General features: G+C 42.0%; 42 protein-coding genes, 3 tRNA genes and 1 pseudogene (1 of these 46 running past the window's edge). 31 read left to right on the forward strand and 15 right to left on the reverse strand.

All coding sequences use genetic code 11. The features are described 5' to 3' along the window. The first annotated feature begins 6 nt into the window (after positions 1–6). The 8 genes from ACRRU2_RS19625 to ACRRU2_RS19660 all read left to right on the forward strand — a co-directional run bounded on the left by ACRRU2_RS19625 (position 7) and on the right by ACRRU2_RS19660 (position 10,268). Positions 7–81 (forward strand) — tRNA-Cys (locus ACRRU2_RS19625). 14 nt (positions 82–95) lie between these two features. Further along, positions 96–172, forward strand: a tRNA-Arg gene (locus ACRRU2_RS19630). A gap of 42 nt (positions 173–214) precedes the next feature. Continuing rightward, positions 215–296 (forward strand) — tRNA-Leu (locus ACRRU2_RS19635). 231 nt (positions 297–527) lie between these two features. Next, positions 528–1,796 carry a HipA domain-containing protein gene (locus ACRRU2_RS19640; protein WP_432504300.1) on the forward strand — a complete coding sequence of 423 codons (1,269 nt, stop codon included), beginning with the start codon at positions 528–530 and terminating at the stop codon, positions 1,794–1,796. 541 nt (positions 1,797–2,337) lie between these two features. Continuing rightward, entirely contained in the window at positions 2,338–6,336 is a 3,999-nt protein-coding gene (locus ACRRU2_RS19645) for a leucine-rich repeat protein (RefSeq protein WP_432504302.1), read from the forward strand. A 187-nt stretch (positions 6,337–6,523) separates the two neighbouring features. Continuing rightward, positions 6,524–7,411, forward strand: a complete 888-nt coding sequence (locus ACRRU2_RS19650) for an alpha/beta hydrolase (RefSeq protein ID WP_432504304.1) — start codon at positions 6,524–6,526, stop codon at positions 7,409–7,411. A 26-nt stretch (positions 7,412–7,437) separates the two neighbouring features. Next, positions 7,438–9,171: a histidine kinase N-terminal 7TM domain-containing protein gene (locus tag ACRRU2_RS19655; protein ID WP_432504306.1), complete on the forward strand. Its 1,734-nt coding sequence runs from the start codon at positions 7,438–7,440 to the stop codon at positions 9,169–9,171. Between the two features lie 2 nt (positions 9,172–9,173). Next, positions 9,174–10,268, forward strand: a complete 1,095-nt coding sequence (locus ACRRU2_RS19660; RefSeq protein WP_432504408.1) for a response regulator — start codon at positions 9,174–9,176, stop codon at positions 10,266–10,268. Positions 10,269–10,647: 379 nt separating this feature from the next. Here ACRRU2_RS19660 and ACRRU2_RS19665 read toward each other — a convergent pair whose 3' ends face one another. Further along, on the reverse strand, positions 10,648–11,013 hold the full coding sequence (locus ACRRU2_RS19665; protein WP_432504308.1) for a helix-turn-helix domain-containing protein: 366 nt from the start codon (positions 11,011–11,013) through the stop codon (positions 10,648–10,650). A gap of 362 nt (positions 11,014–11,375) precedes the next feature. Here ACRRU2_RS19665 and ACRRU2_RS19670 point away from each other — a divergent pair, with 362 nt between their 5' ends. The 10 genes from ACRRU2_RS19670 to ACRRU2_RS19715 all read left to right on the forward strand — a co-directional run bounded on the left by ACRRU2_RS19670 (position 11,376) and on the right by ACRRU2_RS19715 (position 25,663). Further along, positions 11,376–11,615 (forward strand): helix-turn-helix transcriptional regulator, encoded by a 240-nt coding sequence (locus ACRRU2_RS19670; protein WP_432504310.1) that lies wholly within the window; start codon positions 11,376–11,378, stop codon positions 11,613–11,615. 87 nt (positions 11,616–11,702) lie between these two features. Then, on the forward strand, positions 11,703–14,951 hold the full coding sequence (locus ACRRU2_RS19675) for an adhesive domain-containing protein (RefSeq protein WP_432504313.1): 3,249 nt from the start codon (positions 11,703–11,705) through the stop codon (positions 14,949–14,951). Positions 14,952–15,042: 91 nt separating this feature from the next. After that, entirely contained in the window at positions 15,043–16,782 is a 1,740-nt protein-coding gene (locus tag ACRRU2_RS19680; protein ID WP_432504315.1) for a hypothetical protein, read from the forward strand. A gap of 32 nt (positions 16,783–16,814) precedes the next feature. Then, the gene (locus ACRRU2_RS19685) at positions 16,815–17,399 is read left to right on the forward strand and encodes a class D sortase (protein ID WP_432504317.1); all 585 of its coding nucleotides are present in this window, start codon (positions 16,815–16,817) and stop codon (positions 17,397–17,399) included. A gap of 343 nt (positions 17,400–17,742) precedes the next feature. Next, positions 17,743–19,980: a helix-turn-helix domain-containing protein gene (locus ACRRU2_RS19690; RefSeq protein WP_432504319.1), complete on the forward strand. Its 2,238-nt coding sequence runs from the start codon at positions 17,743–17,745 to the stop codon at positions 19,978–19,980. A 204-nt stretch (positions 19,981–20,184) separates the two neighbouring features. Continuing rightward, positions 20,185–21,141 carry an ABC transporter permease gene (locus tag ACRRU2_RS19695; protein ID WP_432504321.1) on the forward strand — a complete coding sequence of 319 codons (957 nt, stop codon included), beginning with the start codon at positions 20,185–20,187 and terminating at the stop codon, positions 21,139–21,141. After that, positions 21,141–22,007, forward strand: coding sequence for a carbohydrate ABC transporter permease (locus ACRRU2_RS19700; RefSeq protein ID WP_432504323.1), 867 nt, complete (start codon positions 21,141–21,143; stop codon positions 22,005–22,007). Before ACRRU2_RS19695 ends, ACRRU2_RS19700 begins: the two co-directional genes overlap by 1 nt. 61 nt (positions 22,008–22,068) lie before the next feature. Next, complete coding sequence (locus tag ACRRU2_RS19705; RefSeq protein WP_432504325.1) at positions 22,069–23,685, forward strand: extracellular solute-binding protein; 1,617 nt, start codon at positions 22,069–22,071, stop codon at positions 23,683–23,685. Positions 23,686–23,717: 32 nt separating this feature from the next. Next, complete coding sequence (locus tag ACRRU2_RS19710; RefSeq protein WP_432504327.1) at positions 23,718–24,512, forward strand: M55 family metallopeptidase; 795 nt, start codon at positions 23,718–23,720, stop codon at positions 24,510–24,512. Between the two features lie 206 nt (positions 24,513–24,718). Beyond that, entirely contained in the window at positions 24,719–25,663 is a 945-nt protein-coding gene (locus ACRRU2_RS19715; RefSeq protein ID WP_432504329.1) for a DUF4434 domain-containing protein, read from the forward strand. A 305-nt stretch (positions 25,664–25,968) separates the two neighbouring features. On the opposite strand, the pseudogene ACRRU2_RS19720 reads toward ACRRU2_RS19715, so the two are convergent. The 7 genes and pseudogenes from ACRRU2_RS19720 to ACRRU2_RS19750 all read right to left on the reverse strand — a co-directional run. Then, positions 25,969–26,115, reverse strand: a pseudogene (locus ACRRU2_RS19720) (RICIN domain-containing protein); the annotation flags it as partial. 52 nt (positions 26,116–26,167) lie between these two features. Further along, positions 26,168–26,971 (reverse strand): metallophosphoesterase, encoded by an 804-nt coding sequence (locus tag ACRRU2_RS19725; protein WP_432504331.1) that lies wholly within the window; start codon positions 26,969–26,971, stop codon positions 26,168–26,170. 84 nt (positions 26,972–27,055) lie between these two features. Continuing rightward, positions 27,056–27,769 (reverse strand): histidine phosphatase family protein, encoded by a 714-nt coding sequence (locus tag ACRRU2_RS19730; RefSeq protein WP_432504333.1) that lies wholly within the window; start codon positions 27,767–27,769, stop codon positions 27,056–27,058. Then, positions 27,766–29,109 carry an ABC transporter substrate-binding protein gene (locus tag ACRRU2_RS19735; RefSeq protein WP_432504335.1) on the reverse strand — a complete coding sequence of 448 codons (1,344 nt, stop codon included), beginning with the start codon at positions 29,107–29,109 and terminating at the stop codon, positions 27,766–27,768. The genes ACRRU2_RS19730 and ACRRU2_RS19735 overlap by 4 nt, the downstream gene beginning before the upstream one ends. A 96-nt stretch (positions 29,110–29,205) precedes the next feature. Then, on the reverse strand, positions 29,206–30,087 hold the full coding sequence (locus ACRRU2_RS19740; RefSeq protein ID WP_432504337.1) for a carbohydrate ABC transporter permease: 882 nt from the start codon (positions 30,085–30,087) through the stop codon (positions 29,206–29,208). Next, positions 30,077–30,955 (reverse strand): carbohydrate ABC transporter permease, encoded by an 879-nt coding sequence (locus tag ACRRU2_RS19745; protein ID WP_432504339.1) that lies wholly within the window; start codon positions 30,953–30,955, stop codon positions 30,077–30,079. Before ACRRU2_RS19745 ends, ACRRU2_RS19740 begins: the two co-directional genes overlap by 11 nt. Before the next feature lie 132 nt (positions 30,956–31,087). Next, on the reverse strand, positions 31,088–32,098 hold the full coding sequence (locus ACRRU2_RS19750) for a LacI family DNA-binding transcriptional regulator (protein WP_331701687.1): 1,011 nt from the start codon (positions 32,096–32,098) through the stop codon (positions 31,088–31,090). An 853-nt stretch (positions 32,099–32,951) separates the two neighbouring features. On the opposite strand from ACRRU2_RS19750, the gene ACRRU2_RS19755 reads away from it, so the two are divergent. After that, a complete protein-coding gene (locus ACRRU2_RS19755; protein ID WP_432504341.1) occupies positions 32,952–39,785 on the forward strand; it encodes a beta-N-acetylglucosaminidase domain-containing protein in 6,834 nt (2,277 codons plus the stop codon). Between the two features lie 49 nt (positions 39,786–39,834). Here ACRRU2_RS19755 and ACRRU2_RS19760 read toward each other — a convergent pair whose 3' ends face one another. Continuing rightward, complete coding sequence (locus tag ACRRU2_RS19760; RefSeq protein WP_432504343.1) at positions 39,835–40,380, reverse strand: hypothetical protein; 546 nt, start codon at positions 40,378–40,380, stop codon at positions 39,835–39,837. A gap of 121 nt (positions 40,381–40,501) precedes the next feature. Here ACRRU2_RS19760 and ACRRU2_RS19765 point away from each other — a divergent pair, with 121 nt between their 5' ends. Next, the gene (locus ACRRU2_RS19765; RefSeq protein WP_331701690.1) at positions 40,502–41,101 is read left to right on the forward strand and encodes a TetR/AcrR family transcriptional regulator; all 600 of its coding nucleotides are present in this window, start codon (positions 40,502–40,504) and stop codon (positions 41,099–41,101) included. A 403-nt stretch (positions 41,102–41,504) separates the two neighbouring features. Here the strand turns inward: ACRRU2_RS19765 and ACRRU2_RS19770 are convergent, their stop codons facing one another. The 3 genes from ACRRU2_RS19770 to ACRRU2_RS19780 form a co-directional block, all read right to left on the reverse strand. Then, a complete protein-coding gene (locus ACRRU2_RS19770; RefSeq protein WP_432504410.1) occupies positions 41,505–42,626 on the reverse strand; it encodes a DUF2515 family protein in 1,122 nt (373 codons plus the stop codon). A gap of 199 nt (positions 42,627–42,825) precedes the next feature. After that, entirely contained in the window at positions 42,826–43,860 is a 1,035-nt protein-coding gene (locus ACRRU2_RS19775; protein ID WP_432504345.1) for a Cfr family 23S rRNA (adenine(2503)-C(8))-methyltransferase, read from the reverse strand. Between the two features lie 608 nt (positions 43,861–44,468). After that, positions 44,469–45,515, reverse strand: coding sequence for a glycoside hydrolase family 88/105 protein (locus tag ACRRU2_RS19780; RefSeq protein ID WP_432504347.1), 1,047 nt, complete (start codon positions 45,513–45,515; stop codon positions 44,469–44,471). 118 nt (positions 45,516–45,633) lie between these two features. Between ACRRU2_RS19780 and ACRRU2_RS19785 the strand changes: the two genes are divergently transcribed. After that, positions 45,634–46,551 carry a helix-turn-helix domain-containing protein gene (locus ACRRU2_RS19785; protein WP_432504349.1) on the forward strand — a complete coding sequence of 306 codons (918 nt, stop codon included), beginning with the start codon at positions 45,634–45,636 and terminating at the stop codon, positions 46,549–46,551. A gap of 133 nt (positions 46,552–46,684) precedes the next feature. On the opposite strand, the gene ACRRU2_RS19790 is transcribed toward ACRRU2_RS19785, so the two are convergent. Both ACRRU2_RS19790 and ACRRU2_RS19795 read right to left on the reverse strand, forming a co-directional pair. Further along, positions 46,685–47,404, reverse strand: coding sequence for a hypothetical protein (locus tag ACRRU2_RS19790; RefSeq protein ID WP_432504351.1), 720 nt, complete (start codon positions 47,402–47,404; stop codon positions 46,685–46,687). A 138-nt stretch (positions 47,405–47,542) separates the two neighbouring features. Continuing rightward, a complete protein-coding gene (locus tag ACRRU2_RS19795) occupies positions 47,543–49,063 on the reverse strand; it encodes a serine hydrolase domain-containing protein (protein ID WP_432504353.1) in 1,521 nt (506 codons plus the stop codon). Between the two features lie 241 nt (positions 49,064–49,304). Between ACRRU2_RS19795 and ACRRU2_RS19800 the strand changes: the two genes are divergently transcribed. The 10 genes from ACRRU2_RS19800 to ACRRU2_RS19845 all read left to right on the forward strand — a co-directional run bounded on the left by ACRRU2_RS19800 (position 49,305) and on the right by ACRRU2_RS19845 (position 56,612). Next, positions 49,305–49,685, forward strand: a complete 381-nt coding sequence (locus tag ACRRU2_RS19800) for a GntR family transcriptional regulator (RefSeq protein ID WP_331701696.1) — start codon at positions 49,305–49,307, stop codon at positions 49,683–49,685. Then, the gene (locus ACRRU2_RS19805; protein WP_432504355.1) at positions 49,682–50,530 is read left to right on the forward strand and encodes an ABC transporter ATP-binding protein; all 849 of its coding nucleotides are present in this window, start codon (positions 49,682–49,684) and stop codon (positions 50,528–50,530) included. Before ACRRU2_RS19800 ends, ACRRU2_RS19805 begins: the two co-directional genes overlap by 4 nt. A gap of 19 nt (positions 50,531–50,549) precedes the next feature. Then, positions 50,550–51,176 (forward strand): ABC-2 transporter permease, encoded by a 627-nt coding sequence (locus ACRRU2_RS19810; protein WP_432504357.1) that lies wholly within the window; start codon positions 50,550–50,552, stop codon positions 51,174–51,176. A 29-nt stretch (positions 51,177–51,205) separates the two neighbouring features. Then, positions 51,206–51,346 carry a hypothetical protein gene (locus ACRRU2_RS19815; RefSeq protein ID WP_432504359.1) on the forward strand — a complete coding sequence of 47 codons (141 nt, stop codon included), beginning with the start codon at positions 51,206–51,208 and terminating at the stop codon, positions 51,344–51,346. A 136-nt stretch (positions 51,347–51,482) separates the two neighbouring features. Next, on the forward strand, positions 51,483–52,178 hold the full coding sequence (locus ACRRU2_RS19820; RefSeq protein WP_432504412.1) for a response regulator transcription factor: 696 nt from the start codon (positions 51,483–51,485) through the stop codon (positions 52,176–52,178). Between the two features lie 84 nt (positions 52,179–52,262). Further along, a complete protein-coding gene (locus ACRRU2_RS19825; RefSeq protein ID WP_432504414.1) occupies positions 52,263–53,117 on the forward strand; it encodes a sensor histidine kinase in 855 nt (284 codons plus the stop codon). A 151-nt stretch (positions 53,118–53,268) separates the two neighbouring features. Further along, positions 53,269–54,192: an ABC transporter ATP-binding protein gene (locus ACRRU2_RS19830; RefSeq protein ID WP_432504361.1), complete on the forward strand. Its 924-nt coding sequence runs from the start codon at positions 53,269–53,271 to the stop codon at positions 54,190–54,192. Further along, positions 54,185–54,862, forward strand: a complete 678-nt coding sequence (locus ACRRU2_RS19835; protein ID WP_432504363.1) for an ABC transporter permease — start codon at positions 54,185–54,187, stop codon at positions 54,860–54,862. The genes ACRRU2_RS19830 and ACRRU2_RS19835 overlap by 8 nt, the downstream gene beginning before the upstream one ends. Positions 54,863–54,869: 7 nt before the next feature. After that, a complete protein-coding gene (locus tag ACRRU2_RS19840; RefSeq protein ID WP_432504365.1) occupies positions 54,870–55,817 on the forward strand; it encodes a phosphotransferase enzyme family protein in 948 nt (315 codons plus the stop codon). A gap of 489 nt (positions 55,818–56,306) precedes the next feature. Further along, positions 56,307–56,612 carry a MazG nucleotide pyrophosphohydrolase domain-containing protein gene (locus ACRRU2_RS19845; protein WP_432504367.1) on the forward strand — a complete coding sequence of 102 codons (306 nt, stop codon included), beginning with the start codon at positions 56,307–56,309 and terminating at the stop codon, positions 56,610–56,612. A gap of 270 nt (positions 56,613–56,882) precedes the next feature. Here the strand turns inward: ACRRU2_RS19845 and ACRRU2_RS19850 are convergent, their stop codons facing one another. Continuing rightward, positions 56,883–57,671, reverse strand: partial view of a PLP-dependent aminotransferase family protein gene (locus ACRRU2_RS19850; protein WP_432504369.1) — the 3' portion only. 636 nt of this gene lie beyond the right edge of the window; the window shows 789 of its 1,425 coding nt (coding positions 637–1,425); its start codon lies off the right edge, out of view; its stop codon occupies positions 56,883–56,885.

A 57,671-nucleotide genomic window follows, 5' to 3' on the forward strand; every position in this document is an offset into this window, starting at 1 on the left:
AGTTTTGGCGCCATAGCCAAGTGGTAAGGCAAAGCTCTGCAAAAGCTTTATTCCCCAGTTCAAATCTGGGTGGCGCCTCCACAATCTTTAAATGTGCGCCCTTAGCTCAGCTGGATAGAGCGTTTGACTACGAATCAAAAGGTCAGGAGTTCGAATCTCTTAGGGCGTGCCACTCTTTTCAACAAAGTAACAAAGCAAGATCAATAATTAATATGCCGGTGTGGCGGAATGGCAGACGCGCTCGACTCAAAATCGAGTGGGAAACCGTGGAGGTTCGAGTCCTCTCACCGGTACCACATTAACTACAAGCAGTTCATTAGAGATAAATCTAATGAGCTTTTTTTATTTTGAAAACTTCACACATCGTGTTTGATAAGGTCGAATAATCGCTGTGTCCTAACCACTCTTGAACTTCCTTTTCACTTCTTAAAAGTGTATTGAAGATTTCGGCAGGGAAATGATCTGAAAAAGAAGAATTAACAAGAAAGTTAGGCTATGATAGTAGTATAGGAGTCTAGGGAGTTGATATGATGGCAAATGCTTGGAGTAAGAAGTACGTGCTGAAGCATAAAGATGTTGCGGTTGCGGAAATTGAGCTTGACGAAGCGACAGGTGCAATTTCGGATATTGGTAACGTCTATGATGAGCGCCATGTACCCGTTGGCATATCCGTCAAAAAAGGACGAATAGATCGTGCTGCACTCAATGAATGGTGGCGGGGCAGAGCAATTCCAGCAAGTCGAGATGGGATTAAAGAAGCATTGCTTGAGTTAAGGCTAGCGACTACGCAAAAATTACTAGATAAAAGCTTGGGACTTAGCTTGTCTGATCAATATTGGATTTGTCCACAAGGTTCGGATGCGAGATGGGGAAACTTGAATTTCTTTGACAATGATTTCTCTGAAGACGTGGGTAATATATTGCTTGGCAAAGGTGTCGCTAGCGAGGTGATTAGTTTAATGTCACCCGATAATACATCGGACGGTTGGTTGAAAAAGAAATGGGCAATCATCGAAGGCAAACGTTGCCTTGTTAAAGGTGGAAGCGGGGCGACTCAGCAGGAACCGTATAATGAAGTGCTTGCAAGCCGAATCATGGAGCGACTAGGTATTACCCATGTTCCGTATACATTAATGATACAAGAGGATTATCCATATAGCGTGTGTGAGAATTTCATTACACCGCAGACAGAGTTGGTTACAGCCTGGTATGTGATGCAGACCAAACAAAAGCAAAATCATATTTCAGTATATCAGCATTATGTCGATTGCTGTGAAGCGCTCGGTATATCAGGGATTGTCGATGCACTTGACCGTATGATTGTAGTCGATTACTTGATCGCTAATGAGGATAGACATCAAAACAACTTCGGTGTTGTGCGCAATGCTGAAACAATGGAATGGATTGAACCAGCTCCGATTTACGATAGTGGATCTTCACTATGGTTTTCCAAACCAACAACGCTTATTTCTGCAACAGGAAAACTAACATGCAAACCGTTCAAGCAGGACCATAATGAACAAATTAAGCTGGTTACATCCTTCGACTGGCTAGATTTATCCAAGCTGAATGATATTGAGAATGAGTTTCGGGACATTTTGAAAGGCTCTTTGTTTATTGATGAAACGAGACAAGATGTGCTCTGCAGTGCTTTACGTCAGCGAATTGAGATACTTTCCGAAATCGTCCATTCTCGGTCATCTCATGTTTGGGTAGATGATCGCAGCCATGATGTAACGGAGAATATTGCCTACAGTGGCGAGCAAGCTGGTGACGATTGGAAGCAAGAACCTTGAGCATTAGATTTGCATATTGATGTTCACTATTGATAGTAAACCAGCATGTGTTCCTTCAACTGTCTGCGTAAGCGAGAACGTTCAAAAAATAAAAATTTTTGAGAGATTTTTGCAAAGTTTTGCTGGGTTGGAATTTTACAAAAAAACCGCTCGAAACCTTGATTGTACAAGGTTTTGAGCGGTTTTTAAATTTCCTATGACTTTGCGTGCCGTTGTTCGAGTCGGCTATGCTGATATTTGCTGCGTCGGTGTTATTGGCGATGAAATAATATCTGTCTGTAACCTAGCCCTTCCTGAACTTCCTTTAAAGTAATTCCAAAGCATCAATTCTTTCATTTTTCTTTCATTGCGGCTTAATAGAATAGTTCCAGTACATTCATGAATGGAAAGGTGGAGGAAGATGTTACAGGAAGAATACAACAAATGGAGAAGGTATATTCGAAAAACCGGGATGATTGCACTCATGATGTTGCTCGTTTTTCCTCATATGCTAATGAACTCCGTATCAGAAGTTTTTGCGGATGAGGCGGATTACGATATTTTGGTTGTTGGTGAAACAATAACGATCGTAGGGTATTCGGGAACTGATATGGACGTGGAGATTCCGGAACAGATTCAGGGAAAAGATGTTACAGTGATTGCAAATCAGGCATTCTTCGGAATAAAGTTGAATTCAGTAACGATTCCCGGGACTGTCACAACCATAGGATCAGGGGCATTTATGGGATGTGAATTGGACTCTGTTATTTTAAAAGAAGGCTTAATAGAAATAGGCTTAATGGCCTTTGCGGGAAACAGCTTTGATAGTGTGGATATACCTAGCACGGTGAAGACGATCGGAGCAGGGGCATTTAGTCAAGGCAACCTGAGCACACTAACATTGCAAGAAGGGTTAGAAACGATAGGAGATCAAGCATTTTGGGATAATGAAATACGATCAGTACATATTCCGGAAGGCGTGGAGGAGATTGGCGAGAATGCATTTATTGATAACAAGCTAGAGGAAGTGACGCTGCCTGGCACAATTACTTCTATGGGCAAGTATGCATTTTTAGGAGAAGACGGTAAAAATAACATTCATACGTTAACCTTGCAAGAAGGATTAAGCTCAATAGGGGAAGGTGCTTTTAAAGATAACTTACTGGAGTCGGTTCACATTCCTGGCAGCGTATCGGTCATTGAAAAAGAAGCATTCATGGGAAATGCGCTGGAATCGGTTATCTTAAATGAAGGTGTGGAGGAAGTTGGCGAGCAAGCTTTTGAACAAAATAAATTGAAAGCAGTAGTAATTCCCGATACAGTGAAGCTTGTCGCAACAAAGGCATTTTTTCAGAACGAGATTAATACGTTAACATTGCCAAATAGTGTGGAAGCGATTGGCGATGCTGCATTTGCCTTTAATCCCTTAACAGAAGTAAAAGTATACAATGATGAGCTGATATTTGGGATGTGGCCTTTTATTCCAGCTCCGCCTGCGACACCAGGGGATATAACGCTATTTGGTCGTAGTGGATCGACAACAGAGCAATTTGCAACGGCAAACGGTCACACCTTCCAAGTGCTGGAGGAGAGTGGTTCAGCGGTTTGTGGAGAAGATACCGATTTCGAATGTGTCGTTAATGAAGATGATACAACAATAACGATCACAGGATATACTGGCTCTGACACGGATGTGCTCATTCCGGATACGATAGATGGTAAAGAAGTGACTATGATCGGTGAAGATGCCTTTTACGGGAAGCAATTAATAACGGTTGAACTCCCATATAGTGTAAATAGCATTGGAAAACAAGCATTTTCTGCAAATGATTTAAATGCTGTAACCATCATAAATTATTTTGCCAGCATTGAAGGAAGCGCGTTTGAAGGGAATCAAACAAATCCAGCGGATCTAACGATCTATGGCTGTTTCGGATCTACTGCACAAGCACATGCCGACGATCAAGGTTATTCGTTCCAGGAATCATCCAAGGCAGAGTGTTTAGAGCTGAGCTTGACGCCAAGTGAAACAAATCCTACAAACCAGGATGTAACGATTTCTGTAAGTGTGAATAAGTTGCCGGAAAGCATCAGGGAATTGAAATGGGCAAAAGGGAATCAAAACCTTGCTTATTTTCAAAATAGCGGAGGAGAGCATGTTGTTTCCAATGCATTTACCGTTTCGGAAAATGATACGTATACCGTATTTGTGGAAGATGTTGTTGGGAGAGAACGAATTGCAACGATTGAAATCGATAATATCGACAAAACTCCTCCAGTAGTTACTGGTGTGACAGATGGTGAAGTGTATGGTGAACCCGTAACGATCACCTTCAATGAGGGAAACGCAACATTAAATGGACTCGCTTTCACAAGTGGTACGACGGTAGAGGTAAATGGCGAATATGAACTGATCGTTACTGATGCAGCAGGTAACGAAACAACTGTAATTTTTGAGATAAAACAATCAGATTATATCTATGTAAATAACGGAAGCGGTACTGTAAGAATCACAGGGTACAGGGGAACGGATACAAATATAGAAATCCCGGATACACTGGATGGGCAAACTGTTGCGGCTATCGGGAATTATGCCTTCAGTGAAAAGAATTTAGAGCGTGTCATTATACCAGATAGTGTTACGAGTATTGGAGAGTATTCATTTTATAAAAATACATTACAAGAAATTGAAATTCCAGGCAGTGTAACAACGATTGGCCGGAATGCTTTTGCTGACAATGATTTAGCTTCGGTCACCTTTTCAGAAGGGTTAGAAAGGATAGGGGCTAATGCGTTTTTGAAAAATAATATAACGGAATTGATCATACCAGATACAGTGACACATATTGATTACGGTGCGTTTGTACAAAATAACATAGCTGAACTAACTTTGGGTGAAAATGTTCAGACCATAGCTGAAAATGCATTTTGGATAGGTAATTTACAATCGGTAACTATACCGGCATCTGTCAAGTTTATTGGTCGGGGTGCTTTTGGCAAAAATCAGATACGCGAATTTATCGTGTTGAGCAATGAGGTGAATATTGATCAGGGGGTATTTGATGGTGGGAATTCATCGTATCCTGAACCATTAACGATTCGCGGCTATTGTGGATCGACAGCAAATGAACTGGCAACCCAATGGGGGTATACTTTCGAGCAGCTCGAAGCGGATGAATGTGTCATGATCACACTAACCCCGAGCGAAACCGAATCGACGAATAAGGATGTAACAGTCTTAATTGATGTACTAAGCGATATAGCCAATGTAGTGGAGATGAAATGGGCAACAGGAAGTAAGGATATTGTTGATTTCCGTGATGGAGACGGTGACGATGTGACAGACTATCAGTTTACGGTTTCGGAAAATGGAACATACACCGTATATATAAAAGATAAGACGGGGAATGAAAAAATCGAGAGGATAGTGATCAGCAATATTGATAAATCCCTGTTAATCATTCATGTGCAAATAGTAGATGGGGAGACGATTACCCTTCATGCGTATGGCAGCGACTCAGTTCAGCAACTGAAACAAAAAATTCAAGATGCTGAGGAGATTCCTACTGAAAAGCAAAAAATAACTTTTGCAGGCACTGTATTAGAAGATGGCCGCACATTAGCAGACTATAATATTCCTGATCAAACAACACTGCAATTGACCGTTTTATCATCTGATGCAAGTCCAAACCCAGGATGGGGAGTTTATATACCTTCCAGTGACACAAGCTTGGACAGATTAGAAGCCATTGTTGATGGGGGAAATAGATTGTTATTTAATCCCGCTCAATTCGAATATGATTTGGGTGATACGGAAGCAGAAACTATAGAAATTATCGTGAAGACACATCATCCCAAGGCGAAAATCACATTAGATGGTGAAGGGTTTGTAGATAAGAGAACATTGCTATTGAACGAAGGCAAAAACATTTTCGATATTGTTATTGCCGCTGAGAACGGAAATAAACAAACTTATACGATTACAGTGAATCGATTGGAAAAGGTCCCCTTCACCGATATTGCAGGACATTGGGCGGAAAGCTATATCAAGAAAACCTATTGGGAGAAAATGTTTTATGGTTATCCAGATCAAACATTCCGGCCGGATGACCAGATAAGCCGTATGGAGGTAACAAGTGTCCTTGTACGATTATTGCAATTGGATGAACAAAAGCAAGTGCCATTTACTGATGTTCAATTGATCGGAAAAGACGCAATGGAGGAACTTGAAAAGGCATATGCAAATGGGGTGGCTAAAGGTTATCCAGACCAGACGTTCAAACCCAATGCAGATGTAACACGAGCTCACCTTGCCTTAATTTTTTACCGCACCTATGAGAAGGTAAACGGATCGCCATACAAACCGAAACAGCAGGCTTATTTCCCGGATATCGCAGGATATGATCAAGAAACCCAAAATGCCATTGCGATGCTTGTTGATTTGAAAATTGCAGAGGGGTATGGCGGGAATTTTATGCCTAACGAGCAAGCAACAAGGGCGCAGACAGCAAAAATGCTTGTACATTTTAAAGAAGTGTTAGGCCGTCTGGAAAAAAAGTAGCTATAGGAATGGAGACTCCCACAGAAATGGATATTTTGTGGGAGTTTTCACTTTCTAAAATATAAGAAAGTATAAGTTTTTGTATCTATATACTTGTTCTTATATTTCATCGGTAAACGCGCTTGTCCAAAGGACGGCGTAAGCCGTTTATCCTTGCCTTTAAAAACAAAGAAAGGAAGTGTTCAGGATGATATTCCTTGCTTGGGTCATTGTGTCTATCGTTGCTTTGGCCATCTTGGCCTGTCTTATTATCTCTTTTGTCGTGTCACTGAAACTAACGCGTAATAATGTAAGAAAACCGATAAACAAATCGCCAGAAGATTACGGTCTCGATTTTGATTTAATATCGTTTCAAAGCAGAGATGATATTTCTTTGGAGGGATGGTTTATTCCAGCGCAACAACCAAAAAACAAGACAATTATTTTTGCGCACGGTTATCGGGGAAATCGATTGGAACAGAAATTACCTGCATTAAAATTAGCAAAAGATTTAACGGAAAATGGTTTTCATGTTTTAATGTTCGATTTTCGCAGTTGTGGGGAATCCAGTGGTAATGTTGCTTCAATTGGTCTATACGAACAGGAGGACCTATTAAGTGCAATTGCGTGGGTGAAAGCCAATCAACCTTCTTCGATTGGCCTGATCGGTTTTTCTATGGGGGCATCTACTGCTTTGCTTGCGGCTGCCCGCACGCCCGAAGTAGTTGGTGTAGTTGCGGATAGCCCTTTTGACGAATTATCTACCTATTTAACTGAAAAGTTTTACGTATGGACGAAGCTGCCCAGCTTCCCATTTACACCACTCACGCTTGCCTTTATAAGAATGCATGTGGGAAATGCAAAGAAGGTAAATCCCAAAAAAGCCTTGAAGAAAATAAAACCACGCCCCGTATTATTTATTCATGGTGATCAGGATTATTCGATACCTTATGAAAACAGTATCCGTTTGCACGAAGCCTACAAGGAACACTCGGAATTGTGGACGGTTTCTAATGCTGATCACGTTCAGGGGTACAGATTAAATAGAGAAGAATATACAAGGCGAGTTGTTCAATTTTTTGGTAACATAATGTAAAGGAATAACAATAGAAAGGAATAACAATGGATAATGCCATACTTTTTACAATGATTGTGTCCGCGATGATGATGTGCATGCTGCTCATCTATTCATTCTTACACTCGCAAAAACGTGGAGTCCGTTACTTTGCATGGGTCATGGTTTGTCGAGTTGCCTTTGGCTGCGGTGTCATTCTCGAATTATATAGCAATGATGTAGTAAGCAAGCTTTTTTTTCGACAAATAGAACAGACAGCGCTTGCGATTACCGTCCCGTTGGTTATTCTTTGTGTGTTGGATTTATATGCTAGGGATGAGTGGCTAAAATGGTATAAACAGATCATATTGTTACTTTTATTTATCGGATGGTCGGTACTTATATGGACAAATGATAAAACCCATTTGATATTCGAAACAGCGACACTCATTAATGGCTACCTCGATGTGCCTAGGACCAGTCTGGCGATTGCATTTAATATATTCTGCTATTTCATTTTGCTGACCTGTGCCTATTTCTTTATTATGTATTTGCGAAAGGCAAGGCCGGAAGTTCGTAAACCAGGCATCCTCGTTATTTTACTTGCATCAACATCGGCTGTCATAGAAGTGGTTAAATTGGTATTCCCAGATTTATCGCAATGGCTGCTCCCTATTTCCGTTTATTGTGGTGTATTGGGCATTATTATGCTATGGGTGATCTACAAAAATAAAATATTTACCATCGTGCCAATGGCAAGGGATTTTATCGTTGATACGATCCGAGAAGGAGTTTTGACTGTTGATCTGAAAGGAAAGATCATTGACTGCAATATCTTTATACAGCCGTTGTTTGGCGAAAAAAACAGCAAATCAATCATTGGAAAAGACGTGTCTGAATTTCTAAAAGATTGGCCCGAGTGGCTGGATGCGTGCAACAGTATGGTAGAGAAGTCGATAGAAGTAAAGAAAGAAATGGATGGCGAAGGAAAATATTTTATGGTTAAAGTATATCCACTTTATTCCAAAGGCTTGCGATTACTCGGAACGGTCTCGATATTATTTGATATAACAGAAAAGCAACAACGACTAGAAGAAATTGCACATCTTAATTTTATGAAAGATCAGTTGTTTACCCTTGTTTCCCACGATATCCGCGAACCAATTGCTCTTCAGGTGAATTTGATAGAAATGCTGGAAGAAGAAAAGCAAATGTTTCCGCCAGAAACAGCGGAGCTGCTTGATTTTTTAAGTGCACAAATTCGTTCGACCTATATGACGGTTGGCAACGTGCTTGAATGGTTTCGCAATCAAAAAAATGACGTAGCGCTTAACCCTGAATCGTTGGCCTTAGTCGATCTTATTTATGAAGCTTATCGTATACTGTCTATTAAAAGTAAGGCGAAAGATATTGACATCGCCATTAAAGTTGACGAAGCTATCATTGTATATGTCGACCGAGAAGCGATTGTCATGGTACTTCGCAATATACTTTCCAATGCGATTAAATTTTCTAACCGGGGGGCAAGGGTTGAGGTTGCAGCCGAAAAGTGTCATGAAGGAAAAATCGTGATCACCATACGCGATCAAGGTATTGGCATGTCTAAAAAGTTATTGGAACAATTATTTAACGAAAAACAAGTCATCTCTACGATCGGAACCGAAGGGGAACGTGGGACAGGACTAGGTCTGCAAGTCAGTTGCCAATTTGCAAAGATGAGTGGCGGAGATTTATGGATTGACAGCGTATTAGGGAAAGGCAGTGCCGTCTATCTTTCGTTAAGAGAAGGTGAAAGAAGTTGAAGGTGATCATCATCGACGATGAACAAGCGATGCTCGCAATTATGCAAAGAATGTTAAGAAGAATAGAAGATGTAGAAATAATTGGCGGATTTCAAAGTGTAAAGGACGCCCTGCTATTCACGAAAGATACATTGGTCGATATAGCATTTGTTGATATTATGATTGCAGACGAAAGTGGATTAGAGCTTGCTCGACAATTGCGCGCCGGACAAAAAAATATGGAAATTGTATTTGTGACTTCTCATCGAGAATATGCGGTGGATGCTTTCGATACATATCCGCTTGATTATATGGTTAAGCCGGTATCGCAAAAAAGATTGATCCAAACCATTGAAAGGGCAAGAGAGAAAAATAGTAAACCGCCTGAAAAGATGGATGTCAACCGATTAGTAGTGAAGGCATTAGGCGGTTTAGAGGTTAGCAGTGTGGAAGCGGGCAAAGTGAAATTCATTTCAAAAAAGAGTCAACAATTATTTGCATTTTTACTTCTTGGGCGAGGTCGGGCGGTTTCGAGGGATAGAGTTATTGACGAGGTTTTTCCGGAAATGCCATTAGAGAATGCGGTGGCATACCTGAATACGGCAGTTTACCAGCTGCGCAAGGCATTGCAATCACATGGTTTAAAATCAATCGTCCATACTTTCGACGAACAGTATATGTTAGAAATGACTCATATAGATGCGGACTTTATTTCTTTCGAATCCTATGTTTACCGTGTTAAAGAATGGAATGAATTTACGGTGAAAGAAGCGCTTGAATGGGAAAAAAGATTTACTGGCGACTTGTATGAAAACAAATTTTATACGTGGTCCGTTTCAGAACAAGAAGGACTCGCAATACGCTATCGCGATTTTGCTATAAGGCTGGTTCGCTGGCTTCTTGCAAATAATCAGGTAACCCAATCCATATTAATTGCCAGGAAGATCGTTTCGCGTAACGAACTGGACGAGGAAGCTAATATGTTTTTAATGAAGGCTTACCGTGCAGCAAAGGATTATCAATCGTTTCGAAGTCATTACGAGCATTTTATAAAAGTATATCAGAAAGAGATGGGAAGCCTTCCCGCCATTGGAGAGGAGAGTTTCCTCGATAAATAGATGATTTGGGAACACAGAACTTTTTGAGAGATTTATGCAAAGCCTTGCCGGGCTAAAAGTTTACGAAAAAAACCGCGAAAAACCTTGATTTATAAGGCTTTGCGCGGTTTTTAAATTGCTGCTGGATTTCACTTGCTTCCGACGAGTAACTGTTGCGACTGAAAATCGATCTGCAAACCGTAGAAGTATCGGGTCCTCTCATCTTTTCTGGACAAGCATCTTGAATGCAGCAGTTTGTTCCTTTTTTCGTATAAAATTGGGACTTATTAACTATTTAGGCAGACCATGAACAATGTTTCTGCTAAAAGAAGTGCGGACTTAAGCTAAAACAGAATCCTTGGAAAGACGGAGAGGCATTCTAAGCTAGAATGTGCTTTTGCTAGGAGTCATACTTGTTTTTCTTCAACCGTTTAATCAAGGAATTTAACAAAATAACATCCTCATTATCCAAATTCTTCAGTTCAGTCCATAATTCATTCGTATCAAGTATAGGCAAAGAAGGGGATTCATCTTTTTTAGGGGAATCAATACGTCCCAGTAAGAAATCGGTTGTTACATCCAGAGCATTAGCCAGTTCCACGATCATTTTGTTTGAGGGAGTACTATAGCCGGTTTCATAATTAGAGATAGTTGTTTTCTTCGTGTTTACTGTATCAGCCAGATCCTGCTGGGTGTAGCCTTTGTTTTTCCTCGCTTGCTGCAATCTTTTGCTAAATTGCATTTGATCTCTATCTCTCTGATTCACTGTTATCCCTCCTTATCACCCTGTAGGTAATATTAAAGTACAAATATATTGTACCAATAAAAAGAGTTGAATAAACATATTGAGTCTATGTAACTATAAAAAATTATAGAATTTTTAATTTATTGTTGCTTTCTGAGAAGATTGCATTACATTTTTGGTCATAAAATATCAGTTGACATATGACTATATATCTATTTCAAGTAACTATATTTCGTTTGTTTTCATGTTTTAATTGTTTATTTTTCACGATTTTTGGAGTTCAACAGTTCTATCGATTCATTGACATCCAAGATTCTTGTATTTAACATGGTTGTTGATATGAGAATCTTGGATTTTTTATTTTATGGAGGTGATTCATTGAAATGAAAAATGAAAACTTGAAGAAAGCGAGGCTGGAAAAGTGTCTGACACAGGAGCAATTGGCAGCGCTTCTGGGATACAAGGGGAAACAAACAATTGCCAATTGGGAGAATGGTTACGCTTACCCAACGCTACATAAAGCTTTGCAAACTGCTGATCTCCTAAGTAAGTCCGTCTCATATCTCTTCGGTCAGGAGTGCCAAATGAATCGAAATGAGAAGTCGCAATCCGCAAACGCTTAATTTATTACTGCAAAGCATTAGGGTGATCATGTAAGGGCAGATTTGCTGTAAGCGTTTAAATTTATGTGATACATGGGAGGAAAAATAATGAGACGTCAAAAATTTGATTTTAAAAGACACTGGAATAATCGCAATAAACGTCACGCTTTGCGAGTCCAGAAAATATTGTCGACGGCTGTTATTGCCGGTGCCCTGACTCTAGGCCCGCCTGCAATGGCGATGTCAGGTACGATGCTAACTAACCCAAACTATATTGTGCAGGCGGCATCGCTGGCGGAAGTGAATTTGCTTTCTAATGTTTCTGTGAATGCAGAGCTCAGTGAAACAGAGAATGCAGAGTTATACAATCTGGCATTATCGATCATTGGCACGGGACTTGCTGAAGCGGAGCTGATCAATCCGGAACGATTATTTGTGTTCTATGCGCCTGAATTGGCAGGGAAATGGTCAGTTGCTGAACAAGCCTCAGTTCGTGTCGAAATCTTGCCAATTACGATGGATAATCTGCCGGTATTGGATGCCGCTGTTAGCAATATTACAGGAAATCTGAATGTTGTATTGGGTGACCTAGTCTCCGCTGTAGACAGCATACTGAGCAATCCGTTAACGGCTCCGCTTATTAAAGTGGAAGGCTTGTCTGAATTGGAAAATGCTTTGTCTGCATTGAATAATCTCAATGATGCGCTAGCCAATTTGCTTGCCTATGAAGAAAATGTAACTGCAACAGTAGGGACAGACGGTACAATTACCATTAATTTCACTGATGGTCTGGGTAATCATGTTGAAACGGCAGTTCGTGATGTAGTTACTCAGTTGTTGACAGATGTTGCTGATGCGATTGAAAATTTATCGGTTGAAATTTTGAGTGGTATCAGCTCTGTACCGCTTGCTCCGGTTAAAAATATGTTAAATCCGGTGCTAGATTTGGTGAATAATATTTCGAATGGGACTATTAACCTGACGAATGATTTGGCTCGAGTTGGAGTTATTGGACAAGCTTCACTCAACTTAAATGCACAGATTGAAAAACCAGTGGGAGTTGTAGGAGAAGTTAGGGTTTATGGAGCTGCTGTTAATAACTCAGTCATTGATATAGAATTGCTGTCCAGCATGGAAGATTCGGACATTATAATTTTTGAAGATGAAGACGATACTGACGCGGATGCGGATGCGGATGCTGACGCGGATGCCGACGCTGATGCAGATGCTGACGCCGATGCTGACGCAGATGCGGATGCAGATGCTGACGCGGATGCAGACGCCGACGCCGACGCGGATGCCGACGCTGACGCTGATGCGGATGCTGACGCTGATGCGGATGCAGACGCGGATGCCGACGCTGACGCTGATGCGGATGCCGACGCCGATGCTGACGCGGATGCAGACGCGGATGCCGACGCGGATGCCGACGCCGATGCCGACGCTGATGCCGACGCTGATGCCGACGCCGATGCGGATGCTGACGCGGATGCTGACGCTGACGCTGATGCCGACGCTGATGCTGACGCAGATGCCGACGCTGACGCGGATGCTGATGCGGATGCCGACGCTGATGCTGACGCAGATGCCGACGCTGACGCCGATGCTGATGCTGATGCCGACGCCGATGCTGATGCGGATGCGGATGCCGACGCTGATGCAGATGCCGACGCGGATGCAGATGCGGATGCAGATGCGGATGCTGACGCCGATGCGGATGCCGACGCTGACGCCGATGCGGATGCCGATGCCGACGCAGATGCGGATGCGGATGCCGACGCCGATGCTGACGCCGATGCGGATGCTGACGCGGATGCCGATGCCGACGCCGATGCTGATGCGGATGCGGATGCTGACGCCGATGCGGATGCAGACGCGGATGCGGATGCGGATGCTGACGCGGATGCCGACGCCGACGCTGACGCCGACGCTGACGCTGACGCTGACGCCGATGCTGACGCCGATGCTGATGCCGATGCAGATGCAGATGCAGATGCCGATGCTGACGCAGATGCCGACGCCGACGCCGACGCCGACGCCGACGCCGATGCTGACGCTGATGCGGATGCTGATGCGGATGCTGACGCGGATGCGGATGCTGACGCGGATGCTGATGCCGACGCTGACGCCGACGCCGATGCGGATGCTGACGCCGACGCCGATGCTGACGCTGATGCAGACGCCGATGCGGATGCTGATGCTGACGCTGACGCTGACGCCGATGCTGATGCGGATGCTGATGCTGATGCGGATGCCGACGCTGACGCCGATGCGGATGCTGATGCTGACGCCGATGCGGATGCTGACGCAGATGCGGATGCTGACGCGGATGCTGATGCCGACGCGGATGCTGACGCGGATGCTGACGCGGATGCCGACGCGGATGCTGATGCTGACGCCGACGCTGACGCTGACGCCGATGCTGACGCAGATGCCGACGCAGATGCCGACGCAGATGCTGACGCTGACGCTGACGCAGATGCCGACGCCGACGCCGATGCTGATGCAGATGCTGACGCCGATGCAGATGCAGATGCAGATGCTGACGCCGATGCAGATGCTGACGCCGATGCAGATGCTGACGCCGACGCAGATGCCGACGCCGATGCAGATGCTGACGCGGATGCAGATGCTGACGCGGATGCCGACGCTGATGCAGATGCTGACGCCGACGCGGATGCTGATGCTGACGCGGATGCGGATGCCGACGCCGATGCAGATGCGGATGCTGACGCTGACGCCGATGCTGACGCCGACGCCGATGCTGACGCCGACGCGGATGCGGATGCTGACGCTGACGCGGATGCGGATGCGGATGCTGACGCCGACGCCGACGCCGACGCTGATGCAGATGCTGACGCTGATGCTGACGCGGATGCGGATGCTGACGCGGATGCCGACGCCGATGCAGATGCTGATGCTGACGCTGACGCTGACGCAGATGCGGATGCCGACGCTGATGCGGATGCTGACGCAGATGCTGACGCCGACGCGGATGCAGATGCGGATGCTGACGCAGATGCCGATGCAGATGCTGATGCGGATGCTGATGCCGACGCCGACGCCGATGCTGACGCGGATGCGGATGCTGATGCTGACGCCGATGCAGATGTTGACACAGATGCAGACTCTGATAACAATAGCGGAGCGCCAGGTTACGGTGGAGATGGACAAGCTACCAATCCATATATCAATCCTGTTGATTACACGGGAGAGTGGGAAAATACATCTGAATATGGACAAAAACTGCCAAAAACAGCGACAAGTGTTTGGAATATCGGCTTTGCTGGCATTGCCTCATTGTTTGCAGGGTTGTCCGGAAAAGTATGGCTAAGAAATCGCAAAAATAAGAAATAATAGTTTTTTACGAAAGAAGCAAGTGTTCCTTTGAACATTTGCTTCTTCTCTCAACTAAAGCCTGTCATAAAATCACAGCAGGGGGGATATTATGTCGAACCTAAATGCAGATTCCCTGTCTTCCTCTTTACTTGCCGATCTGGAAAGGTTTCGCTCGTATATAATAAAACAAGATTCATTTGCAACATTTACCCGTAAAAATAAAAAAGTAATTCTTTTTTTGTCGCTGGGCTACTTAGAGAAGAGAGCAAGGGTATTTACTGCTCAACACGTAAAATTTGATCAAGCATGGGAAGCTGTGAAGAAAAAGGCATTGCAATTCGTTAAACTAGATAAAACAGTTCCTTCTTCTTTAAAAATCGATATGGTCGATGAAAAAAGAACTTATTCCATACTCGAATTTATCAAGATCATGACGAGTACAAGAAAAAACTATTTTCGCCGCGGAGTATCGTTTCATCCTGATTTTAAGTATGCTTTTTTGGAACAAGAGGTAAATGGAAACTCCTTTATTCAAATTGATTCTTCTACGAATCGGGGTTATTTGAATGAAAGAAATATCCAGCATTACATAAAAACGAATCGTCCTGATTTGAAGCCTTTAGCTTTTAATGCCGTGAGTCAAGTAATTGCGTTTACGACAGTCAGTTTCTTTTATCAAGAAAATTCATGCTGGCCGCTGAAAAATACGGAGTTGGATTATGGTAGACGGGATACGAAATTAGATAGGGAGGAACTAAAGTATTTGATTAAATCTGGTGCTGACTTTCTAGCAAGAAATGTCCAGAGCAACGGTAAGTTCACCTATGGTTATTTTTCGTGTTTCGATGTGGAAATCAATTTTTATAATATGCTGCGTCATGCCAGTACGGTATATTCGATGTGCGAAGTCTATGAATGCTTTCCCGACGATGAATTAATGAGCGCTATTAAAAAAAGTTTAAATTACCTGATTGCCGAAGGAATTGCAATTGTTCCCAGCGGGCATGCCCAGGCTGCTTATGTAATTGATGGCATGGGGCCTGGAGAGCAGGAGATAAAACTTGGAGCGAATGCTGCTGCCATACTAGCGCTGACCAAATACATGGAGATTACAGGCGACTATCAATATTTGCCAATCGCCAGACAGCTGGCTCATGGCATCATCTCGCTCCAGAGAGAGGATGGAAGTTTCCGTCATGTTCTGCACTATCCATCTTTGGAGTTGAAGGAAGAACACCGGATTATCTATTATGACGGCGAGGCGGCATTCGCTATGATGAGGCTTTACAGAGTGGATCGAAATGAGCTGTGGCTGCAATCAGTCGAACGCGCATTCGAGCATTTCATCGAGCAGGAGTACTGGAAGCATCACGATCATTGGCTTAGCTATTGTACAAACGAATTAACAGAGTTCAAGCCTCTGCTTCGCTATTTTCAATTTGGATTATTGAATGTTCGGGACAAGCTGGATTTCATTTATCAGAGAGAAACCACGTATCCGACATTTTTGGAGTTAACCCTTGCAGCCTATCAAATGGTGGAAAGGTTGCACAAAACGGAGCATCGCGATTTGCTGAAGGCCGAATCCTTTGACGAAAAAAAGCTTGTCACCACGATTCATAAGCGAGCGGAATATCAGAGAAATGGATTTTTTTATCCGGAAATGGCTATGTATTTAAAAAATCCACAACGAATAATGGGCAGTTTTTTTATTCGTCATCACTCATTTCGAGCGCGAATTGATGATGTAGAGCACAATCTGTCTGGATATTGTCAATACTATAAGCAATTCTATCAACAGGAGCAAGAATTACCGAATCGCAGTTTCCCGGAAGAGCTCGTAACCTAGCCAAATTCACGATTAAGAAATCGGGTGAATTTATGAAAGCTATTATGAATATATTTGTCATTTTGGGGATAGCAGCTGTGCTAGTTTTTGCCTATCAATTATTCGATCAAGCACGGACCGAGCAGCAATCGTTAGTGCAGGCTGAGGCATATTTATCTAAGACGAAAGAAGATTTTATGGCGATGAAGAAGTCGAAAGCAGAAAATATCGCAAACTTTGCGGCAGAGCATCACGAGCCTTTTGCTATTCTTGAAATTCCAAAACTGGAGAAATCGCTGCCTATTGTTGAAGGTGTAGAGGCAGATGATCTGAAAAAAGGGATAGGCCATATTTCAAACACTGCGTATCCGGGCCAGGGGGAACAAATCGTCATATCTGGCCATCGCGATACGGTTTTCCGAGGGATTGGCGCTTTGGAAATTGGCGATCATTTTGTTGTAGACATGCCTTATGATACCTATACCTATGAAATCAGAGAGACAGAGATCGTCCCGGAGGACGACACGACTGTCATTAGGAGCATGGGGGAGGAAGTTTTAGTCGTAACAACCTGCTATCCTTTTAACTATGTGGGCAACGCCCCCTATCGATTTATCTATTATGCATATCCTCTCTAATAATTGCTGGAGTTAATAGTTGCATTATAAGCCGTTCGAATAGAACGGCTATTTTGCATTTCAAACCAAACATTTCAAAGTATCTTTTACAACGCTTTTCGCGGTTTTAAATTCCTCTTAATTGACCTAGATTCCAGTAGCAAAAGCTTAGGCAGTTCCGAAGAAGAGGGCTTCTATGATAGTATAATAGTATTTAGTCTACCGTAATGTCTCAGTTCGTAGAGCATGTAGTGTTTCTAGTTGTGATAATAAAATATTGTATTCCATAAACTGAAGTAGAAGAGAGGGTACTAGCATAAACATTCTAGCAAAGCTAAAACCAATCTCATATAAACAAAAGTTGATGCTTTTTGTTTTACTGATGAGCATCATTCCTGTCGTACTTCTAGGTATGTTTTCTGCATATTTTGCCTCAAACATGATTCAGCGGGAAGTTGATCATAATCATCAGATTATTCTTAGCCAAATAAAGTATCAATTCGATTCCATTATACGAAGTCTAGAAAAAAATTCAGTACAGCTGGCGAACAATACAACTATTGGCGAAACTGTAAAAACGACTCCTGATCAAAATATAACGCCCTTTTTAACTGCTATAGATTCTATACAGTGGCAGCGGGGACTTTCTGAGGTACCTTTTGATATTTCGCTGATTTCAAAACATTCCGGGAAAGTATATTCAACCATTTATGGCTATATTAACGAATCACAATTTAAATATAACAGCATGTTAAACAACACAAATATTAGCTATAACTCATCCATCGTTATTCCCCCAAACAGCAGCCAAGGCCAACACGAGCTATTGCTGCTCCGTCCGGTACCCGCTTTTTATAGTGATGAACCGGATGGGATTTTAGTTCTGCATGTTTCGCTAGAACATCTAACTAAATTATTTGAGCATGTACAGCTTGGAGGAAATCGCCAGCTGTTAGTTGTTGATAACGAAGGTAAAATAGTCATGAGTCAAAATCAAGATGAAATAGGAACTCGCTTGACAGTCTCCTCGGAGTGGTACGGGATTTGGGCTAATCCCGAAGGAGATTTAAAAAATATTACGAAGCAAGGTGTTTCTTACAGACCATCGATTCAAAAGTCTACATTTAATAATTGGACCTACATTGCGATGACACCTGACAAGGATTTAACGCGTCAAGCTCAAAGCATACAAGGGCTGACCTGGGTCGTAGTATTGTCTTTGATCGTGGTGTGGGGAATAATAGCACTATTTGGTTCTAATCGTTTATATATTCCAATTCAACGCCTATTGTATAAGTTTACAGGAGAATTTAAAGCAGATCACAACCACCGTGATGGTATAGCGGTGCTGGATACCTTTATTCAGCTAATGGTAAAAACGAACGAAAAGCTAAAATATGAGTTAAGTGAACAGTTGCCTTATTTAAAGGAAACGGTGTTTCAGCAAATGATCAGAGGCGAAATGTCTGAACAGGAAATTCATCGAAAAACGGAGCAATATGGATTTCCGCTCAAAGGAAGAGTATTTTATGTTTGTGTAGCGGATCTAGAGAGATTTGTTATATTTCAAGAGGAGTACAAAGAAAAAGATCGTTCGTTAATGATGTATGCTCTAAGAAGGATGATGGAGGAGCTGTGTGAAGAATCATTTTCTTGTGCTACTGCGATTCCTTTGCCCGGCCAAGTTGCCATGATTATCGGAATCGAAAAGCCGGGCGGGGCAACAGAGCGTGAGTGCGAGAGAATTGCTGGCCAAGTTCGAGTTAAAGCAATGGAGCTTTTCCAATTATCTGTTACCGTTTCATTAAGCTCTGTATATATTGGATATGACAAAATAAGCGATGCGTATCAGGAAGCAAATGAGCTGCTTAGCTATCGATTGCTGTTAGGCTCAGGCGACGTTATACTTCGGCGTACGATCGACCCTGTTACACGTCAATCGGGGCAGTCACTCGTGAAATGGCAGAAGAAAATTGTGCAAAGCCTCGCAATTGGTAATTTAGAGGAGGCCAAGGAGCATTTGGTGCAAATGCTTCGCTTAGTTCCCCAATATGCACATAATTCTGAAACCGTGTTAGGATTATTTGCTTATTTGTTAGGTGAAATTGACCATTTACTGCTAGAGTGGGGACAAAATGAGGCAGATAGTCAAGAAATCAGCTGGTATAAGGAACTGTATCAAATGAATTCTTTACAAGAGGTAAGACAGTGGTGTGAAATGACTGTGTTTCCAAAGGTTATAAAGGCATTAGAGGAAGCGAATTTTCCAAAGCAGTCGAAGATTGTTCAGCAAGCGATCTATTATATTCATGAAGAATTTACAAAGGATTTGTCCTTGCAGCAGCTAGCAGATCGATTTGGAGTAACTCCTTCACAAATGAGCAGATTTTTTAAAGAAGAAACCTCCATTACGTTTGGGGATTATTTAATTAAGGTACGTATGGAGCAGGCTCAAAAGTGGCTTATTTATACGGATATGCCAATCAAAGAAATTGCTGATCGTTTGCGTTATACGTCAGTAACGAATTTCAATAGAATTTTCAAACAATTTTCAAGCGAACCACCAGGACAGTATCGTAAAAACAATAGAGAAAATTCGTAGCCGATAATGAAAGGCTGTAACAAGACCCTATTGATAAGGCCCATATTGAGCGTATAAAAGATAACAATTCCGTGTATTTTGCGGGGTTGTTATCTTTTTATTCGGGAAATTATCTTTTTTCTGCTGTCTTGTATAAGAGATAATTGCCCTGCAATTTAAGTTGTGGAACTATTAGCTTATCGCTTAAAGAAAGAGAGGGGAACAATGAAACCATCAGAATCATTACAAGCGCTGCCAAGTGGAAAAATGAAAATGCTTACATCTATAAGAAAGCGTATGTGGAAGGATCGGTACTTGTTAATCATTGCTCTGCCAGGTATTTTGTATTTTCTCATTTACAAATACTTGCCCATGGGTGGATTAGTACTTGCCTTTATCGATTTTAATCCATTCAAGGGTATGCTCAGCAGCCCATGGGTTGGATTTACACATTTTGAAAAAATATTTGAAGATAAAGAAGTTATCAGTGTTCTATGGAATACACTAAGTATTTCATTCCTTCAAATCGTATTTGCATTTCCAGCGCCAATCATTGTTGCATTAATGTTAAATGAAGTTAAAAATGCGTTCTTTAAACGTACGATTCAATCTATAGTCTACTTGCCGCATTTCCTTTCATGGGTAGTTGTTGTAGGGATCAGTGTTATTTTCCTTAGAGGAGAAGGGTTAGTTAACCGTTTTATTGTTGATTCCTTTGGATGGAGTGCGATTCCATGGTTAACCGATCCGGCGTTCTTCAAGCCATTGATCATTGGACAGGTGATATGGAAGGAAGTTGGTTGGGGAACGATTATTTTTCTTGCAGCACTAGCAGGAGTAAATCCTCAATTATATGAAGCGGCTATTGTGGATGGTGCGAATCGCTGGAGACAAATATGGCATATTACACTGCCTGCTATTCGAGGCACGATCGTCATATTGTTAATTCTACGATTGGGAAGTGTTATGGATGTGGGCTTTGAACAAATATTTCTCATGCTGAATCCTTTTAATCGTAGTGTGGGCGAGGTTCTGGATACCTATGTCTACCTCAAAGGTATTGAGCAGTCAGATTATAGCTTTGCTACAGCAGTTGGATTATTTAAAGGCTTTGTCGGACTTTTACTTGTAGTTGGTGCGAACTTCTTAGCTAAACGATTCGGTGAGGATGGTGTCTATTAATGAAAACAATAAAATGGTACCTCTCTCCCTTTTCGATAGTTAACTATATTGCCTTATGCTTACTTTCACTTGCTATGCTATTTCCATTCATGTATGTAATAAGTGTTTCATTCTCATCCTATGAAGATTTTCTTCGAAGCGATTTTATGTTTTTTCCGAAAACCTGGATTCTAACATCCTATGAATTTATATTAAACTCCAAGCCTTTTATTAGGGCGGTCTGGGTAACTGTTAAATTAACAGTTATTGGAACATTCGTTAACTTATTATTTACGACTACGTTTGCTTATTCGCTATCAAGACCTATGATTGGGCGGCGCGTCATCATGCTTTTCGTAGTGTTTTCTTTACTTTTCACTGCAGGTATGATCCCAACCTATTTAGTCGTTCTAGAAACGGGGTTAATGAATTCGCTTTGGTCTTTAATTATCCCCGTTGCCATTAGTCCTTATAACTTGATCGTTATGCGTCAGTTTTTCTTGAGTATACCTTCTGAATTGAATGAAGCAGCAACAATCGATGGCGCCAATGATATTCAAGTATTTACAAAAATCATTTTGCCGCTGTCTAAGCCTTCACTTGCAGCTTTTGGTCTTTTTTATGCCGTTGCTCATTGGAATAACTATTTCACCGGGGTTCTGTATTTGAACAATCCAAAGGACTGGCCAATACAAGTTGTACTCCGCCAGATGATCATTATTAACGAGCCGAATACGACACTAGGCATTTTGTCAGAGCATGCACCGCCAGCGGAAACGATCCAAATGGCAGCCATTATCGTAGCAACATTGCCTATTTTGTTCGTCTATCCGTTTCTGCAAAAACATTTTGCCAAGGGGGTGATGTTAGGTTCAGTAAAAGGCTAACCGCCCAAAGCATGGAGTAGTAGGATAGAGATTCGACAACTAACTTAATGGGGTGAACGCAATGTCATTTAAAAAGAAGGCAACTTCTGCAGCAGCAATAATGATGTCCGTATGTATGCTGGCGGCATGCTCTAGTAACTCAAACAATGGACCAGCTAGTCCATCTCCATCAACGGCACCATCTAATACAACGGCTCAAGGAAATGCAACGGATACAAGCTCTAAAAAGTTCACAATTACTTCAATTGATTATCGTTATGCAGGAAATGTCCCGGCCGTTGACGGTAAAGGCATTAGTATGATTAACGAGAAATTTAATATCGACTTTCAGCCGCAAATCGTGGTTGTTACCGACTATCTTCAAAAGCTGAGCGCCGTTGTTGCTTCCAATGAGCTTCCCGATATTATTACACTAGAAAATCATCAAGATGCCAACTATGTAAAATGGGCGAAGCAAGGTGCGTTTTTACCGCTAGATGAGTACATGGATCAATATGAAAGCTTTAAAATGATTCCCGAGGATATTCGCAAGTCTGTAATGGTTGACGGGAAAATGTACGGTATTCCGCGTTACTCCGCGGAAAACTATTCCTTGACTCCAATGATCCGCAGAGACTGGCTGGATAATCTTAATTTGAAGATGCCTACTACTTACGAAGAGCTGAAGGAAGTTGCTCTTGCGTTTACATTCAACGATCCGGACCAAAACAGTAAAGACGATACGTATGGTCTGGCCATGTCAAGCAACATTAACCCGCCATATTCGATGGGCGCCTATTATGATTTCCTTGCTTGGTACCATAAGGATGAAGAAGGCAACTATGTACCAGGTATCATTACTGATGTCAGAAAAGAATTGCTAATGTGGATTGCTGACATTTATAATCAAGGTGCAGCTACTCCTGACTTTGCAGTATTGAACTGGGGTCAAACAAACAATGAATTCTACGGTTCAAAAGCGGGTATCTTTATCGGGACACCTCGCGGTATGAGTGATACAAATTCACAAGCATTGTCAGATATTGCACCTGGAGCTGTTCTTGAGCCGATTCCCCCATTCGCAGCGCCAGATGGCTCGCAAGGCTACACATCGGGCCCGGGCTTTTCAGGTATTACATTAATTAATGCAAAGCTTGCTAAGGAGCCAGAAAAATTGCAACGTATTTTTGAGTTCCTGGACTTCGGCCGACAATTCTATACAAGCGACCAAAAGAATTCTTCTAACGCAGATTTTGACTGGCTGCATGGCAATGAAGGTTCAGGCTTTACAATTGAGGATGGCCAATTGAAGCTTGAAAGCAGTGAGTTGGGCTTGAAGCCTCGCGACTACTACCCGGATTCCAATGGTTGGGCGCCTAGTGATGAGGCTAACGAATATTCAAGTACCTATAAAGTACCTATTTTGAAGGAAGCTGCTAAGAAGTTTGAAGAAATGCATGCAAGCACCCAGCATTACTTTAATCCAGTAAATGCAGTGTTCTCAGAAGTGAGACTTGCAAAGGAAGCTGAGCTTTGGAAATACATGTACGATGAGCAAACGAAAATGATTTATGGTCAACGCCCATTCTCAGACTGGGATAAGCTAGTTGAAGAGTGGAAGAGCAGGGGCGGAGCCGAAATGATTAAAGAAGTGAATGATGCGATTAAGGCGGCTGGCATTCAAGGATACATGAAGTAATTTGGATATTATGCAAATAGTAGGTGTTAGCCATGAAATTTTATGTTAGTGCAGATATGGAAGGGATTTCTGGCATTATGCTTCCGGATCAGCTATTACGCGGAGCACCGCTCTATGAAGAAGCGCGTCATTTACTAACCATGGAAGTGAATGCGGTTACTGAAGCGTTAGTAGAAGCCGGCGCAACTCAAATTATTGTCAAAGACGCACATGGAAGCGGCTTCAACTTCATTCCTGAGTTGTTGCATCCTGCAGCAGATTATGTAATGGGGGCAACTCGGGTTGAACAACGATTTCCAGGTCTTGATAGCAGCTTTGATGGCGCTTTCTTACTCGGATACCATGCAATGAATGGAACTCGAGAGGCCGTGAGGGATCATACCATGACATCGCAAGGATGGCAATCCATACAATTGAACGGTCGAATGATTGGTGAGATTGGATTGGATGCTCTGATATTTGGTCTATATGGAGTTCCCGTATGCTTAGTATCTGGTGACGATAAAACCTGTTCCGAAGCGGAAGATGAGTTGGGCGACATAGTTGTATATGCAACAAAAACAGCAACTGGCAGGCACTCCGCTATAATCAAGCCTCCTTTACGTTCTCGTCTAGAGCTGAAGGATGCGGTCAAGCAAGCAGTGCAGCATACTGCTTTCTGTAAGCCGTATTCATTACCTGGACCGTATGAATTGATGATGCGGTTTCTTCATACGGAACAGGCTGATGCTAGAAGATATGATAATGTGAATGCGCAACGAATGGATGGCTTGACAGCCGTGTACAGAAGTGAAAACTTAATCGATCTTTTGGCTGCAGCGTTTTAATAGGAGTACTGTAATTTATACATCGATTTATGAAAGTCATTGGAATGTTAATTCAGAATTAGAGGCTTGCTGATTGCAAGCCTCTTTTTTGAAAAGAACTCAAATGATATTGAGATTGAAGAGGCAGGCTATTAGCCAAAGCAAATGGTTTTGGAAAGGATGTTTTGCCGCTCACGGTATTATTAATGGGATGGGGGACAATGGGAATGAAGCAAAAAATACTCCCGATTAGCGGGACTTGGTTTGATTTTCATCATTGCAATCCTTATGAAGGAGATTATTGGAATCACGCTACAAACCAATTTACTGCCCAAGATTGGGATAGTAAAATGGAAGAGATGGCAGAGGCGGGGATGGATACCTTCATGCTGCTATCCGTTGCCCTTCATGGCAAAACCTTTTACCCTTCCGAAATTATTAAGTATCGCTGGAATTTAATATGCGAGGACCCGCTCGATGCTGTTTTAAAAGCAGGTGACAGGCTAAACGTTAACATTTACATCGGTCTTGGTTTTTTTACAACACCTGCATTTCATGATTTTATTGACGAAAATAATGCCGAGCGGTATCGCTTAGATATCATAAGAGAATTAGTGGAGCGTTACGGACATTATCGATCCTTTGCAGGCTGGTATTTGCCAGTAGAAGCTGGTATTAGAGGATATTATCCGGAAGGCTATATTCGTTATGTTAATAAAATGTCGGATCAATGCCGAAAAATAGGACCACAAACGGTCATCATTGCACCTTACGGCACACGAACGATCCACTTCGACGGGAGGTTTGTAGACGAAGTCAAGGCACTTGAAGTTGATTTCATTGCCTATCAAGATCAAGTTGGTGTAAATGCATCTCAACCAGAGGAATTGCACCACATTTACTCTCAATTAAGGGAAGCGCATGATCAAGCAGGCAAGCCATTATGGGCGGATCTGGAGACCTTTAAGTTTCAGGGGAAGGTATTGGTGCCGGCTCCATTCCAGCGAGTCCGCCAGCAAATTGAAGTATTATCTAATTATGTGGATAAAATTGTATGTTATCAATACCTTGGATTAATGAATAAGCCTGGAAGCTTAGCGTTTGCAGGACACGAAGACTCGACGAAATTATATCAGGATTATGCGGATTTTATAAAGGAAGCGAATCTCTGATAAGAGGCTTGCGATTATGAGAGGATATACTATCTGTCAATGGCAAGGGCAAGAGCAAGAGCAAGAGGAATGATCTTTTTCTTGGCACGCAGGCGCCCGCTGGTACCAGCGCCTAGAAGTCAAGACCACCCGCTGAGCGGGTGGTCTTGACTGGATATATAGAGTTGTTTCTTTGTATTATCACGTGCGTTTCAATATAAAGTTGAGGCCGTTCGAGCTTCCGGAGTTGTACCACATCAGGATATTGGCTCCTGGCGTGACTGAACTGGAGCTGATGTCCAGGAACAAACCGCTTCCAGCGTTAATCAGTATTTCGTGCCATTCTGGACGATCCACCAGCGCTGCGCTGCGGTATCGTTGCTTGCGTTCTGGGCTACCGGATTGCTCAGCACATTAACGCCGTTCTTGTATTCCATGACCTTTCCGGTGAGGGTATTGGTTATTTTATAAGAACCGTCGCTCTGACGCTACTGCCGATATATCGGACTTGATTCCTCTATCTTCTCAAAACTCTAGCAACACCCGCCGGGTGGGGCGGCCATGGTTGCGGGTGCTGTCGTATACGGCGGCGGTCATGCCGCTGGCGCCCACCTCCACCACCCAAAAACAGGTGCGGGTCCGCCCATTTACCACTGATCGCAAGGTGTGATAGCCAATGCCGTTCTTCACGCTTCTATGCCCGGTGTGCATATGTCCTTGAAGCACCACTACACGTTTATTGCAGTTTTCCAGTATGCTCCGCACCGCAGGAGCGTTTCGGATGACATGGGGGTCCTCGAAGTCATCCAGAAGGGCATGGACCATCACCACCACGATGTCCGGCTGTGCCGCCGCCAGATCGGCTACGAGCCAGCTCAGTTGGGATTGGGGCAGGTAGCAATTGTCCCATTCCCCGATTCCCGGCTGGTGGGGCATGCCTTCGGCGTCGAAGTTGCAGTCCAGCGCAATGAAGTGCACACCCTTGTGGTCAAAGGAATACCAGGTCTGTCCACCGGGCATCTCCCAAAGCGCAGCCAGTTCGTTGCCAGGCACTGAGTCTACATCGTGATTTCCCAGCAGATAATACATGGGGCCGCGAAACTGGCGCATGATCGGCATGATGGCGGTCAGCGCCTCCCGGCCCTTGTCCGGCTGACCGGGCCAGTCGATGAGGTCTCCCATGTGTACGCAAAAATCCACTGGCACACCGTTGAACGCGTCAATACATTGCCTCGCTTTGTCTAAGGTGTTTCGATAATAACGCCCTATCCGCATGGGGCGGTCTGCATAGTGCATGTCTGTCATCAGACCAAAACTGAAATGTTCCATCTCAATGCTCCTCCGGTCGTGCGTTTGTGATTGAGCCATGTGCAATGATAAAAACCAGCCCCGAAATCTCGGGGCTAGCTTCCGTCAATGGAAATTGTAGAGCAACCCGCTGGTATTGTTGTTCAGCCCAAGTGAGAACAGGTGTGAGGTATCGCCGATGCACACCAGCCTCGGGTTGATCCGTTGCTGATCATATTGCTCGAGAAGTACTGTGGATACAGAGGAGGGCGGCAGCCATACCGAACGCCAGAGTGCTGCCACCGGTATGTCCATAATCAACGACAACAATGCCAGCCCGACGCCATGGTGGCAGAATATCGCCACATCTTTGTCCACAAGCGGGGTATCGGTCGTCCAGCCCTTGTCGGTCACCTGGATGTGAGCCTGCCGCAACCATTCGAGCCAGCCGGTGCGCAATTCATGGAAACGGTTGGCGGTAAGTGGCTGAGGGAAAAGATCGCTATTCGCTGCGTGCTTTCCTTCCTCGCCCTCGGCCTGGCGCAGCTGATGCCCCGGCAGGTTCCAGATCACCACCGGGTCCGGCAGCACGCTTGAATCGGGGCTGGCTGTCAAATCACTCATCTCCCGCATCCATTCCAAGATTTGCACGGGTATCCCTGTTCTCTCGGCGGTATACCCGGCTGTGGCCTTGGCCCGCCCCATAGGTGACGAATAGATTTGCGCTAGAGGCAGACGCTCCATGCGCTGAGCCAGCGCCTGAGCTTCTCTTTTGCCCAGGTCTGTCAGGTTGTCATTCTCGTAGTCCGGGTCGCCGTGTCGAATAATATGCAGCCTCATTTTCCGTTGTCCAATAAGGCTTGAGCTTCTTTTTGTGCCCGCTGCAGCGTAGCAGTGATGTCGGCATTGTTCAGATAGCTCTCATCCAGTGCCAATTTGAAGGTGTTGGACACATCGCCGAAATTCTGCCGGATCATGTAAGGGCTCTGCAGGATCGGAAGGAGCTCTACTGTCGTGGCATACTGTGGCTTCTCGGCGAACATGGCCTTAATCTCGGGCAAGTCGTAGGAAGAGTGACGCACTGCGAAGTACCCGGTAGCAATCATCCACTCAGCGGAAACTTCCGGGCTGGTCATGTATTTCACAAATTCCCAGCTGGCGTCGATCTTCTCCTGAGGGTGCTCGTCGATGATAATAAAGCCGCCGCCGCCCAAGAGGGAAACAGGGTCTTTGCCATCGCCTGCGGGAAGAGGGGCGATACCCCAGTCGAAAGTAGCGGTCTTGGACACATTGCCCAAAGAGCCACTGGAGTTTGTCATAATAGCAGTGGTCTCGGCCAAGAAGTTCTCCGCCGCGCCGCCGTAGCTGGTGTTGTCCTCTGCCAAGCCAGCGTCCATTAAACCTTTAAAAAAGTTGACGGTCTCGATGAGTTTGGGATTGTCGAGGGACATGGTGTCCATATCCGCATGGATGGCGCCGCCATTGGAGAGCGCCAAGGCCTCGGTCATCCACACGTCGCCCATAAACTCAAGCGGTACAAGTTTGGCATCATAAGCCTTGAGGGCTTCGGTAACCGTTTTCAATTCGCTCCAGGTTGCTGGAGGATTCTGAGGGTCCAGACCGGCGGCCGCCAGTATATCTTTATTATAATAAAGAATGGTGCCGCTGTGCTGGAAAGGCATACCGTACAGCAAATTGTCAGGGTAGCTGAACAGCGTGAAGAAGCCCGGTACATAGTCGTCTAGGAAACCAGCGGGTTCCTTGGCGATCAAGGTGTTCATATCCACCAGTGCGTCAATGCTGAGCAAGTTGGAGAGGTTGTAGCCGCTGAGGACCACGTTAGGGGCATTGCCGCCCGAGATGGCCGTCAGAGTCTTTTGCAGCGTTTCATCGTAGTTGCCAGTGAAGGTCGCGGTCACGTGGATGCCTTTGTTCGCCGCATTGAATTTTTCCACAATCTTCTCCATAGCAACAGCCAAGGGACCCGAGGTCTGGGTTGGAAAATAATAGACCAGCTCAACCACCTCGCCCTTACTGGCTGGTGCGGAGGCATTGGCGGTTGGTTTGGCTGACGTCTGGGAGTCCGGTGGAGTAGACGAGTTGCCACTGCAACCGGCCAGAAAAACGAGAATCAGGGATAACGCAGTACCTAGCAGTGCAAACCATTTTTTGTTCTTCATAGATCATTTCCTCCGTTCAATATATTATTACACACGAAATTCGCGTATAATATAACGTTACAGGCATTGCTGGTCCAAGGTCAGGAACGTGGCCGGCTATTTAATGCCTGAGGTGACGAAGCTGGCCACCAGTTGACGCTGGAAAAACACCAAGGCGATCAAGAGCGGTAAAATGACCAATATGGCCGCCGCCATTGTCAGCCCCCATTCGGAAGCGCTTTCTGCCTGAGTGCCAAAGTAGGCCATGCCCACGGCAAGGGTGCGCTTTTGCACGGATTCGGTGATGACCATGGGCCAGAAATAGGAGTCCCATTGATACACCAAGGATGTAATTGAAAATGCGATTATACGTGATTTTATCATCGGAATGCCAATTACCATCATGTATCTAAAATCACCACAGCCGTCGATGCGGGCACTGTCTTTCAGTGCGGTGGGGATCTCCATAAATGCCCCGCGGAATATGATGATAGATATAGCCGAGGCAAAGCTGGGAAGGGCGATGCCTAGCAGGGTGTTGTACAGGTTAAGCCCGTTGATGATGAGGTAGTTGGGCAACAGCAGGCTTTCTGGGGAAACCAGCAGCCGCGCCAGTACAAACAGGTAGAAGAAGCTCTGGAACTTGAACTTAAAGTTGGAGAAAGCGAAAGCAGCCGGAATGCTGATACAAAGCTGGGCGACTAAAACTCCCACTGCTACGATGATGGTGTTTTTGTAAAAAACATCCCAAGGTGCGCGGCGCAACACTTCTTTCATATTCTCCACGAACATAAACTCCGTTGGGATGATGGCCATTGGATGCTTCAGTATGTCCACCTGGTCCTTCATGCTTGTGATGAAAATCCATGCCAAGGGGAACAGGAACACAATACTGGCAAGCAGAATAATGGCGTTAAAAACCAACTTGGACGTTATTCTTTTGCGTCTGGCAGCCATGCCGCTTTTGTCTCGGATATACCCTCTTGCTTCAGCGCTCATATTCTACCCTCCGCTCGCCAAGTCGTAGATAAACAATTGTGAAGATAAATAATACCGCTAGGAATAACGTGCTCATTGCACTGCCGTAACCAATTTGCCGGTTGATAATGCCTTCCTGATAGATGTAATACATCAGTACATTGGACGAATGGCCCGGGCCGCCCTGGGTCATGATGGCGACGAGATCCATGGATTGGAAGCTGCTGGTGACGGATAGAAGACAAACCACAAACAGAGTGGGCATCAGCATGGGCAGCGTGAGCTTGAAATAGCGCTTGATATGGCTGTTTGTTTCCAGCGCCGCGGCCTCATAATAGTCCTGAGAGATATTCTGCATCCCCGCCAAAATCAGTAAAAAGCTGAATCCCAGAGATTTCCATACCGAGACGACGATGAGTGCCAGCAAGGCGTAGTCGTAGCTATTCAACCACTGAATACGTTGGTCCAGCAGCAGGTTAATGGCGCCGCGGGAAGGGTTATACATGTAGATCCACACCATTGCGGCCACTGCGATGGGTAACACGAAGGGGTAAAAAGCGGACATCCGGAATAGTGTGCGGAATTTAACGATTTTGCTGTTGGCTATCGCGGCAAACAGCAACCCCAGCACCACGGTGAGAATGACTTGGGCAAAGCCGTAAATGGCCGTGTTCCCAACAATGCGCCAGAAGTGCCGATCCCCGTTGATGGCCTCATAGTTTCCAAGACCGATAAATTGCATTTGGGTAAAGCTGACGTTAGTATCCATAAAGGATAGATATACGGTTCGCAGCATAGGGTAAACACTGAACACCCCAAAGATGATCACCATGGGCAAAATATAAAGATACGGTTTAACCGATCTAATGGCCAAGGATCCTCTACTCAATAGCTTCCCTCCGTTCCAAATCGAATAATATGAAAATTAATTCAAAAAAGTAATAAAATGTAATATCGAAGACATGGCGAATGGAACCGCTTCCACTCGCAGTCTAGATTGTTAATGATTCAGTTGGAAAAACTAAGGACAGGATTGACGTATAATAAGTTCTGGCTTGACGATATAATGCTTCTCTGGGCTAGGGTCGAAACCATCTTTGATTATGGAAACGATTCTTTCACTCGCCACTTTTGCGTGCTTATCTATAAAGGTACGCACCGTGGTAAGGTGCGGAGAAAACCACTGGGCCATGGGAATGTCGTGGCTGCCCATCACCGATATCTGGCCTGGCACCGAGATTCCGTTGTCCTGTAACGCACTGATGACCCCCAGGGCCATGGTATCGTTGTAGGCAAATATGGCGTCGTATTGGCGCATCCGATCCAGATTGGCCACAACGGTGTCGTAGCTCGATTTGAAATCAAACTGGGTGAAATAGATGTCTTCTTCCAAGATTCGCATATCTTTTTCCGCCAAAGCATCCATCAAGCCCTGCGTGGTTATATCGCCGGACTGGTGATTTCGGTTGCGAATATACGCAATACGCTTGAATTTTCGCTTTGCGAAGTGTTCGCCCACCAGATATCCCATCGTATAGTTGTCGAAAGAGACGCTGGGAATGAATTGCATCTTCTCGTTGCATCTCGTCATGGAGAACAAATGGATGGAAAGGCCCTTTAGATACTCGATCACAGCGTCATTCTCGATTCTGCGGAATAGGACCAGTCCCGCCAGCTGCCGCTTTTTGATGACCCTGTCCAAAGCGTCTACATCTTCGGTTAAAGTCACGTCGTTCAGGAAAATGGGGTCGAAATCATGCTTGGACAGTTCAGCCTGAATATAGCTGAATTGAAGAGCGCGAAAATCGTCTTCCATGAAGCTGTTAAAATAAGTGTGCATCAATAATCCAATGGAATTGGACGTTTGTGTCCGCAGGTTCCTGGCATTCTCATTGAATTCGAAATTGTGTTTTTTGGCGAGTTCAATTATTTCTTGCTTTCGGCGCTCCGATATTTGATCGGACCCGTTAAGGGCGCGCGATATGGTGGATTGTGAAACGCCAATGAGCTTGGCTAATTCCTTTGATGTCATCCGCATTTCGCTATTGTTACATCTCCTTTGTCACATGCATCTTCTCCGCCAGTGCACTTGATGGAAAAGCCTGCTACATTTACGCATTCGTATGAGTAAACACATTTGCTTGCGAGTTACGCATTCGTATGCGTTAATTATTTTTATCATACGCTGGGTTTTCTTGTCAAGCGTTTTGTGTAAAATCGTGTTGTGCAACTAACTCTTTTAAAGATAAAATTGGCCTACAAAGGCGGACGCTGCCGCTTCTCCATTCCCAATCTTACTCTCCGAGCCCTATCTTATTGCTTTTTCATAGTTGTCCACAATTAATCGACACCCTTCTGTGAGGCGCTAGAACATATGCTTATTGGCTCCCCTTGTAGCGGAAAAAGTTTTTGTGGAACGAGCACTCGCGCGTTAAACTAACTGCATTTCCTGTACTTAGTTTTAAGAAATTTGGCTTTTTTGTGATTCTAAGGGGAAAAACTGCACTTAGTTTGGCGCGTTTCGCAATATATAGGGGAATTCCTTGAAACTAGATGCATGAAATCCATGTAGAACCGTTTATTCGATAAAAAAGCAGAATCTAGATGTATAAAATGTACTTAGCTACCGCGAGCTGGACGAGATGGATGTAGACTGGGTCGATTCTTCCTTGTATGCATTATTGACAAGCTCATATTTGCAGAGTTCGAGATATTCTCTGATGAGCTTTTTTTTTGTTGTGGATTATCAACAGGATGGGGTTTGTAAAGGTTGTAATAAACTTCATACTTACCGTTCTATACCAATTTGGATACGCTTACAAGTAAAGAGTTTGAAAAATATGTTAAAAGAACTTTTGAAATCATCTAATCAGGAGGTATTTTTAATGGGGAAAAAAATGAATGCCAAGAGTAGGCTTAGTAAGCTAAATTCAACAGTATTAGCTGTGGTTTTATGCGTAACAGTGTTATTTTCAAACGTTATGCCAGTAAATGCATTTGTGCCGCCAACAGATGATAGTATTCCTACATTGTTAAAAGAAGGATTTTCTGACTATGCAGACAAGTACGAAATTTATCCTGTCCCGCATTCTACTACATACTTAGGGGAGGAACGTTTTACTCTAGGAAATGGAGTGAATCTGGTCTTTGAAGACGGTGAAAATGGTATTGATGTGTATACCAAAAACTTTCTAAAAGAGATTCTGGATAAATATAATGTAGCCTACACGGAAAGTGACCAGATTGATAATAATAAAACAAATATTTTAGTAGGAATATCAGGTTCAGGTGACATTGTTGACAGCTACGTTAATAGCGCTATTACTATGAATAATGGTCCTGATTTATTTGATAAAATTGACTCCTATATGTTAGATGCCCAGGAAGATGTTATTACTATTTTAGGGAAAGACACAGATAGCGTTTACTATGGCATTGCCACTCTGCAGATGATGTTTTCCTCATTCGCAGGACTGTATTTCCTGCCAGTACATATTGAAGATTGGGCTGAAATGAAGTACCGCGGTATTGTAGAAGGGTTTTACGGCGCTTGGGAGCATGAAGGGCGTGCCAGCTTAATGCGCAGCTCCCGAGATGTAAAAATGAACAGTTTTGTATATGCCGCAAAAGGGGATGAATACCATAGGTCAAAATGGGCAGAACCATACCCCGGGAATCAAATAAACCAGATAAAAGAGCTTGTGGAAGTAGGGAAAGAAACAAAGGTTAAATTTGTTTGGTCTGTGCATCTGGAGTCCTTTTTTAGAGGAATAACGATAGACACACATCCGCAAGAGTATGAGAAACGTTATAATCTATTAACTGCAAAGTTTGATCAGCTCTATGATGCTGGTGTTCGGCGTATCGATGTACTAAACGATGATTTCGGGTCTGGCAGTAACGAAGATGTTGTAGCGCTGCTAAATCGCCTAATGACAGACTACGTTGATCAAAGAGAAGGTTTAGAACCGATTGTTTATTGTCCACAGGGATACAACGTTAATTGGTCAGGGAATGGAAAAGAGCTTGAAGCTTTAAGCAAGCTTGATAAACGTATTATGATTTACTGGACGGGCCAGGATGTGAATAGTCCTATTGCCCAAAGCAGCATTGATTATCTTATTAATAAAACGGGCCTGGAACCTATGTTTTGGATCAACTATCCAGTAAATGAGCATGCAAAATCAGGAATTTACCTGGGAGAGATCAGCCACTATGTCCGTGATGGTGTAAATGGACTTGGAGGTGCTGTATCTAACCCGTCTCAATTTACAGAAACAAATAAAGTAGGATTATTCCAGCTGGCTAGCTTGTTTTGGAATAACCAAAACTATAGCGAGTATGCCGTAACGCTTTGGGAAGACAGCTTTAAATATCTGCAGCCAGAAGTATATGAGTCTTATCTGACGATCGGAAGAAATGTTGCTAACGCACCTAATTCTTCTCGTGTAGCAGGTTTTCCAGAAAGTGAATATATAAAAGACAGTCTAGAGAAAGTGTTAGCCTATGCAACCTCCGGTAAGCCTATATCGCAGGATGAACAAACCTTGGAATTACTAAGGGAATTTGATAACATACTATTCGCTGTTGAAGATTTTCGGAAAAATGGCAATAACCTTCTCTTGATCGAAGAGCTGGATCCGTGGCTTAGATCATTAAAGGATGTTGCGACTGCTGGCAAGGAAGCTATCCAAGCAGTTATAGCACTGGAACAGAAGGATGTGGACACGGCTTGGCGAAGTCTATCGACTGCCAGCAGAGCCCTTTCAACTTGGGACAGTTATACGACCTTTCCTAATGAGACGCGTGCTAAAGCAGGTACTAAAAGGCTGCAGCCTTTTGCTGCAGGGTTAATTCCCTTTGTAACCAATAAACTTACTCCTCTCCTTAATCCTGACAGCACGGAGTTTCTCGCTTCTTTTTATGGGGTAATGGGTGGACAACAAGTAAGTGACTCTAGTAATACAGCCAAAATATTTGATGGCAATTTAAGCACCTATGCTAGTTTCCAAACTGTACAGAAAAAAGATGACTATTTCGGAATAGACATTGGAAGGGCTATATCCGTCAATAGTATCTCCATTTTACAAGGAAAAAATGATACAGATCACGATTATTTTCATAAGGCTGCATTAGAATACTCCACTGATGGTGACAAGTGGAGCACCTTAGTGCCGCTTGTGGATTCACGCAGCATCGAAATGAAGGAGCTTAACATTAAGGCTCGGTATATACGAGTTCGGCTTGTTGAAACTGGAACCCCGGGAAAACCGGATTATTGGACCTTTATCCGTGAATTTAAGATTAATGGAAACGCTTCCCCGTTTGGTGTATTCACTAATGTAGATGAATTAAGAGATAGTGCCATTGCAGTAGATGGTACTGACTATACGCTTACTGCAGCATCAGATAAAATAACCTTGCCTGCTAAAGGATATGTGGGAATTAGCTTGTCAGAGATTGTGGGAGTTCATGCTATTTCAGTAAATCCTGCGTTACCAAATGGAATTATGCTGGAATATTCCTTAAATAAAGCCCAGTGGGAAGATGCCTCTGCTTTATCTGGAAATACTGCCCTGCGTTATGTCAGGCTATATAATACCAGTGATGAGCCCATAACCTTTGATTTTGATCGTTTATCTGTTTCTTTAACCAGAGTAGACATGAAACCTAAGGTTATTGAAACCAATTTAAAGAATGCTTTAAAGGAAGGCAGCTGGGAAAATCTTTTTGACGGAAAGGAAAACACTTTTGCCTGGACCAATGAGGCTCAAGCAATGGGACAATACATCACGGTAGACCTTGGTGTGCTAACAAAAGTATATGATGTAGCCCTTTTAACGGATGATGGAAATCCACAAGTTTATAATGGAACCCTTTCTATATCAGAAAATAAAAGTGATTGGACGACAATTGCCACTGTTAATGATGGTGGAGGTGATAGTCGTTTAGACCCTCCGTATCGTTATGTGGAGGGGAATGGCAATGGAATGATGACCAGATACATTAAATTGGAGATTACCAAAAATAATGGCTATTACTTAAAGCTTCATGAATTAGAAATAAACAAAAAGGCAGAAGAAGAAGAAACAATCAGTGCTTTTTCTGGAATACCCATGGGTCAATTTGAGAATATGGTAGATGGAAATTTATCCACCATGTTTGCTCCTGGCCTTATAGATATTGAAGATGGTTATTTTGAATATATACTCTCCGACAATGTGAACGTAGATAGTATTAATATTTTACAAGATCCTAATAGCATTTCTAAAGCTGTCGTTAAAGCACAGTCCTTAGATGGTAATTGGACCAATCTTGGGATACTTGATAAAAGCGCCACTATGTTTGACACCAGCCATTTGAATGGCATACAAAAGCTGCGTCTGGAATGGGGTAAGAATACGACACCTGCCATTGCAGAAATTTTCTTTTCTACTTCAGGAGAAAATGGAGTGGATCCAGATGACGAGATTTCAATCGTTTATCCTAGTATCTTTAGCGTACCGCCCATTGAAGATGTAACTGTTAATAATGGTACCCCATGGGAAATGGTAGGACTGCCAGAAAAGGTGAGCGTAACACTTAGTAATGGGAAGACAGCTCTGCTGCCTGTAAACTGGAGTGCTAGTAAATACGATTCTTTAACTAAAGGAGAGTATACAGCAACTGGAAGATTGTTGCTTCCTTCGAACATAACAAACCCAGCTCAAATAACACTGACTGCTAAAGTAACCGTTAAAGCTGGAATGGGAGAAACAAAAGAAGGAAACCTTGCTCTTAACCAGCCTGTAGAAGTTTCAGGTTTAGAGATAGCGGGATCTTGGTCAGGTGAAAACATAGTAGATGGGAATTTAGATACCCGTTGGAGCGCCAATAAGATGAAAGAGAAGGATGATCTAAATCCGGCTAATCAAATATCTGGAGCTAACTGGGTTGTTATTGATTTAGGCGAAGGTAATAATACAATTGAAAGTTTAGATATTTATTACCATGCTAAAGCTAGCGGTACAAAATATGAAATTCAAGTTTCAGATGACAAGAGTACGTGGACAAAGGCAGCAGAAGTAAATAAGGAGCCTACTGACGTTCAAAATGAACAGCACACTATACCAGTCGATTCGAATGGGGAAGGCAGATATGTACGCATATACTATAAAGAGATGAATATTAATGCAAAAGCTGCTAATGGTATTAGTATTAAAGAGATTGTGGTAAATGGCAAGAAGACGTTTGGTACATCATCTGAACCAGAAAACCTTGCATTGCAGCGACCAACTTATGTATCGGGTACAGAGACTCAGAATTTCCCGGGCTCTAACGCAGTAGATGGGACAAATAGCCGCTGGAGCAGTAATCTTATGAAAGAGAAGAAAGATCAGCCAGTAGGTCAAGAACAAAATCCGGCCTGGATTATTGTAGACTTAGGTGATGATGTAGATAAGATTAGCTCAGTTTCGGCAAAATATTACAACCTCGTTTACGGTACAGCATATGTTATGCAGTTATCTGATAGCAAGGAAAGTGATGCTAGCTGGGAGACAATTCACACCATTAGCAAGCCACATGGGGATGCCGGTAATCCTACTGATGTAATTACTTTTGATCAGCCGATTGCGGGAAAACGTTTTATTAGATTATACTTCACCCAAATGAATGTGGCTGCAGCAGGTCACGCTATCGGGTTAGAGGAATTAGTAGTAACAGGCATCCGTAAAGTAGATGAGGATCCAAATGTTATTAAGGTAGAACAACAAACTGCTTTCGGTATTTTAGGGACGGAATTTAACAATCTCACCTTGCCTAAAAGAACAGTAGTAGAGTTAGCAGATGGCAGTTCATTAAGCCTGCCAGTGGTTTGGAATAGCGAAGGGTATGATGCTAATGTTAAAGAACAAAATTTAGCTGGAATATTATCCTTGCCTGACAACGTCTCAAATACAAATGATATTAAAGCTACTGTTCGTTTAATCTTGGAAGATACACCGCAAATCACTTCTGCCGTTGCCAAAGGAATCACGGTTGCTTTCGGTACAGATTTTGATGAACTGCCGCTGCCTGGCAAGGTTGTTACTGAACTAGATAATGGATACAGCGTACTGTCTAGCGTTAATTGGATGGAAGGTAATTATGATTCAGAGCTTGAGGGAGATCAAACCCTTGATGGAACGTTGATTATCCCTGAAGATGTTGCAAATACACAAAATATTAAAGCTAAAATTACTATTACTATTCTACCTGCTATAGTAGAAACTTCTGACCTCGAGATGGAAATACAAGAGATAGAAGAAAAGATTACAAATGGTGAACTGGTCGAAGCAAACTATACAGCAGCAAGCTGGAGTGCTTTACAAACTGCACTTGAAAAGGCTAAAGAATTACTTCAAGGTGAGCCTACACAGGCAGAAGTGCGAGATATTTTATTAAATCTTAAAAATGCACGGAGTGGACTACGAATAGACGACAAGGAAGAAGATGGAGGAACTAGTGGAGGTCCAATTATTACAGGCCCCAATAAACCAGCCATAACGATCGATCAAAACGGCACTAAATTAGATGTGGATAAAATTGATAAAACAAAGCCTTCTGTTGTGCTTGAGGTTACTCCAAACCAATATGGCATCGTATATGTCAATATAGCCGCCAGCATTTTAACCGATATTGAGAGTGAAAACTCTAATTTAGTTTTTGAGGTTAAAGCCCCATATGGCAGTTATCAGGTGCCTGTAAATCTTGCATCCTTGGTTTCAGAGTTTGACAGCATAATTGCCGAAAACCATTTAAAAGCTGAGGATATAGACTTTTCCATAACGATAACTGATAAATCAAGTGATAAGGAAATTCAAAAAATACTAAAAGATGCATGGCCAAATGGTAAGGTTATGGGTGCCGTATTAGACTTTTCTATCGATATAATTAATAGAGAAACAGGGAAGTCTGTGGGTAAAGCAGATTCATTTGCAAAAGATATTAAAAGGGTAATCTCAATGCCGGAAGGTATGAGAAACATGCCAGAAACATGGGGAGCTTTTTATTACAATGAAGCGCTTAAAGCATTAGAATTTGTTCCAGCCAAAGCCACTAAGATCGATAATGCGTGGTATGTAACGATTAGTTCAAACACCAACAGCATGTATATAGTAGTTGAAAATAACATTAAATTTGCAGATGTAAATGCAGACTATTGGGGAAGGGCTGCTATCGAAAAGGCAGCAGCTAAAGGACTTGTTAAGGGTGTCGGAAATGGATTGTATCAGCCTGATAAAAAAGTTACCAGGGCTCTGTTCGTGCAAATGATTGTCAATGCAATAAAGCTGCCAGCGATACAAGAGGATACAAAAATGTATACTGATGTAACGCAAGATGAATGGCATTACAATGCCATTATGAAGGCAAAGTCTGCAGGGCTATTGGCATATTTTCAGTCCAGGAGCTTTATGCCGAATGCTCCTATTACTCGAGAGGAGATGGCAAGTATTTTAGCAGAGGTTTTAAGATATGAAAAGATTGCTATTACAAAGGATCATATTGATTTAGGCAATAAGTTTAGTGATTATGATCAGATAAATACAAACTTACAAACAGATATTGAGTTAATTTATAAAATGAAGATTATGCAAGGTACGTCCGCAACAACTTTTGCTCCTAAAGGTGCAGCTACAAGAGGACAGGCGGCAACTGTACAAATGAATTTACTCAAAGCATTAGATATGATTGATTAGTAATATAGATGGCAGGGAGCGGGCTGGTTCGCTCCCTTTTTTTTATATTTTAAGTTAGTTGTGGTGCTTTTTTGGGCCAAACAAAATAGGCGATGGTAATTAAAAGATCGATGCCCAATATTCTTGACCACCAACGTATTGTACTCGCAAGAGCCTCGGTTCTTTCTGGATCCTGAACGATGTAAATGAGTCCGAACAGACAGCCTATACCAATTGCGTAGGCAAGAGCATGTTTAAGCCAGCTTTTTAAATAATGTCGTGCATAGTCATAGCCATAGCGTTTAATCGGTTTATCACCCTGCTTGAGGATGTAAAAGCGGAATCGTTTATCTGCCCAAACAATTATGCTTTTGCCGAAAGCGATGGATACACCGATATACACGGCAGAAATCGCATGCGCGGATGTTGCAGTAGCACCGCGATACAGGTCGAGCCCTGTAATGATAAGCAAGATTAAATCAATGACCGGAGTTAGCGCAAGCAGAAGGAAGCCTAATCGTTCCTTTCGCAGCAGGTACCTTGCTATTAACCCTGTAATAATGATAACCCAGAAAGCAACCTCGCATGCAACAATCATCCAAGCAACAAAATTCATAAAGCCCCCCTTAATAATACGAGTGTATTATTTAAATTGAGAAAAGTATATCATCCGTACAGAAATAATACAAGTGTATTATTTCGTTGTTTGTAAAGGGAACCTTTGCTACAATGAAGACATGACAAAAATAGTAGATCATGATCAAAGAAGATTACTGATTGCCGAGGCTGCTTTACGTGTCATAAGACAGATGGGCATGAAAGGAGCGACTGTAAGAAATATTGCCCAGGAGACGGGATTGTCGCTTGGTGCTTTGCGCCATTATTTCTCGACTCAGGATGAGCTGATTGACTTCTCGATGAGGTTGGTGAAAGAGCGGGCCACAGCCCGTATTAATGAACTGATCGACTTAGACATGCCACTTTTTCAAAAGGTGCTGCGGATATTGCTGGAGCTTTTGCCAACAGATGATAACAAGCTGGCAGAAATGGAGGTTTGGTTTGCATACACCGCTCACTATAGAAGCGGCGGAACTGCATTTGACGCGCAGCACGATGGTATACTGGATCTAGTGGAGCGTATGCTTCGCAGCATGAAAGAGTCAGGAATACTGCGGCCTGAACTTGACTGTGCACTGGAGATCGAACGGTTATATGCTTTGATTGATGGCATAGCACTGCATGCATTTCTAGATACGAAGCGGGTAAATTATGAACAAATCACAAATTTGGTTACCTATCATATGAAATCTATTTGTACGGAGGAATCTTTTTCTTAATTGAAAATGGCATCTGTAACGGAACTTAAACACGCTATTGTACGGAAATCAGCTTATTCTAAAATCTAAAGGAACTGAGAAACTTTATTTACTCAAAATCACTACCTAAACGGGGAAAAATCACCTATAGCGCTCCACAGTTCCGTTACAGTTTTAAAACACCTTTTTATTGCTAAATAGAGCCTTTCAGTTCCGTTACAATTCTAAACAGATGATATTACGACTTTTGCTCGGTTATTTAACTATTGACAAAATGCTTATCATGAACGCCGTGAAGATATTTGCAATTCGATAATCGCAGGTCTGCGGCTATGTCTCGACATACCAGAAATATAATAAAAAAGAGACTGCCACGCGCATGGCAGTCTCTTTTCTGATGTATCCCATACTAAATTATTTTTGCTCAAAAAAGGTTAGCCGCTTTTTTTGCAAGTGCGGCTACCTCGAGCCACTCCAATGTTTTGCAGTATTCAATCTTAATCTCTCCATCCATCATTTCTAGGTCATCGTCTAAATAATCTACCACGCTTATATCATGAAACCAATCCCCCGGTTCTGCTTCCGGCTGGCTGACATTTTTCCAGACATGTTCAAGCTTTGGGCTGTAAATTCTCCTCGCTCCCTTGCGAAGCTGGCACGATTTTAACCTTAACGGATAAGCAATTCCCGGTACACCTTCATTTACATCATTAAATAAATGCGGCCAATAATCTTTCCTTGATCCGGTATGCGGATGACATTTGGCCCAATCCAGCGCCTGTCTATGAAAATCCGTATTTTTAAATAAAACGGCATATAGCCTTTTTCCAAGTGAAATTCGCTCATGGAGCGACTGGAATTGTTGAAGAGTCTGTCCCTTTACATGGGTACCTTCCGAAGGAAATAAAATTTGATTAAATGGCAGCCAATTCTGTAAATGAAACTCGATTTTGTTGAATACTTCTTTTTGATAATGGGGATTTTGAACAACCCTCTGTTCCAGATAGCTTTGTTCATTAATGATTGACGCTATACATAGAATATACGTATCTCGATCGCTCCAAAAATAGTCCCAAATCGTTTCCAAAAACATAGAAATATTTAGTTGAGGAAATAGATAAAACATCGGTCTATTCTGCTTTAAACTCTCCTCGTAAAGTAGAAATTGCGGGTATATATCTTGAAAAATCAGCCAGTTGCCGCGTTCCAAAAAATGAAAAAATGATTCCTGCTCCTTGCGTGAGAGCAGCTTGCCCAGAAACTCTCCCTTGAGATCGGTCATGTTCCATCCGCCGTTCCGTGATACCATATGGCCTAAAAATGCCCAGTGGATTTCAGGGTGCCGCAAATAAAACTCGAGATAGGCTTTTGTTCGGGTTACATTATTTAGGTTGTGCTCCTGGGTCATCTGCCTAATTTGATTCAAAAGCTCCTTTTCTAGAAAAGTTAGCTTATTCAAGACGGAAGGGGAGTGGTTCATTTTTTTCTTTAATTGCTTGCGAATCGTTTCAAGCGGTGTTATTTGGCGTTTTCTTGTAAAAAAGATAGCAGCTCCCTCCCTTATGAAGACGGATGTCTATATGATTATTTTATGGAGGGCATTAGAAATTGATGACGAGGAAAAACAAAAAAACCGCGAAAAACCTTGATTTTAAAAGGCTTCCCGCGGGTTTTTAGACTCTTCTTCATTACAAAAGGAGAATCATTTTATACAGATTAAGTCGTCCTGTTACACGTTGGAGACCTTACTTATTGTGCCCGTAAAGTTGACCACATGCTGCATCAATATCCGTTCCGAATTGAGTTCGCACAGTGACTTTGACTCCATTTGACTTCAAAATATGGGTAAACCTTTGAACCTGTTCTTTGTCAGATTGACGAAAATTATTTGGTGTCACGTCGGTTGAATTGTAAGGAATCAAATTGACATGATATAAATGTTCCCAAGGACCTCGGTTCTTTAATAAAGCAACAATAGCTTCTGCGTGCTCATTTGAATCGTTCTCTCCTCGAAGTAATATATACGCAATGTATACCTTCCTGCCTGTATCACGAATATGATGATCAAGCTTATTCAATACATCATTGATCGGAAATCGATTATTTATAGGCATTAGTTCACTCCGTTGTTCGTCGAAAGGAGAATGAAGTGAAAAGGTAAGATTCACTTGTGGAAATTCCTTTGTTAACCGATCGATTCCTGGCAAAATTCCAATGGTTGAAACTGTAATTCTCCGATGCCCCAAGCCAAAGGTTTGCGAATCAGTTAGAAGCTTAAGCGAATCAAATATATAAGGACTGGCTAAAGCTTCCCCCATACCCATAAATGAAACACTGTCTAAAGCCTGACCATTTAAATGAAAATATAACAGTTGATCAGTAATTTCATCTGCTGTTAAATTTCGTTTCAGTCCGATTGTTCCAGTGGCACAGAATCGGCAACCGTATCCACATCCACATTGGCTGGATATGCAGTATGATTTCCAGCCGCGCTCATAGCTTAGTTGAACGGCTTCCACATGTTCGTTGCCTTCAATGGAAAAAAGCACTTTATTGACTTGACTGGAAGTCTTTTGCATAACAGGTGTTAAGTTTAAAACATGTTCGCCAAGATTTTGTATTAATTCGTTCCTTATACCTTTAGGGAGCATTGTCATTCGGTCATATTCACCAATTCTTTGCTTGAAGATCGCATCTGCAATTTGTTGGAACCGATATGCCGGTTGTTTCATATCTGACAATAAGTGTTTAATTTTTTCGTACTTCGAAATTGATTTCATATTTTTTCTCCTCTTGAGCCGGAGAAAATGCCATTAGCACCTTTATTGGTGTTTCAAGCATGTGCATTAACCATAACCAAGATAGATTAATAATCACGAAGCTTGTAGCTTGAGTCGCTACGTGCATCTATCGATAGATGGATAAAGCCCCGGCATCCGTTTAATTTGATCGTGAACCGTACCAACGGACAATGAACGATTCACATAAACATTTACAACTTCAAACATTTATTTCAACCTCCTGATATAAAATAATCTTTGTCTATTCATTAAAATAAAAAAGAGCTGCAAGAAAGTTACCTTTCTTGTAGCCCAAATAAACAATGTTTAAATCTAACCCAAATAATGGGGGAGATAAAATGTTTTTTATTCGAGTGAAAAGAATAAGTAACTTTCTTGCTCTACAAAGAATAAAACAATTTTTGTTTTATCTTTCGTAATTTAAGCAAGAAATTTACATTGTTCCCTTCAACTCCCTAGTCATATTTGACTGTATTCTAGCATATTTAAGTTAACATTTCAACTTAAGCCCCATACAATCAGTGCTGGAAGCTTGTTACTAATTGGAGGTAAACGATTCGATATCCTGACTTTATCCTATTATTTTCTTATCTAAGAGCTTCCGCTAAAAGAATCAGGGTTAGTCCCTGTCCATACTGGCTAGGATAGCAAGGGATATGATTATAAGCTTCAATGGAAGGCATCACAGGTGTGCCTCCTGAAACACCAGCCACCGTGCCATCAGCATCAATTTTGTCGAGAACGGCCAGAACAGTCTTTTTGACCGGTTCTATCATATTTTCATCCAGCAGACCTATACGCCATGCCTTTAGTAAGCCGGCTGCGATTCCTGCGCTGCCGGACGTTTCAGGATAGAAATCAACCTGGTCCATAACTGTATTCCATAATCCGTTTTCTTGCTGATAATTTAGAAGAGCTTTCATCAAAATGTTGTAGCGATCAATAATCTCTTCGTCCGGTGTTACTATTTTTTCTAGCTCTTGTAAAATCATAGGTGTTCCTACAGCAATCCACGCATTGGCTCTAGTCCAACGTGCTGCTGACATATGATCGCCTGCCATACAGTTCCAGCCATGAAATAAAACACCGGTCTGCTCATCTTGCAACAGTGCAAGATGTAATTTTAACTGTTGCAAAGCTTCTTGAGCATACGAAGTGTTTCCGGTTAAACGGCTCAGTCTTGCGAGAAACAAAACCGCCATGAAAATGGTATCTGCCCAAACTTGTTCCGGGAAGCTGGCATCCTCTGTTACCGTATGCTCCAATGCGCCTTCACGTGTTCTAGGTGCTTCGTTCACTATCCATTGACCGATTTTCTCCGCCGTCTGCAGCCATTTTTTATCGCCAGTTTCGTTATATAGCACAGGGAAAATGGCGAAGGGAGCCATGGAGTTAATTACTTTCTGATTCTCAGCCTTGTGCAAATTTTGGTTAGCCCAATCCGTCAAGTGCTGAAGGATTTCTTTCTTACCGCGTTGTTCATAATACTCCAAAATTGAGATTACACCTACACCAGGTACCCAATCCCAATGGTTAATATCCATTCCCCAATTACCGGTATGGTCCTCAAGCATTTTCTGATATACGGCCTCTGCTTTTTGTAGTAAAATTTCCTTTTTAGATGTAAATGGCATAGGAAGCTCCTCCTAAATAGATAATTGTTATACTATTACTATAAGGTTGATAAGAGTAAAATTCTTGGTCAATTCTCTTATGAAATTGAATTATTGTGAACTGAAAGTGGGGGGTTGTATGGATATAAATGAGAAAACACTGCGGGAAGATTACGTTGTGGATGAAGTAACTAACAGCGCTTTGATGGTTTATCCCGTTAACTGTGTATTTCGCACTCAAGAAATTCAACAACCGTTTCTTCATGCTCATAGCGGTTATGAGTTCTATATGTGCCTGGCAGGACAGGGAAGGCTTCTTACCGAACGGGGGGTTCATGAGTTAACGGCTGGAGTTTTGACAATAATCGCGCCGGATGCGCTGCATATGCCTCGCTCAGCGCCTGAAGAACCGTTTCATCGTTTTATTTTATCCATCGATAAGACTTACCTGGAGGGACTGGGTGGAGAAAAACAGTTGAACGAAGAATATGAAATTGATTATTGGCTTCCAACCGAGGAGGAAGCGTCGCTATGCTGGCAGCTTAATGCACGTCAGATTTTAGTGGTACAGGATATCTTCGTTCAACTGGAGCGAGAACTTATTGAGCGTAAAAAATGTTTTTCTCTGGCGGTGCGAAGTTTAATTTTACAGCTATTCGTTAATCTCGGACGATACCAGGGGATACAGCCTGCTCTTTCTTCAAGTAGTGGAGAACGTAAACAAATTGTGGAAGGAATTATGGATTGGGTAGCGGAGAGATACGCTGAGCCGTTGAGAATTGAAGAGTTGTGCAGTAGATATCATTTGTCTCGTTCTTATCTTCATCGGATATTCAAGCAGGAAACCGGCTTGACGATTATGGACTATCTGATTTCTTTTCGGATTAACAAAGCTAAAATACTGCTCAAAAACGATTCTATGTCAATAACTGAGATAGCACATTGTTCAGGATTTCAAGATTTATCTCATTTTAGTCGCATTTTTAAACGCCAGAATGGTATTACGCCAAGAGCGTATCGCGATAGCGGAAGAAAAACTGAAGCCTACTACTACTAGAATTCGTAATCAGTTTCTTTAGATAAAAAAGAAGAACCTTGATTGGGCCATTTTTAAACGTCAAGGTTCTTTTGCTATTTCACTATTGATTTTCTGACAAGTTGAACAAAATAATGCTTGTTCGATCTATCTACTATTGGCACATCGAAGATTCAGACATTTTGTTATTAATTGCCTGTTTCAGTTCTGCTGAACTATTCTTTTGCTCCTTTGAACCGTGTCTCATTTCTCTCTGTGTAATTTCTTTGTATGAAACCTCATCTGTATTGCCCCATTTCGTCCAAGGGACTTTATCAAATTGGTGATGCAGGTAATACTTCCATGGGTTGAAGCTGCCAGGGGCATAATTATACGTGCCCATGTTTACCGGATCGGTTACGATCAGCCCGGTCTGTGTATGATAAACTACTTCAAAGCGGCCATTAGCTGATATGAATTTCACATGATAGGCAGCGTCAAGCTCTTCTACTTCATATCGATGATATCTTGCGCTGAACAGCTGCCATTTGCCGCATGCTGCAAGCTCAATCATCTCATCTAGCCGCTCAGGGGCCTCTCCATACTGATTCAGCACATTTCGAAAATAATGAAGCTCTTCAGTGATGTACGCGAGCTGCTTGACATTTCGGTCAAACGTATCAAAAAACAAATCAAATTGCTTATGTCCGTGCAGAATTTCAGGATTACTCTCCAAATCATGCATCATTCGAGTAAGGATCGCGTGAGCTGCAATCGCTTTGGAATGATCAAATACATACCATTTTTGATACTCTGAACGAATTTGTTTGTGCTGTGCCGAGAGCTCGGAAAAGTATGCCTCTGTTAAAAAATCAGCTTTGATATCAACAGGCACAATGGGATATGCCAAGTTTTCTTGATAACGATGATATCCAAACGTAGATACTGTGATTGCGATAAATAAGAGTACGATGATGGCAGTCCTTTTTGGTATCCGTTTTTTGATTACTGTATTAATTTTTCAACCCCACCTTTATGCGGTTATATTCTTGGATTTCTCTTTATTGTATTTTTTAAGAGATATCACCAGTGTGAAATATATAAACCATAGGCTTAATGCTCCTGTAATCATGAGTATTCCTATCGCTAGATCATAGGGATAGCCGTAAAATCCTATGCTTGTCGGCCTTACTTTGAGGAGCAAAAGCCAGAAAGCAGCCGCAGCCGCGCCATAACCCATCCAAGATAGGATAGATCTTGAAAGACTCTTGGCATAGAATGATTTTTTTCGAAATCTCCTTATTAGAAAACCAAGAAAAACGATCCCTGCCAACAAAAGTGCAATGGACAAGATACCGAGTGTTTTTCCAAATGTGAACGGTGCGGAGTTGAAGTCAGGTTCATATCCCAAAAGAATTGCTGAGATGCCCTCGACGATTGTCAGCTGTATTTCTGGATGAAATTCACCGAGCAATAGCGTAACACCCAGGTCTTGCTCGGGTATAAACAGGATGGCAGAGGCTGATCCGACACCATCTCCGGTTTTATAAAAGATTTTATTTTGGTGCAATTGTTTGGTTTCAAAACCGCTGGCTGTATATAAGGCGTCAAAGAGCTCCGTGGAAACATGATCTGTTCTGGAATCTGCGATGCTTTGAGAATTCATGAGAGGGTGCTCTGTAAAACCTAATTGAGCGGACAGGAACTTGCTGAGGTCCTCAATTGTGCTATATAACCCACCGTCCGGATCTTGCGCGCTGCCAAACGCTTCAAAAGACCGGTTGATGTGGACTTTTTGTGTGAAAAACCACGTATATTCTTTTGCTAGTCGCGAATCTGCAAATTGATTAAGCTTGGTTCCGAAGACCGTTTCTTTCATCTGAAGCGGATCCAGAATGTTTTGTTGGATATAGTCGTAATAACTTAGACCAGATACATATTCGATAACAAGTCCTAATATATCATAGCAGCCATTACAATAGTTTCCTGATTGGCCTGGTTTCTGTTGAACCTCGATTGTTTTAAACAAACGTACATAGTCTTCCAGTGAATCCCGAGCTTTCCGTTCCGCAAAAATAAGGCCATCGGTTTGAAAGGAGCCAATCCCACCAGCTGAATGGGTTAAAAGATGTCGCAAAGTTATTTGGTCGCTAAGTTTTTCTTGTTTAAAGCGGAACCAAGGGATATAGGTGCGGATAGGTTCATCCAAATGTAATAGCCCCTCATCCTGCAGTTGATAGATGGCTGATGCTGTAAATGATTTAGTAACTGAAGCGATAGAATATACCGTTTTCTCATTAGGCATTTGATTCGTCTTCTTGTCAATTTTTCCGTATCCTTGCGATCGGATCAGCTTATCCTGATAGGTAATTCCGAATACACCACCAATTATGTTGTTATTCTGCATTTGCTCGTTGAAATAATCTTCCGCCAACTTCAATCTCTCTTCACTAATCCTTTTTTCATCTAATTCCCGAGCTAAAGCATTTGAACTAAAAGGGTTTATTAAGATAAAAAGCACAACACCTAACAAGATTGATTTGATCCCTCTCATCTTATAATATCCTCTCCTTGTTGTGTTTCTATTACATTTGACTATGTAATACGAACAGTCATAGCTTATTGTTTCAATGTAATTCCAATACTGGTTATCTTTTTCAGATTTAGCTGATGGAATTGATGGCACAGAAATCGAATTACAGCAGATTGTAGTTTATTGACAATGCTGTATATTCTGTGTATTCTGTTAATGTATCAGATACACAGTTTATTTTCAACGTGATTTTGGAGGTTTTATGAAGATCATAATTACCAATACTTCCGATTTACCGATTTATCAGCAAATTAAAAATCAAATTAAACAAGCGATCCTCCAAGAAGAATTGCCAGAAGGCGAAATGTTGCCCTCGATTCGTGCATTAGCCAACGATTTGCAAGTCAGTGTACTAACTACTCGAAGAGTTTACGATGAATTGGAGTCAGAAGGGTTCATCACTACAAGAGCGGGCAAAGGATCATTTGTTGCCAGAGAAAATGTCGAACTATTATTGGAATCTAAACGGCGTATGGTCGAAGTAAAACTGGCTGAAGCCTGGGAAACAGCGCGTATGCTTGGTATAGGGAAAAGTGAGATTTACGCGATGATGGATTTGTTGTTCGAGGAGGAAGATGAATGAAACCTATTCTGGAGGTTGAAGGATTAACGAAGCAATTGGGCGGATTCAAATTGGAGAACGCTAGTTTTTCAATAATTGAGGGATGCATAACCGGTTTTATAGGTGTAAATGGTGCTGGAAAAACAACCTTTATTAGACTTTTACTAGGATTAATTCAAAAGGATGCAGGAGATATAAAGTTTTTTGGGCAGAGTATTCAAAATAATGAGCGAGATTTCAAAAATCGAATCGGCTTAGTGTTAGATGATGGCTATTTCTATGATGATTTAACGTTAACAGAAATGAAAAATGTGATTGCTGCCTCTTATAGCAGCTGGGATAATCGTTTGTTTAACAGAAATATCGAACGCTTTGGTCTGCAATTGAATCAAAAGATTGGCACTCTATCTAAAGGGATGCGCATGAAGTATGCTATTGCACTCGCTATTTCCCATCAGGCTGACTTATTGATTATGGATGAGCCAACAAGTGGATTAGATCCGCAAATTAGAAAGGAGCTTATGGATATTTTACTCGAGTATGTCGGAGAGGGCAAAAGTGTTTTCCTATCTTCTCATATTACCTCCGATCTGGATAAGATTGCAGATATGATTATTTTACTTCATGATGGCCGGATTATTTTGAGTGAGGATAAAGATCTTTTACTAGATATGCATGGATTGGTTAAAGGAGATAAGAATGAACTGAATGATCAAAGCAGATCCTTGTTTTTAACTATAAATGAAACTGGATATGGATTTACCGGCTTGACTACGGATAAAGAAAAGGTAAGGCGACAAATGAAAAATGTGTTGATAGAAAGGCCATCCATTGAGGATATTATGTTGAGTTACATTAAGAGGTGATGATATGATATATCATTTGGTGAAAAAAGATTTATTTTTAGCAAAAAAATACTGGATCGTATTGTTTATTGCAGCGTTGGTACTTCCTGTTTTTATCCAAACAAAGCTGTTGGCTGGCAGCGAATTCCTTTCCTTTTTTTTAAGCACGTTATTTATCGTATACTTGCTGTTTAACAGTGTATCCATGGCGGAAGATAAATTTCGGGGTGCCGCTTATTTATGTGCAACTCCCTATACAAGAAACAAGCTAGTAATCTCCAAATATATACTCATTGTTGTACTTTTTGGAGGATGCTTTATCCTCTACACACTCACAGCCTTATTGGCCCCGATTGAAATGCGTTTTCTTAGTTTATATGATATCGGTTTAGTGATGCTTATCCTTCATATTGCATTCGGTATTATTATTCCTGTTCAATATCGGTTTGGTTATGAGAAGTCCAAATATATTTTCTTTTTTATGATTTTTCTTACTCCATTTATCATGCCAAATGTTGTTAAGGTATTGCAAGATAACAGTATTAATTTCGATGTGATCGCAATTTCCCAGCCTATTCAGGGGCTTTTCTTTGTTCTATTGGCTTTTGCAGCAGGTGCAGTATCCCTTTTTGTATCGATTAAAATTTATGCTTCCCGTGATTTGTGAAAAAGTACTGAGAAGGGGAGGAGACATACATGAAAGAGAAACATACTTTATTTGGAATCATTCTTTCAATTGTGTTTATCGCGCAGGTGATGAACAAAAGTAATTTAGCCGTATTTCCGCTTATTGGGGCTGTTGCTTTTTTTATTAGTGCTTGGAAGCTGAAGGAATAAGAATGGTTACATGACGTCTCAAACAAGAGGCGTTTTTTTCTTTTTATCGATTGATTTTTCAATTAGTTGGGATGAACCACATCAGGAATGTATAATAGTGGTATTCAAACATTACGGACGGAATGGAAGTGAGTACGTGCCAAACAGTATTTTGCTGGTAGAAGATGATAGTGATATTAGTAAGCTGGTTAAAAGTCATTTGGAGCTGGAAAATTTTAAAGTGCTTACTGCGTTTGATGGCGAGGAGGCTATCGCTCTTCTTCAGAAAAATAAAGTGGATTTGATTTTGCTGGATTTAATGCTTCCTAAAATAAGCGGTATGGATGTATTGAAACAAATAAGAGTAAATAGTTTAATCCCTGTACTGATTATTTCAGCGAAAGGAAGTGACATCGATAAAGCTTTAGGGCTCGGGTTTGGAGCCGATGATTATATAAGCAAGCCTTTTTCCATGATTGAGCTGACCGCCAGGGTGCATGCTGCTATACGGAGGGCAACGCAATATGTTCCGAGAGAGGAACAATCCAAACCTGCTCCTCTTTACTTCAAGGAGCTCTCCCTAGACCCTGATACTTTTTCTGCCCAAGTTAAGGGGAAGTCCATCCAGCTCACTTCGAAGGAATTTCATATATTAAAGCTCTTTATGACGAACCAAAAGAGAGTGTTTACAAAGGAGCAGATCTATCATTTTATTTGGGAAGATGACTATTATGGAAATGAAAATGTAATCAATGTACATATCAGAAGGCTTCGGGAAAAAATTGAAGAGGATCCGTCCAACCCCCAATATATTCAAACGGTTTGGGGAATCGGATATAAATTGGGTGAGTAGCTTATGATCGTTGTATTAAGTGCAATTACTGTATGCTTAGTTGTCCTTAATGGCTGGCAATACCTTTCCAGAAGAAAATTGAACTTGAGTCTTCATGAAATTAGTGATAAATTAACTGACATTTTGGAAAAAGAGTCCTCAGAAAAAGTACTTCTTCAAACAGACCAAAAGCATATTCAATTTTTCCTTATTCAAATTAACCGTCTCTTGGATTATAACCAAAAGGTAATTGCAGACTATGCAAAGACAAAGGATAGTTTAAGAAAAATGCTCTCCAATATGTCTCATGATTTAAAAACTCCACTGACTGTTGTTTTAGGCTATACGGAAAAATTAAAAATGGATCAAAGCCTGGTGGGGAAAGAGCGGCATGAAGTTGTTTCAAACCTCCATCAAAAAACGTTAAGTGTCATAGCCCTAATGAATAAATTTTTTGACCTGGCCAAAATTGAATCAGATGATTATGCCATTCCTCTAAGCAAAATATCGATCAATGAAATTTGCCGGAAAAATGTTTTGGGATTTTATGAATGGTTACAAGCAAAAAATCTTCAGGTGGAAATTGAAATTCCAGAACAGCCTTATTATATCCTTGGGAACGAAGAAGCGTTAAATCGCATCCTTAACAATTTAATTTCTAATTCCATTCGGTACGGAAGTGATGGCGGAGTATTTGGTTTGACGCTTCGAGAAGACGGGAAAAACATGGCGATAGACATTTGGGATAAAGGAAAAGGAATATCCGAGGTCCATCAAGCTCGGGTATTTGATCGGCTATATACGTTAGATGATGCAAGAAATCCACAATTTCAAGGCAGCGGCCTAGGGTTAAGCATTACAAAACGATTAACAGAAGCTATGAAAGGTTCGATCCATCTAAGCAGTAAGCCGTATGAAAAAACGGTTTTTACTTGTGTATTAAAACGAATTACATATTAATTAACGAAAGTCAAACTTGATCGCAGTGCACTCCTTTTCTATTGCTGGTTACCCTCTCCCCAATGAATCGAGTGCTTAAGAAATTTGTAAGGAATGAGAAAGAAATAAGATAATGATGTTCCTTATGATGATACTAAAGGGAGGGAATGCAATGAGCGACGTAGTTCGAACAATTGGGTTAACAAAAATAACAAAAGGCAAAGAGCTCGTTTCCAATATAAATCTTCATATTAAAAAAGGAGAAATATATGGATTTCTCGGACAAAATGGAGCAGGGAAAACAACTATTATGAAAATGCTGACTGGCTTGATGATTCCGACAAGTGGAGAAATACAATTGTTTGGCCGCTTGCTTACTGAAAAATCGAAGGCTGCTTTAAACCGGGTCGGCAGTATTATTGAATATCCTATCTTTTTCGATCATTTAACAGCATTTGAAAATTTAAAGCTTCATTGTGAATACTTAGGTTTTTACGATGATAAAGCGATAAGAGAAGCCTTGGATTTAGTTCACTTAAAAGGAATTGATAATAAGCAGGTGAAGGACTTCTCGCTCGGGATGAAGCAGCGGCTGGGGATTGCCAGAGCGATCATTACGAAGCCGGAACTTATTGTTCTGGACGAACCAATCAATGGGCTTGATCCGATAGGAATCAAGGATGTGCGAGATTTAATTTTAATGCTGAATAAGGAATACGGCATTACGTTTCTGCTTTCAAGTCATATTTTAGGCGAGATGGAGCTGGTTGTGGACAGGATTGGGGTTATTCATAACGGAAGTTTAATAAATGAAGTCACTTTGGCGGATATTCGAGAGCAGCGAACGGAATATATAGAGCTAATAACTACGAATGTTGAAAAGACCGTTTATTTACTTGAAACTGAATTGCAGATTTCTAATATGAAAATTATACAAGATCGCAAAATCCGAATTTATGATAAGACACAATCACAAAATGCTATTTCTAAATTGCTAGTATTACATGACGTAGAGATAGAAGGCATCCAAAAGCATACGAGTTCATTGGAAGACTATTTTTATAAGCAAATTAATGGGGGTGGCAATAGTGAATAGACTGGTAAGACTGGAATGGAAAAAGTTAAAGCAAAAATCTATTATGGGCGAGGTCATTATTTACTGGTTTATTCTTCTGGGGCTGCCGGTTTTTTTTGTGAAAGTTGTAAGTGCTGATTTTGGTCAGAGCTTTGATTCTTTATTTGAGCTTATCCAATCGATACAAAGAGGAATTGTCCTGCTTGGAGCGTCGCTAATCAGCCAGGTTTTCATAGATGAATATAAAAATAAAACGATCTCGCTTTCCTTCGGATATCCGATTAGCAGAAAAAAACTGTTCACGGCAAAAGTGATGTTTATCGCCTTTTTCATTTTTTTAACTACCATTGTCTCTTATCTATTGACAGGAGCAGCAACCTTTTTAATGAATCAAATGTTTCCTTTTGTTTATTTTTCAATAACGGGATCGAATTTGGTAAGTTACTTTAGCGGTATGATTACCGGATCATTTATGGTTACGCTAATTAGCTTTATTCCGCTTTTCTTCTTTGCCATTTGGAGAAGAGCAACGATTCTCACTGTAATCTGCGCCATAACAGCGATGAATTTACCAAACTTTTCATCGATTTTTCAGTTAAATAGCGAGCTTATTGTAATCATGTTGTGCGGAATAGGAGCATTGAGTTTATTTCTTTCTATAAAAACAGCAGAAAGTGTAGGAGAGGTCTAGATAGCTTATGGATAAAATGAAACACCTTTTGAAAGTGAAGTATGATTTGGAGGCTGCTAAGATTGTACCGCAGCACGGCGGCTGGGCGGCACTAGCCTTTAAGGTATACAGCAGCGATGGTTCGTTCTTTTTGAAGTTTTATGAAAAAAGCCGGGCGTCGACACCGAAGTGGACGGCTCTCATTGATCAATATGTTCCAATAACGGTTTGGCTTATGCACAATAGCCAATTGAGAGGCAGACTCCCCGTACCCGTACTAACCCAAAACGGCGATTATAAATGTGAAGATGATGAAGGAATCTACTTGCTGTATGAATATATCGAAGGCGAAACGGTTGGTGACAAGGAATTAACGGGAGATCAGGTTGAAGAGCTGTCAAAAATGATTGCAGAGCTTCATTTGTATGGGGAAGAAATCCCTGTGGAAACGAAAGCTATTAAGGAAGACTTTGCAGTTCCTTTTTTGGCTCAGATGAGGACTGTAGTAGATCAGGCGATTGACGAGCTGCCTTATGAAGTACGGGAATTAATACAATCTCATATGGCACAGCTCATGAAGCTGATGGATTCCATAGAGAAACTGTCTGCAGATTTGATGAAAAGAAACTTAAAAATGACGTTGTGTCATACCGATCTCCATAATTGGAATCTGATGCAATCCAGCAGCCGGCAGCTGATGCTGATTGACTGGGAAGGGCTAAAGCTGGCACCTGTTGAAGCCGATCTGATGTTTTTTATTGATAAGCCTTACTATCATGCATTTATGACCAACTATCGCAAGGTCCATAACGAATTTGCAATCAACCCCGATGTGCTGCAATTTTATCAGGACCGGCGCAAATTAGAGGATATTTGGGAATTTATAGAACAGATCTTATTTGACCGGCAAGACGCTCAGGAACGAGCTGAAACAATCAGTCATCTGAGCAGAGAGTTGCGTGAAATTAATAGCTGAATGGTTATCAGGTTAAGTATGCGCAACGCTCTCGAAGTTTTCTGCAAAGCCTACTGCTCTAAGCTTAAAGTAGCTTAAAGCAGCAGGCTTTCTTTTATATGAAGTTATTGTGCTTCTACGCCGTTATTTGCTGTGTTAATATTTGATTTGTGAAGCAGTAAATATTCCATTAACAGCTGCTTCAATCGATGACATTGGCGCTTTAAGCATATAATCTGCAAGTCTGTGAAAAATCAAATCTCTTAATGAAAAATCAAAGTCCATAAATATGGATTGCTTCAGTTAAGTTGTTTTGGATATTTATCCTCAATCCAATTTTAGATATCATCATAGTGAATAAAGCAATTACTAAGGCTGTTGATTCATTGTGGCAACCCAAACTTGATCACAGTGTACTCCCTTTTCTATTGCTCGTTACGTTATCCACAATGGAGCGACACTCTCATTATTACGCGTTAGAAATTTAGGAGAATGAAAGAGGACAAAACAATGGATATTTCAAGCATGCAAAACTATGCCAAGCAGTTCAGTGAGGAAAAGGGATTCGGTGTCAATACGATCCAGACCCGGACTTTGTATCTACTGACGGAAGTGGGAGAGCTGGCAAAGGAAGTTTTAAGCATTTCATTTTACCCGACGGAGGAAAAGGTGCGGCTCGCTAAAGAAAATATAGGGCTCGAAATGTATGATGTGATTTTTAATATTTTAGATCTCGCGAACCAGCTGGAAATCGAATTGGAAGAGGCCTGTCAAAAAAAGATGGAGCTCAACAAGCATAGAATTTGGTATGAATGATAGCCAAGCCGAGCAACAGCAAAGAGCCGCTTGTCCTGCAGGCAGGAAGGGAAGCTCTATTGTGATTGTCCTAACGGTTGCCATAGACGCTATTTCGTTTATTTTAGCTCGTTTGAATTTGTAACGGTTGCCACGAGCGCTATTGCATCTTTTCTCGAGCAAAATCATTGCTTTTTGGGAAATTAAGCGTAATAGCAACCGTAAGAAAATTTAAGCTGCCATTTTTGCACGAATAGCGTTTGTGGCAACCGTTAGAAGTTAAATAGTTAGTTATAAGACCGTTTCCGCAAGTCTGTACATACCTTCCTCTATTAGCTCCTCTTCTACTTTGGCAAAGCCCAATACCCACCCTTTACGTTTGCTTTCCAAGCAATAGGAATGGAGTTGATGCACTCGAACTCCGCCTTGAAGTGCGCGAAGGGTCATTGTATCCTCGTCAAATGTTTCATCCGCTTCCAGCAGTATGTGCAAGCCTGTTTCGATTCCTTGTACGGTAAATTTGTTATTAAGACCACTTGCGACAATTGCCTTTTGTACGATTTCATGGCGCCGCCTGTATATATTTCTGGCTCGCCGCATATGGCGCATGAAATACCCGTGCTCGATGAAGTGTGCTAATGTCACTTGCTCCATGATAGGAAGATGACGATAGGTAAATGCTTGAACGCGGGCCAGTTGAGCGATCGCTTCAGTTGGTCCAATAACCGCGGAAATGCGAATGCCTGGCGCAGTCAGTTTAGAAAAACTCATCAAATAGAGACAATTTTGCGGAAGCCTGCTATATAAAGTTGGCATCGGATCGCCGCGATAGCGAAATTCACTGTCATAATCATCTTCGATAATCCATGCGCGCTGCTGTGCTGCTTTATGCAATAGCTGTTGTCTGCGCGGCTCTGACAAGATTACACCAACAGCGCATTGGTGAGCAGGAGTAACGAAAATAAGCTTCGATTCAGATGGGATTTTCTCAACGATAAGGCCGTGCTCATCAACAGGAACGGGAGCAATCTTCATTTGCCTATACTTCATTGTCATCCAAGCGACGGGATAGCCGGGATC

The sequence above is a fragment of the Paenibacillus sp. GXUN7292 genome (assembly GCF_050864975.1).
Taxonomy (GTDB): Bacteria; Bacillota; Bacilli; order Paenibacillales; family Paenibacillaceae; genus Pristimantibacillus.

Excerpts from the sequence above, each read along its gene's own strand:
- ACRRU2_RS19640 (WP_432504300.1), top strand. The coding sequence starts at position 528 with ATGATGGCAAATGCTTGGAGTAAGAAGTACGTGCTGAAGCATAAAGAT.
- ACRRU2_RS19650 (WP_432504304.1), top strand. The coding sequence starts at position 6,524 with ATGATATTCCTTGCTTGGGTCATTGTGTCTATCGTTGCTTTGGCCATC.
- ACRRU2_RS19655 (WP_432504306.1), top strand. The coding sequence starts at position 7,438 with ATGGATAATGCCATACTTTTTACAATGATTGTGTCCGCGATGATGATG.
- ACRRU2_RS19670 (WP_432504310.1), top strand. The coding sequence starts at position 11,376 with ATGAAAAATGAAAACTTGAAGAAAGCGAGGCTGGAAAAGTGTCTGACA.
- ACRRU2_RS19675 (WP_432504313.1), top strand. The coding sequence starts at position 11,703 with ATGAGACGTCAAAAATTTGATTTTAAAAGACACTGGAATAATCGCAAT.
- ACRRU2_RS19680 (WP_432504315.1), top strand. The coding sequence starts at position 15,043 with ATGTCGAACCTAAATGCAGATTCCCTGTCTTCCTCTTTACTTGCCGAT.
- ACRRU2_RS19685 (WP_432504317.1), top strand. The coding sequence starts at position 16,815 with ATGAAAGCTATTATGAATATATTTGTCATTTTGGGGATAGCAGCTGTG.
- ACRRU2_RS19690 (WP_432504319.1), top strand. The coding sequence starts at position 17,743 with ATGCTTTTTGTTTTACTGATGAGCATCATTCCTGTCGTACTTCTAGGT.
- ACRRU2_RS19695 (WP_432504321.1), top strand. The coding sequence starts at position 20,185 with ATGAAACCATCAGAATCATTACAAGCGCTGCCAAGTGGAAAAATGAAA.
- ACRRU2_RS19700 (WP_432504323.1), top strand. The coding sequence starts at position 21,141 with ATGAAAACAATAAAATGGTACCTCTCTCCCTTTTCGATAGTTAACTAT.
- ACRRU2_RS19705 (WP_432504325.1), top strand. The coding sequence starts at position 22,069 with ATGTCATTTAAAAAGAAGGCAACTTCTGCAGCAGCAATAATGATGTCC.
- ACRRU2_RS19710 (WP_432504327.1), top strand. The coding sequence starts at position 23,718 with ATGAAATTTTATGTTAGTGCAGATATGGAAGGGATTTCTGGCATTATG.
- ACRRU2_RS19715 (WP_432504329.1), top strand. The coding sequence starts at position 24,719 with ATGAAGCAAAAAATACTCCCGATTAGCGGGACTTGGTTTGATTTTCAT.
- ACRRU2_RS19725 (WP_432504331.1), bottom strand. The coding sequence starts at position 26,971 with ATGGAACATTTCAGTTTTGGTCTGATGACAGACATGCACTATGCAGAC.
- ACRRU2_RS19730 (WP_432504333.1), bottom strand. The coding sequence starts at position 27,769 with ATGAGGCTGCATATTATTCGACACGGCGACCCGGACTACGAGAATGAC.
- ACRRU2_RS19735 (WP_432504335.1), bottom strand. The coding sequence starts at position 29,109 with ATGAAGAACAAAAAATGGTTTGCACTGCTAGGTACTGCGTTATCCCTG.
- ACRRU2_RS19740 (WP_432504337.1), bottom strand. The coding sequence starts at position 30,087 with ATGAGCGCTGAAGCAAGAGGGTATATCCGAGACAAAAGCGGCATGGCT.
- ACRRU2_RS19750 (WP_331701687.1), bottom strand. The coding sequence starts at position 32,098 with ATGACATCAAAGGAATTAGCCAAGCTCATTGGCGTTTCACAATCCACC.
- ACRRU2_RS19755 (WP_432504341.1), top strand. The coding sequence starts at position 32,952 with ATGGGGAAAAAAATGAATGCCAAGAGTAGGCTTAGTAAGCTAAATTCA.
- ACRRU2_RS19760 (WP_432504343.1), bottom strand. The coding sequence starts at position 40,380 with ATGAATTTTGTTGCTTGGATGATTGTTGCATGCGAGGTTGCTTTCTGG.
- ACRRU2_RS19765 (WP_331701690.1), top strand. The coding sequence starts at position 40,502 with ATGACAAAAATAGTAGATCATGATCAAAGAAGATTACTGATTGCCGAG.
- ACRRU2_RS19775 (WP_432504345.1), bottom strand. The coding sequence starts at position 43,860 with ATGAAATCAATTTCGAAGTACGAAAAAATTAAACACTTATTGTCAGAT.
- ACRRU2_RS19780 (WP_432504347.1), bottom strand. The coding sequence starts at position 45,515 with ATGCCATTTACATCTAAAAAGGAAATTTTACTACAAAAAGCAGAGGCC.
- ACRRU2_RS19785 (WP_432504349.1), top strand. The coding sequence starts at position 45,634 with ATGGATATAAATGAGAAAACACTGCGGGAAGATTACGTTGTGGATGAA.
- ACRRU2_RS19795 (WP_432504353.1), bottom strand. The coding sequence starts at position 49,063 with ATGAGAGGGATCAAATCAATCTTGTTAGGTGTTGTGCTTTTTATCTTA.
- ACRRU2_RS19800 (WP_331701696.1), top strand. The coding sequence starts at position 49,305 with ATGAAGATCATAATTACCAATACTTCCGATTTACCGATTTATCAGCAA.
- ACRRU2_RS19805 (WP_432504355.1), top strand. The coding sequence starts at position 49,682 with ATGAAACCTATTCTGGAGGTTGAAGGATTAACGAAGCAATTGGGCGGA.
- ACRRU2_RS19815 (WP_432504359.1), top strand. The coding sequence starts at position 51,206 with ATGAAAGAGAAACATACTTTATTTGGAATCATTCTTTCAATTGTGTTT.
- ACRRU2_RS19830 (WP_432504361.1), top strand. The coding sequence starts at position 53,269 with ATGAGCGACGTAGTTCGAACAATTGGGTTAACAAAAATAACAAAAGGC.
- ACRRU2_RS19840 (WP_432504365.1), top strand. The coding sequence starts at position 54,870 with ATGGATAAAATGAAACACCTTTTGAAAGTGAAGTATGATTTGGAGGCT.
- ACRRU2_RS19845 (WP_432504367.1), top strand. The coding sequence starts at position 56,307 with ATGGATATTTCAAGCATGCAAAACTATGCCAAGCAGTTCAGTGAGGAA.